The organism is Micromonospora sp. NPDC047812, assembly GCF_040704175.1.
Taxonomy (GTDB): Bacteria; Actinomycetota; Actinomycetes; order Mycobacteriales; family Micromonosporaceae; genus Micromonospora.
In genome coordinates this window covers 442,692-500,362 of the sequence record NZ_JBEYRY010000004.1, presented here as the reverse complement: position 1 = coordinate 500,362, position 57,671 = coordinate 442,692, and the positions used below count along the sequence as shown (strand labels likewise).

The window sequence follows — 57,671 nt, the reverse complement described above, 5'->3', positions numbered from 1 at the left end:
CCGGCTGGGGCGAGGGCGTGGGCCTGCTGATGTTGCAGCGGCTCTCCGACGCCCAGCGCGACGGCCGGCGGATCCTGGCCGTCGTGCGCGGCTCGGCGATGAACCAGGACGGCGCCAGCAACGGACTGACCGCGCCCAACGGCCCCGCCCAGGAACGGGTGATCAGCCAGGCGCTGGCCAACGCGCGGCTGACCGCCGCCGACGTGGACGCCGTCGACGGGCACGGCACCGGCACCCGGCTCGGCGACCCCATCGAGGCGCAGGCGCTGCTGGCCACGTACGGGCGGGACCGGCCCGCCGACCGGCCGCTCTGGCTCGGCTCGGTCAAGTCGAACATCGGCCACACCCAGGCCGCCGCCGGCGTCTCCGGCGTGATCAAGATGGTGATGGCGCTCCAGCACGACCTGCTGCCGCCCACCCTGCACGTGGACGAGCCCTCGCCGCACGTGGACTGGTCGGCGGGCGCGGTCGCGCTGCTGACCGAGGCGCAGCCGTGGCCGGAGGTGGACCGGCCGCGCCGGGCCGGCGTGTCGTCGTTCGGAGTCAGCGGCACCAACGTGCACGTCATCCTCGAACAGGCACCCGCCGTCGCACCGGCCGACACCGGCACGCCCCGGCCGGCCGACGGGCCGCCGGTGCTGCCCTGGGTCGTCTCGGCGGACACCGCCGACAGCCTGCGGGCGCAGGCGGCACGGCTGGCCGACTGGCTGCCGCGCACCGCGACGCCCGCCGCCGACGTGGCCCGGGGGCTGGCCACCGGGCGGTCCCCGCTGCGGCACCGCGCGGTGCTGCTCGCCGCGGACGCCGACGCGGCCCTCGCCGGCCTGCGGGCGCTCGCCGCCGGGCAGGACCACCCCGGACTCACCCGGGGCGTCGCCGAGCCCGGCGGCGCGCTGGCGGCGCTCTTCTCCGGCCAGGGCGCCCAGCACGCCGGGATGGGCCGCCGCCTGTACGAGACGTTCCCGCTCTTCGCCGCCGCGGTCGACGAGGCGTGCCAGCACCTGGACGCGTACCTGCCGCGACCGCTGCGCACGGTGCTGTTCGCCGAGCCCGGCACCGCCGAGGCCGACCTGCTCGACCAGACGGTCTTCACCCAGGCCGGGCTCTTCGCCGTCGAGGTGGCGCTGTTCCGGCTGCTCGAACACTGGGGGATCCGGCCCGACTTCGTGGCCGGCCACTCCGTCGGGGAGATCAGCGCGGCCCACGTGGCCGGGGTGCTCTCCCTGCCCGACGCCTGCGCGCTCGTCGGCAACCGGGGCCGGCTGATGCAGGCACTGCCCGCCGGCGGCGGGATGCTCGCCGTCGCCGCACCCGAGGTCGACGTGCTGCGGGCGCTGACCGACACGCAGGGCCGGGTCGCCGTCGCCGCCGTGAACGGGCCGGCCGCCGTCGTCGTCGCCGGCGCGGAGGACGCGCTGACCGGGCTGGCGGCCCACTTCGCCGGCCTCGGGGTGCGCACGAAGCGGCTGCGGGTCAGCCACGCCTTCCACAGCCCGCTGATGGAGCCGATGCTCGCCGAGTTCGCGGCCGTGGCGGCGACCCTGGAGTACGCCCCGCCGACGGTGCCGCTGGTGTCGAACCTGACCGGCGCGGTGATCGACGCCGACCAGCTCTGCACCCCCGACTACTGGGTCCGGCACGTCCGCGAGGCGGTCCGCTTCGCCGACACCGTCACCCACCTGCACGCCAACGGGGTGACCCGGTTTCTGGAGATCGGGCCGGACACCGTGCTGACCGCCCTGACCGCCGACGCGCTGCCGGCGGACGCCCCGGTCACCGTGACCGGCGTGCAGCGGCCTGGCCAGGACGAGGTGGCCACCCTGCTCGGCGCGGTGGCCCGACTGCACTGCCAGGGCGTGGCCGTACGCTGGTCGCGGCTGCTGCCCGGCGCCGGCCCCGTGGACCTGCCCACGTACGCGTTCGACCACCAGCGGTTCTGGCCGACCCTCGCGGCGGCGACGGCGGACACCTCCGCCGCCACCCACGACGACGTCGACTCGGCGTTCTGGCGGGCCGTGGCGTCGGGCGACGGCGACGCGCTCGCCGGCCGGCTCGGCCTCGACGCGGACCGTCCGCTGCGGGAACTGCTGCCGGACCTGGCCCGGTGGCGGCACCAGCAGCAGGAGGACGCCCTCGCCGGCGGCTGGCGGTACCGGATCACCTGGCGTCCGCAGGCACTCGCCGCGGGCACCGCCGACGGCACGTGGACCCTGGTCCACAGCGGCACGGACCAGCCGGTCGTCGACCGGCTCGCCGAGCTCGTCACCGCCCGGGGCGGCACCGTGCGGCAGCTCGCCGTCGACCCGGCCACGACCGACCGCACGGCGCTCGCCGCGCAGCTGGCCGGCGCCGCGCCGACCCGGATCGTGTCGCTGCTCGCCCTCGACGAGCGACCGCAGCCCGACCGGCCCGCCGTGCCCCTGGGCCTGACCGCGAACCTCGCCCTGGTGCAGGCGGTCACGGACGCCCTGCCCCCGGTGCCGCTGTGGCTGCTCACCCGGCAGGCCGTCAGCACCGCAGACGGCGACCCCGTCGCCCGCCCCGCCCAGGCCACCACGTGGGGCCTCGGCCTGGTGACCGCGCTGGAACACCCCCGGCACTGGGGTGGCCTGCTGGACCTGCCCGCCACGCTGGACACCGCCGCCGCCGAGCACGTCCTGGCGGCGCTCACCGCCGCCGGGCACGAGGACCAGCTCGCGGTGCGCGACTCCGGGACGTACCTGCGCCGGCTGGCCCGCGCGCCCCGCGCCGAGGCGCCGGCCGACTGGCAGGCGCCGGACACCGTCCTGGTCACCGGCGGCACCGGCGCCGTCGGCCGGTACGCCGCCGGCTGGTTCGCCCGGCACGGCGCGCGGCGGCTGCTGCTGGTCAGCCGGCGCGGCGCGGCTGCCCCCGGGGCCGACGAGACGGTGGCGGAACTGGCCGCCCTCGGCGCCCAGGCCCGGGTCCTGGCCTGCGACCTGGCCGACCGGGACGCGGTCGCCGAGCTCGTCCGCGGGCTGCGCGCCGACGGCGAGACCGTGCACGCGGTGGTGCACGCCGCCGGGGTGGGCCGGCTCAACCCGGTCGCCGCGGTGACCGGGGAGGAACTCGCCGACGTCGTCTCCGGCAAGATCGCCGGCGCCCGCCACCTGGACGAGTTCCTCGACCCGGAGCCGCTCGACCTCGTCGTGCACTTCTCCTCCATCGCCGCCGTCTGGGGCGTCGGCGACCACGGGGCCTACGCCGCCGGCAACGCCTTCCTGGACGCCTGGGCGCAGTCCCGGCCGGCCGGGGGTCCCCGGCACCTCTCGGTGAACTGGGGACCGTGGGCCGGCGGCGGCATGGTGACCGACGCGCACGCGGCGGCCATGAGCCGGCGCGGGGTGTCCCTGCTGGACCGGGAACCGGCCATGGCCGCCCTGCGCGCCGGCCTCGACGGCGACGACACCGCCCTCACCGTCGCCGACATCGACTGGGACCGCTTCGCGCCGGTGTTCGCCTCCGCCCGGCCCCGGCCGCTGATCAGCGAGATCGCCGAGGTGGCCGCCCAGGCCGCGGCCGCGCGGGCCGACGCCGAGGACGGCGACCAGGTCGCCGGCGAGCTGCGCAAACGGCTCGGCGAGCTGTCGCAGGCCGAACAGGCGCGGCTGCTGGTGGACCTCATCCGCACCGCCGCGGGCGAGGTCATCGGCCACGACAGCCCGTACGCGGTGGAGGCCGGCCGGCCCTTCCGGGACCTCGGCTTCGACTCGCTCACGGCCGTGGAGCTGCGGGGCCGGCTGGCCCGGTCGACCGGGCTGAGCCTGCCCAGCTCGGTGGTGTTCGACTACCCGACCCCGCAGGCGTTGGCCGAGCACCTGCGGGCCGAACTGCTCAGCGAGGCGTCGGTGGAGGCGCTGCCGACGCTGGCGGAGCTGGACCAGTTGGAGAGCGCCCTCGCGCTGCGCGACCCGGACGACATCGGCCGGGTGCGGATCACGATGCGGCTGCACAGCCTGCTCGAACGGCTCGGCACGGTCGAGGAACGCCGGGAGGAGACCGCCGAGGTGGCGGACCGGCTGCGGGTGGCCAGCAACCAGGAGCTGTTCGACCTCATCGACCAGGACCTCGGGCTCTCCTGAGCCGCCCGGGGACCTGTGGTGTCACGAGAAAGCGAGATGTCATGGCGGACGAAGAGCGGCTGCGCGAGTACCTGACGCGGGTCGTCGCCGAACTTCAGCAGACCCGCCAACGGCTGCGCGAGGTCACCGCCGAGGAGTCCGAGCCGGTGGCGATCGTGGCGATGAGCTGCCGCTACCCGGGCGGCATCACCTCGCCCGAACAGCTGTGGGAGTTCGTCTCGTCCGGTGGGGACGCCATCGGCGACTTCCCCACCGACCGGGGCTGGGACCTGGAGCGGCTCTACCACGCCGACCCGGACAACGCCGGCACCTCGTACACCACCTCCGGTGGGTTCCTGCACGACGCGGGGCAGTTCGACGCCGCGCTGTTCGGCATCTCGCCGCGCGAGGCGGTCGCCATGGACCCGCAGCAGCGGCTGCTGCTGGAGGTCACCTGGGAGCTGTTCGAGCGGGCCGGCATCGCCCCGCTGTCGCTGCGCGGCAGCCGCTCCGGCGTCTTCGTCGGCACCTCCGGCCAGGACTACGCAGCCGTGCTGCACCGGGCGCCCGGCGTCGAGGGGTACGTGCTGACCGGCACCGCCGCCAGCGTGGTCTCCGGCCGGCTGGCGTACACGTTCGGGCTGGAGGGCCCCACGGTCACCGTGGACACCGCCTGCTCGTCGGCGTCGGTCGCCATCCACCTCGCCTGCCAGGCGCTGCGCCAGCGCGAGTGCGGCCTCGCCCTGGCCGGCGGGGCGACCGTGCTGGCCACCCCCGGCCCGTTCGTCGAGTTCTCCCGGCAGCGTGGGCTCGCCGCCGACGGCCGGTGCAAGTCGTTCGCCGCGTCCGCCGACGGCACCGGCTGGTCCGAGGGCGTCGGCATGCTGCTGCTGGAACGGCTCAGCGACGCCCGCCGCAACGGCCACCCCGTGGTCGGGATCATCCGCAGCTCCGCGGTGAACCAGGACGGCGCGTCCAACGGGCTCACCGCCCCCAACGGCCCGTCCCAGCAGCGGGTCATCCGGCAGGCCCTGGCCGGCGCGAGGCTCACCCCCGACCTGGTCGACGTCGTCGAGGCGCACGGCACCGGCACCACCCTCGGCGACCCGATCGAGGCCCAGGCCCTGCTCGCCACGTACGGCCGGGAACGCGGCGACGCCGCGCCGCTGCTGCTCGGCTCCATCAAGTCCAACATCGGCCACACCCAGGCCGCCGCCGGCATCGCCGGGGTGATCAAGATGGTGGAGGCGATGCGGCACGGGATCGTGCCGGCCACCCTGCACGTCGACGAGCCCACCCCGCACGTGGACTGGTCCGCCGGCGCGGTCACCCTGGTCACCGAGGCCACGCCGTGGCCGGCCGTGGACCGGCCGCGCCGCGCCGCCGTGTCCTCCTTCGGCATGAGCGGCACCAACACCCACCTCATCCTCGAACAGCCCGAGCCGGCCCGCGCCGAGGCCGACCGGCCGGAGGCGCCCGCGCCCGCGCCGGTGCTGCTCACCGGCCGCACCCGCACCGCGCTGCGCCGCCAGGCCGAGCGCTGGTCGGCCTACGTCGCCGACGACGCGGACCTGCGCCCGGCCGACGTCGCCTGGACCTCGGTGGTCTCCCGCTCGCCCCTGGAACACCGGGCTGTCGTCCTCGCCGACGACTCCGAAGGGCTGCTCGCCGCCCTGCACGCCCTCGCCGAGGACCGGCCCGCCCCCGGCCTGGTCACCGGCGCCGCCGCCGAACGCGGCGGGGTCGCGTTCCTCTTCTCCGGCCAGGGCGCCCAGCGCGCCGGCGCCGGCCGGGAACTGTACGAGACGTACCCGGTCTTCGCCGAGGCCCTCGACGAGGTCTGCGCCCACCTCGACCACCGGCTGCCCCGCCCGCTGAAGCCGCTGCTGCACGCCGAGCCCGGCACCGACGAGGCCGCGCTGCTCGACCAGACCGTCTTCACCCAGGCCGCCCTGTTCGCCGTCGAGGTGGCGCTGCACCGGCTGCTCGGCTCCTGGGGACTGGCCCCCGACATGGTCGCCGGGCACTCCGTCGGCGAGCTGACCGCCGCCCACGTCGCCGGCGTGCTCAGCCTCGACGACGCCTGCGCCCTCGTCGCCGCCCGGGGCCGGCTCATGCAGGCGCTGCCCGCCGGCGGCGCGATGCTCGCCGTCGCCGCCGACGAGGCCCGCGTCGCCGAGTCGATCGCCGCGCTGACCGACCGCGTCGCCGTCGCCGCCGTCAACGGCCCCGCCGCCGTCGTCGTCTCCGGCGACGGCGCGGCCATCGACGAGCTGGCCGACCTCTGGACCGGCCGGGGGGTGAAGGTGCGGCGGCTGCGGGTCAGCCACGCCTTCCACAGCCCGCTGATGGAGCCGATGCTCGCCGAGTTCGCCGCCGTCGCCGCCGGCCTCGACCTGCGCGCCCCCACCCTGCCGGTGGTGTCCAACCTGACCGGCGAGCTGGCCGACCCGGCGCAGCTCACCGACCCCGGCTACTGGGTGCGCCACGTCCGGGAGGCGGTCCGCTTCGCCGACGGCGTACGCACCCTGCGCGCCCACGGCGTCGGCACCTTCGTGGAGGTCGGCCCCGACGCCGTCCTCACCGCCAGCATCGAGCAGACCCTCGCCGGGGCCGAGGCCGGTGACGCCGCCCCCGCCGTGGTGGTGCCGGTGCTGCGCCGGGACCGCCCGGACCGCCGCGCCCTGCTCGCCGCCCTCGCCCAGCTCCACGTCGCCGGCACCCCGGTGCGCTGGGCGGACCTCCTCGCCGACCGGCCCGGGCGGCTCGTCGGCCTGCCCACCTACCCGTTCGAGCGGCAGCACTACTGGGTGCCGGCCGAGGCGCCCGCCGACGAGACCACCGCCGGCGGTGCCGGCGCGCTCGACCGGCGGTTCTGGGCGGCCGTCGAACGCGCCGACCTCGACGCGCTGCGCGACACCCTCTCCGTCACCGACCCCGCCGCCGCCGAGTCGCTGCGTACCCTGCTGCCCGTCCTCGCCGACTGGCGGCGGCAGCGGCAGGAACACTCGGTCATCGACGGCTGGCGCTACCGGGCCGACTGGCAGGTCACCGCCGAACCCGCCCCCGCCCGGCTGGCCGGCACCTGGCTGCTGGCCCTGCCCGCCGGCGGCGCCGACGACCCGGCGGCGCGGGCCGTCCGGGCCGCGCTGACCGGCGCCGGTGCCGACGTGCTGCCGCTGACCGTCGAGCCGGACGCCGACCGGGCCGGCCTCGCGGCGTCCCTCGCCGGCACCGACCCCGCCGGCGTCGTCTCCCTGCTCGCCGCGCAGCCGCCCGCCGACGACGCCGTCCTGCCCGGCCTGGCCGCCACCCTCGCGCTCGTGCAGGCGCTCGGCGACGCCGGCCTGGACGCGCCGCTGTGGCTGGTCACCCGGGGCGCGGTCGCCGCCGCCTCGTACGACCGGCTCACCGATCCGGCGCAGGCCGCGATCTGGGGCCTCGGCCGGGTGGTCGGCGTCGAGGCGCCGCACCGCTGGGGCGGCCTGGTCGACCTGCCGCCGGAGCCCGACGACCGGGCCGCCACCCGGCTCGCCGCGATCCTCACCGGATCGACCGGCGAGGACCAGCTCGCGGTACGCGGCCCCGGCGTCTTCGCCCGCCGCCTCGTCCGCGCCGCCCTCGGCGACCGCCCGCCGGCGCGCCGGTTCACGCCCACCGGCACCGCCCTGATCACCGGCGGCACCGGCGGACTCGGTGCCCGCGCCGCCCGCTGGCTCGCCGCCGCCGGAGCCGAACACGTCGTGCTGGTCAGCCGGCGTGGACCCGACGCCCCCGGCGCCGCCGAGCTGGAGGCCGAGCTGACCGGCCTCGGGGCCCGGGTCACCGTCGCCGCCTGCGACATCGCCGACCGGTCCGCCCTCGCCGGGCTGCTCGACCGGATCGAGGCCGACGGCCCGCCGGTGCGTACCGTCCTGCACACCGCCGGCATCGCGCAGGCCACCCCGCTGGCGGAGGTCACCCCCGCCGAGCTGGCCGAGGTGACCGTCGGCAAGACCGCCGGCGCCGCCCACCTCGCCGACCTGCTCGCCGACCGGGAACTGGACGCCTTCGTCGTCTACTCGTCCATCGCCGCCACCTGGGGCAGCGGCGGGCAGGCCGGGTACGCGGCCGGCAACGCCTACCTGGACGCGCTGGTGCAGCGGCGGCGGGCCGAGGGCCGGGCCGGCACCGCCATCGCCTGGGGACCCTGGTCCGACGGCGGCATGCACGCGGCGGACGCCGAGCGCGACCTGCGCCGCCGGGGCCTGCCCGCCATGGACCCGACCGTGGCCATGGGCGCGTTGCAGCAGGCCCTCGACCACGATGACGTCACCGTGACGGTGGCCGACGTGGACTGGTCCCGGTTCGCCCCCGCGTACGCCTCCGCCCGTCGTCGGCCGCTGCTGGAGGGCGTACCGGAGGCGCGGGCCGCCCTCGACGGCGGCGTCGCGGTCGACGACGGCGACGAGGGCCCCGCGGCGACCCTGCGCCGGCGCCTCGCCGGCCTGGCCCCGGCGCGGCGTGAGGAGGCCGTCGCCGACCTGGTCCGGGAACTCGCCGCCGACGTGCTCGGCCACGACGGCGGGGCCGCGGCCATTCCCGCGACCACCGCGTTCCGTGACCTCGGCTTCGACTCGCTGACCGCGGTGGAGCTGCGCAACCGGCTCGTCGCCGCCACCGGGCAGGCGCTGCCCACCACCCTGGTCTTCGACCACCCCACCCCGGTCGTACTGGCCCGGCTCCTGTTCACCGGCCTCTTCGGCGCCGACGCCGACGCCGGGTCGGCCCACGTCGCCGCCCCGGCCGCCGTCGACGACGACGAGCCGGTGGCCATCGTCGCCATGGCCTGCCGCTACCCCGGCGGCGTCGACGACCCCGAGCGGCTGTGGCGCCTCGTCGCCGACGGCGTCGACGCCATCGGCGACTTCCCGACCGACCGGGGCTGGGACCTCGACCGGCTCTACGATCCCGACCCGGCCAACCCCGGCACCACCTACGCCGACAAGGGCGGCTTCCTGCACGGGGCGGCGGAGTTCGACCCGGGTTTCTTCGGTATCTCGCCCCGCGAGGCGGCGGCGATGGACCCGCAGCAGCGGTTGCTGCTGGAGGTCTCGTGGGAGGCGGTCGAGCGGGCAGGGGTTGAGCCTGGGGTTCTTCGGGGTTCGCGAACAGGGGTGTTCGTGGGCACGAATGGTCAGGACTATGGGGCCCTGCTCATGGCTGCGGGGGAGCAGGCCGAAGGGTTCGGGGCCACGGGCAACGCCGCCAGTGTGGTGTCGGGTCGGGTGGCGTACGCGTTGGGGTTGGAGGGGCCGGCGGTGTCGGTGGACACGGCGTGTTCGTCGTCGTTGGTGGCGTTGCACCTGGCGGTGCAGTCGCTGCGGCGCGGCGAGTGCGACCTCGCCCTCGCCGGCGGCGTCACGGTCATGGCCACCCCCGGCACCTTCTTCGAGTTCTCCCGGCAGCGCGGCCTGGCCGCCGACGGCCGGTGCAAGGCGTTCGCGGCGGCCGCCGACGGCACCGGCTGGGGCGAGGGCGTCGGCGTGCTGCTCGTGGAGCGGCTGTCGGACGCCCGGCGCAACGGCCACGAGGTACTGGCGGTCGTGCGGGGCAGCGCGGTCAACCAGGACGGCGCGTCCAACGGGCTGACGGCCCCGAACGGCCCCTCCCAGCAGCGGGTGATCCGGCACGCCCTCACGGGTGCCCGACTGGCCACGGCGGACGTGGACGTGGTCGAGGCGCACGGCACGGGCACGACGCTCGGCGACCCGATCGAGGCGCAGGCGCTGCTCGCCACCTACGGGCAGGGCCGCGACGGGCACGCGCCGCTGCTGCTCGGCTCGATCAAGTCCAACATCGGGCACACGCAGGCCGCCTCGGGGGTGGCGGGTGTGATCAAGATGGTGCTGGCGATGCGGCACGGCATGGTGCCGGCGACGCTGCACGTGGACGAGCCGTCCCCGCACATCGACTGGACCTCCGGCGCGGTGGAGTTGGCGACGGAGTCGCGGCCGTGGCCGGCGGTGGACCGGCCCCGTCGGGCGGCGGTGTCGTCGTTCGGCATGTCCGGCACGAACGCCCACGTCATCATCGAGCAGGCCGACGAGCCGTTCGAGGTCGCCGCTCCGGCCGAGCCCGGCCCGGGCCTGGTGGCGTCGGACGTCGTGGTGTGGCCGGTGTCGGCGCGGTCGAAGGGCGCCCTGTCCGGTCAGGCGGCCCGCCTGGCGGAGTTCGTGCGTGGGCGCGGCGAGATCGATCCGGCGGCGGTGGGCTGGTCCTTGGCGACGACCCGGTCGGTGTTCGACCAGCGCGCCGCCGTGGTCGGGTCGACTGTCGAGGATTTGCTGGCGGGGCTCGACGCTCTGGCGTCGGGGTCGCCGGCCGGCAACGTGGTCGCCGGCGCGGCCTTGTCGCACGGTGCGGGTGCGGTGTTCGTGTTCCCGGGTCAGGGTGCGCAGTCGGCGCGGATGGCGGCGGGCCTGGTGGGTCGTGCGCCGGTGTTCGACGCGCGCCTGGCGGAGTGCCAGCGGGCCCTCGCCCCGTACCTGGACGTGGACCTGGTCGCGGTGCTCACCGGCGACGACGAGTCGTGGTTGGCGCGGGTCGAGGTCGTGCAGCCGGTGCTGTGGGCCGTGGGCATGGCCCTGGCGGCGGTGTGGCAGCACGCGGGGGTGTCCCCGGCTGCGGTGATCGGTCACTCGCAGGGCGAGATCGGTGCGGCGTGCGTGGCCGGGATCCTCAGCTTGGAGGACGCGGCGAAGGCCGTGGCGTTGCGCTCCCGCGCTTTGACGGTGCTGCGGGGCACCGGCACGATGGCGTCGATCGACTTGTCCGCCGGTGCCGTGGCCGCGCGGCTGGGCGCGTTCCCGGGCGTGGGTGTCGCGGCCGTCAACGGCCCGTCCACCGTGGTGGTGTCGGGTCCGCCGCAGCCGGTCGCGGACCTCGTGGAGTCCTGCCTGGCCGACGGGGTGCGGGCGCGGTTGATCCCGGTGGACTACGCGTCGCACTCGGCGGCGGTGCAGGAGGTCGCGGAACAACTCCGCGCCGACCTGGCCGACGTCACCCCCCGCCAGGGGCACACCCGGCTGGTGTCGACGTTGACCGGGGACTGGGTCGACCCGGCGTCGATGACGGCGGACTACTGGTACGACAATCTGCGGCAGACGGTGCGCTTCGACGCCGCCGTCCGCGTGGCGGTCGCCGCCGGGCACACCACGTTCGTGGAGATCTCCCCGCATCCGGTGCTGACGATGCCGGTCACGGCGATCCTCGACGACGCCGGCGCCACCGGGCACACTTTGGGCAGCCTGCGACGCGGCGACGACGACGCGACGCGGCTGCTGACGAACCTCGCCACCGCCCACGCCATCGGCCTGCCCGTCGACCTGACGGCCGTCCTCGCCCGGACCGGCACCGTCGCGCTGCCCACGTACGCGTTCGAGCGGGGACGCTTCTGGCTGGAGGCCCCCGCGCACCGGGTGCGCGACGTCGGCTCCGCCGGCCTCCAGGACACCGACCACCCGCTGCTCAGCGCGGCCGTGCCCGTCGCCGACGACCAGACGGTGGTGCTGACCGGGCGGCTGTCGGTGCGTACCCACCCGTGGCTGGCCGACCACGCCGTCGGCGGGACGGTGATCGTCCCCGGCACCGGCGTGGTCGACATGGTGGTCCGGGCCGGCGACGAGGTCGACGCCGGACAGGTGGGCGACCTGACGCTGATCAACCCGCTGGTGCTCCCGCCGGCCGGCGCGGTGCAGGTGCAGGTGCGGGTGGGCCCGCCCGGCGACACCGGCGAGCGGAGCGTCACCGTGCACTCCCGCCCCGAGGAGGACGCCGACGCCGAGTGGATCCGGCACGCCGAGGGCCTGCTGCTGCCGCACCTGCCCGCCCCGACGGTCGTACCGGGGCAGTGGCCGCCGGCCGACGCCGTCGAGGTCGACGCCGACCTGGACGCCTGGTACGCCGAGATGACCGACGGCGGCCTCGGCTACGGCCCGGCCTTCCGCGGCCTGCGCCGGGTGTGGCGCGGCGACGACGAGGTCTACGCCGAGGTGGCCCTCCCCGAGGAGGCGACCGCCGACGCGTCCCGGTACGGGCTGCACCCGGCCCTGTTCGACGCGGCCCTCCAGGCCAGCGGGATCACCGCCCTGCTCGGCGACCCGGCGGACGCCTCCGGGACGGGCTGGATGCCGTTCGCCTTCCGCGCGGTCGCCTTGCACGCCCACGGCGCCACCCGGCTGCGGGCGCGGCTGCGGTCGCTCGGCCCGGACACGGTCGCGGTCACGCTCGCCGACACCGCCGGCCAGCCGGTCGCCACCGTCGAGTCGCTGACCTTCCGTCCGGTCGCCGCGGGCCGGGCCGACGAGGCCGCCGCCCTGCGCCGCACGTCGGTGTTCCACCTGGACTGGACGCCGCTGCCGCGCACCGACGCGCCGGCGGGGGAGCCGGTCCGCTGGGCGCTGCTCGGCGACGACACCCTCGACCTCGCCGGAGCGCTCACCGCGGCCGGGCACCGGGTGCGGGCCCACGCCGACCTGGCCGCACTGGTCGCCGAGGCCGGGGACGTACCCGACGTGGTGCTCGACCTGCGCTTCGGCGCGGAGCCGGACCCGGAGCGGGCCGGCGAGGCCGCGCACGACGCGGCCCGCGACGCGCTCGCGCTGGTGCAGCAGTGGTTGGGCGAGCCTCGGCTGGAGGGGGCCCGGCTGGTCCTGCACACCCGGGGGGCGGTCGGCGCCGCCCCGGGCGAGGCCCCCCGCGACCTGGCCCGGGCGAGCCTGTGGGGCCTGGTGCGCTCCGCGCAGTCCGAACACCCCGGCCGGTTCACGCTGCTCGACACCGACGACGCCGCCGCCTCCCTGGCGGCGGTCCCGGCGGCCGTCGCCTCCGGCGAGCCGCAGCTCGCGGTCCGCGACGGCGCGCCGCTGGTGCCCCGGCTGGCCCGGGCGCGCGACGCCGGGGTGCTGCCGCTGCCCGCCGACGAGGTGCCGTGGCGCCTCGACGTCACCGAGAAGGGCACGCTGGAGAACCTGGCCCTGCTGCCCGTCCCCGGAGCGACCGGGGAACTGCCGGCGGGCCACGTCCTGGTCGGGATGCGCGCCTCCGGGCTGAACTTCCGCGACGTCGTGCTGGCCCTCGGCATGGTCCCCGACCAGGAGGTGCTGGGCAACGAGGGCGCCGGCGTGGTGCTCGGCGTCGGACCGGGGGTCACCGACCTCGCCCCCGGCGACCGGGTGATGGGCATCTTCTCCGGCTCGTTCTCCTCGGCCGCGGTCACCGACCGCCGGCTGCTCACCCACATCCCCGACGGCTGGTCGTACACCGACGCCGCCGCCGTGCCCGTGGTCTTCCTGACCGCCTGGTACGGCCTGGTCGAGCTGGCCCGGCTGCGTGCCGGGGAGTCCGTGCTCGTCCACGCGGCGGCCGGCGGCGTCGGCATGGCCGCCGTGCAGATCGCCCGCCACCTCGGCGCGGAGGTCTACGGCACGGCCAGCCCCGGCAAGTGGCCGGCGCTGCGCGCCACCGGCTTCGACGACGCGCACCTCGCCTCATCCCGCAGCCTCGACTTCGCCGGGGAGTTCACCCACCGCACCGGCGGGCGGGGCGTCGACGTGGTGCTCAACGCGCTCAGCGGCGAGTACGTCGACGCGTCGCTGCGGCTGCTCGCCGACGGCGGCCGGTTCGTCGAGATGGGCAAGACCGACAAGCGTGACCCGGAGCAGGTCGCCGCCGCGCATCCCGGCGTCAGCTACCAGGTCTTCGACCTCATCGAGGCCGGCCCGGAGAAGATCGGCGCGATGCTGGGCGAGCTGATGGCGCTCTTCGCCGCCGGGGCGCTGCGGCCGCTGCCCCGGCGTACCTGGGACGTCCGGCGCGCCCCCGAGGCGTTCCGCTTCCTCAGCCAGGCCCGGCACGTCGGCAAGCTCGCCCTGAGCGTCCCGCAGATGCCCCGGCTCGACGGCACGGTCCTGGTCTCCGGGGCGACCGGCACCCTCGGCGCGCTGCTCTGCCGCCACCTGGTCACCGCGCACCACGCCCGGCAGCTGCTCCTGGTCAGCCGGCGCGGCCCGGACGCCGAGGGCGCCGACGAGCTGCTCGCCGACCTCAAGGCGCTCGGCGCGGATGTGTCGATCGTCGCCGCCGACCTGGCCGACCCGGACGCCGTGGCGGACGTGTTGTCCATGGTGGACCGACGGCACCCGCTGCGCGCCGTCGTGCACGCCGCCGGGGTCCTCGACGACGCCACCGTCGAGTCGCTCACCCCGGACCGTCTCGACGCGGTGCTGCGGCCCAAGGTCGACGTGGCCTGGAACCTGCACCGGGCGACCCTCGGCCACGAGCTGAGCGCGTTCGTGCTCTTCTCCGCCGCCGCCGGCGTCTTCGGCGGCCCCGGCCAGGGCAACTACGCCGCCGGCAACGCGTTCCTCGACGCCCTCGCCGAGCACCGGCGGGCCCTCGGCCTGCCGGCGGTCGCGCTGGCCTGGGGCCGCTGGGCCCAGGCCAGCGGCATGACGGGGCACCTCGACTCGGCCGACATCCGCCGGCTCGACCGGGGTGGCATGGCCGCACTGTCCAACGACGAGGGCCTCGCCCTGTTCGACGCGGCCTGGCGCTCCGAGCGGGCGACGCTGATGCCCGCCAAGATCATGACGGGGGTGGCGGCGCCCGGGGCGCCCGTCCACCCGCTGCTGACCAACCTGGTCCGCGCCGCCGGCCGCCGGGCCGCGGCCGGCGAGGCCGCCGACGGGCAGGCGTACGCCGAGACGCTGCGCGCCCTGCCCGACGACAAGCGGGTACGCGCCCTGCGCGACCTGGTGCTGTCGCACGTGGCGGTCGTCCTCGGCCACGGCGACCCGGGCGGCATCGAGCCGACCCGCGCGTTCCGGGAACTCGGCTTCGACTCGCTCACCGCCGTCGAGCTGCGCAACCGGCTCGGCGCGGCCACCGGGCTGCGGCTGCCGGCGACGCTGGTCTTCGACAACCCGACGCCCGAGGCGCTCGCCGCCCACCTGGCCGGGCAGTTCGCCCCGGCGGCCCCGGCGGGCGAGCCGTCGACGGCGGGCCGGGAACTCGACCGGCTGGAGGCGGCGCTCGTCGGGCTCGACCCGACCGACGACGAGTTCCGCCGCATCACCGACCGGCTGCACGGCCTGCTGGACCGGCTGACCGAGCGGCAGGCGGACGCGGACGGCGACGACGACGACCTGGAGTCGGCCACCGCCGAGAACATCTTCGACCTGATCGACCGCGAGCTGGAGACGTCGTGACCACCAGCCGCAACGACATCGGCATGCCGAGTGAGGTAGGTCCACGGTGAGCAACGAGGACGAGAAGTACGTCGAGTACCTGAAGCGTACGACCTCGGAGCTGCGGCGTACCCGGCGTCGGCTGCGCGAGCTGGAGACCCGGGACTCCGAGCCCATCGCCATCGTGGCGATGAGCTGCCGCTACCCCGGCGGGGTCGACAGCCCCGAGGCGCTGTGGCAGCTCGTGCGCGACGGCGGCGACGGGATCGGGCCGTTCCCCGCCGACCGGGGCTGGGACCTGGAGAACCTCTTCCACCCCGACCCCGACCACCCGGGCACCAGCTACGTGCGCGAGGGCGGCTTCGTCTACTCCGCCGCCGACTTCGACGCCGACCTGTTCGGCATCTCGCCGCGCGAGGCCGTCGCCATGGACCCGCAGCAGCGGCTGCTGCTGGAGACCTCCTGGGAGGCGTTCGAGCGGGCCGGGCTGCCGCTGCCGGCCGTACGGGGCAGCCGCACCGGCGTCTTCGTCGGGGCGTCCTCGCACGGCTACGACGGCATGATGGCGCAGGCCGAGAACGGCGAGGGGCACCTGCTCACCGGCAACGCCACAAGCGTCATCTCCGGCCGCGTCGCGTACACCCTCGGGTTGGAAGGGCCGGCGGTCACCGTCGACACCGCCTGCTCGTCCTCGCTGGTCGCCATCCACCTGGCCGCCCAGGCCCTGCGCAACGGCGACTGCGAGCTGGCGCTCGCGGGCGGCGTGACGGTGATGCCCACCCCGGCGGTCTTCGTCGGTTTCAGCCGGCAGCGCGGCCTCGCCGCCGACGGCCGGTGCAAGGCGTTCGCCGCCGGCGCGGACGGCACCTCCTGGTCCGAGGGCATCGGCATGCTGCTGCTCACCCGGCTCTCCGACGCGCAGCGGCACGGGTACCCGGTGCTCGCCGTGGTGCGCGGCAGCGCCGTCAACCAGGACGGCGCGTCCAACGGGCTCAGCGCCCCGCACGGCCCGTCGCAGGTGCGCGTCATCCGCCAGGCCCTGGGCAACGCCCGGCTCACGCCCGAGCAGGTCGACGTGGTGGAGGCCCACGGCACGGGCACCCGGCTCGGCGACCCGATCGAGGCGCAGGCGCTGCTGGCCACGTACGGGCAGGACCGCGACGACGCCGCGCCCGTGCTGCTCGGGTCGGTGAAGTCGAACATCGGCCACACCCAGGCCGCCGCCGGCGTGGCCGGCGTCATCAAGATGGTGATGGCGATGCGGCACGGCGTCGTGCCGCCCACCCTGCACGTCGACGAGCCGTCCCCGCACATCGACTGGACCGCCGGGGCGGTCACCCTCGCCACCGCCGCGACGCCCTGGCCCGCCGTGGACCGGCCGCGCCGGGCCGCCGTGTCGTCGTTCGGGGTGTCCGGCACCAACGCGCACACCATCATCGAGCAGGCCCCGGCCGACGCCGAGGCCGAGGCGGAGCCGACCGCGCCGACGAAGCGCACGGTGGCGCCCGTGCTGCTCTCCGCCCGCTCCGACGCCGCGCTCGCCGCCCAGGCCGGCCGCTGGGCCGCCCGGTTCGCCGCCGACGACACCCTGCGCCCGCTCGACGTGGCCTTCTCGTCGGTCACCTCCCGCTCCACCCTGGACCGGCGCACCGTGGTCGCGGCGACCGACCGCGACGACCTGCTCGCCGGGCTGCGCGCCCTCGCCGCCGGGGAACCGGCCGGCACCGTCGTCGCCGGCGCCGGGTCGCCGCGCGGCCAGTTCGCGGTGCTCTTCTCCGGCCAGGGCGCGCAGCGTGCCGGCATGGGCCGGGAGCTGTACGCCGAGTTCCCCGTCTTCGCCGCCGCCCTCGACGAGGTGTGCGGGTACCTGGACCGGGCCCTGCCGCGCCCCCTGCGCGAGGTGCTCTTCGCCGCCGAGGGCTCGGCCGAAGCCGAGCTGCTGGACCGGACGGTGTTCACGCAGGCCGGCCTGTTCGCCGTCGAGGTGGCGCTGTTCCGCCTCGTCGAGTCGTTCGGCATCGCCCCCGACCTGGTCGCCGGCCACTCGATCGGCGAGGTCACCGCCGCGTACGTGGCCGGGGTGCTGTCGCTGGAGCACGCCTGCGCGCTGGTGGCGGCGCGGGGCCGGCTGATGCAGGCGCTGCCCTCGGGCGGCGGGATGCTGGCCGTCGCGGCGACCGAGGCCGAGGTGCTGGCCACCCTGGACGGTCTGGCCGACGTGGGGATCGCCGCGGTCAACGGGCCGTCGTCGGTCGTGGTCTCCGGCGCCGTCGACGCCCTGGACGAGGTGGAGCGCGGCTGGCGGGAGCGGGGCGTACGCACGCGCCGGCTCACGGTCAGCCACGCGTTCCACAGCCCGCTGATGGAGCCGATGCTCGCGAGGTTCCGCGCGGTCCTCGACAGGCTGGAGTTCGCCGCGCCGTCGCTGCCGGTGGTGTCGAACGTGACCGGGGCGCTCGCCGACGCCGACGAGATCCGCACCGCCGACTACTGGGTGCGGCACGTCCGCGAGGCCGTCCGCTTCGCCGACGGGGTCGCCGCGCTGCGCGCCGCCGGGGCGGACACGTTCCTGGAGATCGGGCCGCGCAGCGTGCTGACCGCGATGGTCGGCGACGCCCTGCCGGGCGGGGACGGCGTGCTCGCCGTGCCGGCGCAGCGCGGGGACCGGCCCGAGGCGCAGGGGCTGCTGGCCGGGCTGGCCGAGCTGCACGTGCGCGGGGTGGCCGTGGACTGGCGGCCGTGGTTCGCCGACACCGGCGCCCGCCGGGTGGACCTGCCGACGTACGCCTTCCAGCACCAGCGCTACTGGCCGGAGGTCGGCGGCACCGCCGGAGTGGCCGCGCCGACCGACACCGCCGAGGGGGACTTCTGGGCGGCGGTGGAGCGCGGCGACCTGACCGGGGTCGCCGCCCACCTGGCCGTGCAGGACGACCCCGCGGCGGTCGAGGCCCTCGCCCCGGCCGTACCGGTGCTGTCGTCGTGGCGGCGGGCCCGGCAACGCGACGCCGTGGTGGACGGCTGGTCGTACCGGGTCGACTGGGAGCCGGTCCGCCCCGCCGCCGCGCCGGCGCTGACCGGCCGCTGGCTGGTCGTCACCGCCGACGCCGACGACGCCGGGGTGGCCGGGACGCTGACCGGCGCCGGTGCCCACGTCGACGCCCTCACCGTCGCCCCGGGCGTCGCCCGCGCCGAGCTGACCGGGCTGCTGCGCCACCACGGCGACCAGGGCTGGACCGGGGTGCTCTGCGTGCTGCCCGCGCACGATCGGCCACTGCCGGACGCCCCGGCCGTCTCCGCCGGCGCCGCGCTGCTGCTCACCCTCACCCAGGCGCTCGCCGACGCCGGACTGCCCGGCCGGCTCTGGTGCCTCACCCGAGGCGCCGTCCGCGTCGGCGGCGGCGAGACCCTCGCCGACCCGTGGCCCGCCCTGGCCTGGGGCCTGGGCCGGGTCGTCGCCCTCGAACAGCCCGACCGCTGGGGCGGCCTGGTCGACCTGCCGGCCCGCGCCGACCGCACCGCCGCCGACGCGCTGCTCGCCGTCCTCGCCGACGCCGGCCACGACCAGGTGGCGATCCGCCCGCAGGGCGTCCTCGGCCGGCGGCTGGTGCCGGCCGCGCCGCCCGCGGGTGCGGGTTGGCGGCCCGCCGGGACGGTGCTGGTGACCGGCGGTACGGGTGCGTTGGGTCGGCACGTGGCCCGCTGGCTGTTGGCCAACGGGGCGGCCGAGGTGGTGCTCGCCTCGCGGCGGGGCCCGGCGGCGCCGGGCGCGGCCGAGCTGGTCGACGAGTTGGGTGCGGTCCGGGTGGTGGCGTGCGACGTCACCGACCGGGCGGCGGTCGACGCGCTGGTGGCGGGGCTGTCGGACCTGACCGCCGTCGTGCACACCGCCGGGGTGGTCGACGACGGCGTCCTCGACGGGCTCGACCTGACCCGGATGCAGACCGTCCTCGACGGCAAGGTCCGCGCCGCCCGGGTGCTGCACGAGGCCACCGCCGACCGGAACCTCGACGCGTTCGTGCTCTTCTCCTCCCTCGCCGGGGTCATCGGCAGCGCCGGACAGGGCAACTACGCGGCCGCCAACGCGTACCTCGACTCGTTCGCGGCCTGGCGACGCGACCAGGGACTGCCGGGCACCGCCATCGCCTGGGGCGCCTGGGCCGAGGACGGCATGGCCGCCGCGCTGACCGCCCGGCTCGCCCGGGGCGGGGTCAACGCGCTCCCCGTCGCCGAGGCCGTCACCGCCCTCGGCCGGCTGGTCAACACCGCCGAGCCGGCCGTCACCGTCGCCGACGTCGACTGGGGACGCCTCGCCGCCTCCTGGGGCCGGCCGACGCCACTGATCGCCGCCCTGCCCGGCGTGCCCGCCGTGCCCACCGGCCCCGCCCGCGCCGTGGTGGTCGGCCGGTCCCTGCCGCAGCTCGCCGACCTTGTGCGCACCCAGGCCGCCGTCGTGCTCGGCTACCCGGCCGGGCAGCCGCTGCCCGACCGCACCTTCCGCGACCTCGGCTTCGACTCGCTCACCGCCGTCGAGCTGCGCAACCGGCTGACCGCCGAGACCGGCATGACCCTGCCCGCCACGCTGGTCTTCGACCACCCCACGGTCGCCGAACTCGCCGCGCACCTGCACGGCCTCACCGCCGGGCACACCACCGGCGAGGTGGTCGCCGACGGCACGGGCCGCGACCGCGAGCCCATCGCCATCGTCGCGATGAGCTGCCGCTTCCCCGGCGGCGTCACCTCGCCCGAGCAGCTGTGGGACCTGGTGGCCACCGGCACCGACGCGATGAGCCTGATGCCCGGCGAGCGCGGCTGGAACCTCGCCGAGCTGTACCACCCCGACCCCGAACACCTCGGCACCAGCTACGTCCGCGAGGGCGGCTTCGTCGCCGGGGCCGGCGAGTTCGATCCGGCCTTCTTCGGCATCAGCCCCCGCGAGGCCCTCGCCATGGACCCGCAGCAGCGGCTGCTGCTGGAGGCCACCTGGGAGGCGTTCGAGCGGGCCCGCATCGACCCGACCGCCCTGCGCGGCAGCCGCACCGGCGTGTACGTCGGCACCAACGGCCAGGACTACGGCTCGCTGCTGATGGCCACCGGGGACGTCGACGAGAACTACCTCGCCACCGGCACCTCCGCCAGCGTCATCTCCGGCCGGCTGGCGTACACCTTCGGGCTGCACGGCCCGGCCGTCACCGTCGACACCGCCTGCTCGTCGTCGCTCGTCGCGATGCACCTGGCCGCGCAGGCCCTCCAGACGGGCGAGTGCGACCTCGCCCTGGCCGGCGGCGCCACCGTGATGGCCACCCCCGGCATCTTCGTCGGCTTCTCCCGCCAGCGCGGCCTCGCCGCGGACGGCCGGTGCAAGCCGTTCGCCGGGGCCGCCGACGGCACCGGCTGGGGCGAGGGCGTCGGCCTGCTGGTGCTCCAGCGCCTCTCCGACGCCCGCCGCGACGGCAACCCGGTCCTCGCCGTGCTGCGCGGCAGCGCCGTCAACCAGGACGGCGCCTCCAACGGCCTCACCGCCCCCAACGGCCCCGCCCAGCAGCGGGTGATCCGGCAGGCCCTGGCCAACGCGGGCCTGACCGCCGACCAGGTGGACGCCGTCGAGGCGCACGGCACGGGCACCACGCTCGGCGACCCGATCGAGGCGCAGGCGCTCATCGCCACGTACGGCCAGGACCGTCCCGCCGACCGGCCGCTGTGGCTCGGCTCGGTGAAGTCGAACATCGGGCACACCCAGGCCGCCGCCGGTGTGGCCGGGGTGATGAAGATGGTGCTGGCGATGCGGCACGGGGTGCTGCCGCCCACCCTGCACGTGGACGAGCCCACCCCGCACGTCGACTGGAGTGCCGGCAGCGTCGAGCTGCTCACCTCGGCCCGGCCGTGGGAGCCGGTCGACGGCGTACGCCGCGCCGCCGTGTCCTCGTTCGGCATCAGCGGCACCAACGTGCACACCATCCTCGAACAGGCCCCCACCGACGAACCCGAGCCCGAGCCGGCGGCCGACGGGCCGACCGGGGAGCTGCCCTGGGTGCTCTCCGGGCGCACCGTCGACGCCCTCACCGCCCGCACCCGGGACCTGCTCGACCACCTCGATACGGTCGACGACGACGAACTCGCCGACGTCAGCTGGTCGCTGGCCGCCACCCGCGCGTCCCACGACCACCGCGCCGTCGTCTTCGCCGCCGACCGGGACGAGCTGACCGCGGCCCTCGACTCGCTCGCCGCCGGCCGGCCCACCCCGCAGACCGTCACCCGTGCCCCCGGCACGCCGGGCGAGGTCGCCTTCGTCTTCCCCGGCCAGGGCTCCCAGTGGGTCGGCATGGCCGCCGAACTGCTCGACACCGCCCCGGTCTTCGCGGAGAAGTTCGCCGCCTGCGCCGAGGCGCTGCGCCCGTACGTCGACTGGTCGCCGACCGACGTGGTACGCGGCGCGCCCGACGCCCCGTCCCTGGAGCGCGTCGACGTCGTGCAGCCCACCCTGTTCGCGGTCAGCGTCTCGCTCGCCGCGCTCTGGGAGTCGTACGGGGTGCGCCCCTCCGCCGTCGTCGGCCACTCGCAGGGCGAGATCGCCGCCGCGTACGTCGCCGGTGGCCTCACCCTGGACGACGCGGCCGCCGTGGTCGCCCTGCGCAGCCGGATCATCGCCGGCATCGCCGGGGACGGCGGCATGGTCTCGGTCGCCACCACCGCCGACGAGGCCACCGCGACGATCACCCGCTGGGCCGGCCGGGTCGCCCTGGCCGCCGTCAACGGGCCCACCTCGGTCGTGGTCTCCGGCGACAGCGCCGCCCTCGACGAGCTGGTCGCCCACTACGAGTCCCGCGAGGTGCGGGTGCGCCGCGTCCCGGTGGACTACGCCTCCCACTCCGCCCACGTCGAGCAGCTGCGCGAGCAGCTCCTGGAACTGCTCGCCGGGCTGCGGCCGGCCACCGGCGAGGTCCGGTTCCGCTCCACGGTCGAGGGGGACTGGCTCGACACCGCCGTCCTCGACGCCGGCTACTGGTACCGCAACCTGCGGCAGACCGTCCGCTTCGACGAGGCGGTGCGCAGCCTCGTCGCCGCCGGCTACCAGACCTTCGTCGAGGTCAGCGCCCACCCGGTGCTGACCATGGCCGTGCAGGAGAGCGTCGAGCTGGCCGCCGCCGACCCGGGCGCGGTCACCGTCACCGGCAGCCTCCGCCGGGGCGAGGGCGGCCTCGGCCGCTTCCTGCGCGCCGTGGCGGAGGTCTGGACCGGGGGCACGCCGGTGGACTGGCGGCCCGCGTTCACCGGCCTCGCCGGACGCCGCCGCGACCTGCCCACGTACCCGTTCCAGCGGCAGCTCTACTGGCCGCAGCCGTCCGCCACCCCCGCCCCGACCGCCGGCGTCGCCGGCCCGGTGCCCGACGACGAGGTCGACGCCCGGTTCTGGGCGGCCGTCGAGGCGGAGGACCTGACCGCGCTCACCGCCGAACTCGCCGGCGCGACCGAGTCGGAGCCCGTGCCGGACGCCGCGTTCGCCGACGTGCTGCCGGTCCTCGCCGCCTGGCGTCGCCGGCACCGCGACCAGGCCACCGTGGACTCCTGGCGGTACCGGGACAGCTGGACACCCGTCGCACCCGACGCCGCCGGCGAGCCCGCCGTCACCGGCACCTGGTGGCTGCTCACCGGCCCCGACGACACCGGCGCGGCCGAGGCCGCCTTCTGCGCCGAGGCCTTGCGGCGCCACGGCGGCACCGTCGTACCGCTGGCGCTGGACACCGACCGCACGGACCGCGAGGCGCTCGCCGCCCGGCTGCGCGACCTGGCCGACGGTGGCGCCCGCCCCGCCGGGATCGTGTCGCTGCTGCCGCTCGACGAGACGCCCGCCCCGGCGCACCCGTCGGTGCCGGTCGGCTTCGCCGGCACCGTGACCCTCGTGCAGGCGCTCGGCGACGCCGGCGTCCGCGCACCGCTGTGGTGCCTCACCCGGGGTGCCGTCGCCACCGGCCCGGCCGACCCGCTGCCGCACCCGCTCCAGCAGCTCACCTGGGGCTTCGGCCGGGTCGCCGCGCTGGAGCACCCGGACCGCTGGGGCGGCCTCGTGGACCTCCCCGACGAGCTCGACGACGCGGCCGGCCGCCGGCTGGTGCGCGTCCTCGCCGGCGCCGACGGGGAGGACCAGGTCGCGCTGCGGTGGGCCGGCGCGTTCGGCCGGCGGCTGCTGCACGCCCCGCTCGGCGACGCCCCCGCGCCGCGCGCCTGGCGGCCCTCCGGCACCGCCCTGGTCACCGGCGGCACCGGCGCGCTCGGCGGCCACATGGCCCGCTGGCTCGCCGCCAACGGCGCCGCGCACCTGGTGCTGGTCAGCCGGCGCGGCCGGCAGGCCGAGGGCATCGCCGACCTCGAGGCCGAGCTGGTCGCGCTGGGCGCCCGGGTCACCGTCGCCGCCTGCGACGCCGCCGACCGGTCGGCGCTGGCCGCCGTCCTCGCCGACCTGCCGCCCGAGCACCCGCTGACCACCGTCGTGCACACCGCCGCCGTCCTCGACGACTCGGTGATCAACTCGCTGACCCTGGAGCAGGTCGACTACGCCCTCAGCGCGAAGGTCACCGCCGCGCTGAACCTGCACGAGCTGACCCGCGAGCTGGACCTCGACGCGTTCATCCTGTTCTCCTCGATGGCCGGCACCGTCGGCAGCTCCGGCGTGGGCAACTACGCCCCCGGCAACGCGTTCCTCAACGCCCTCGCCGAGCACCGGCGTGCCCTCGGCCTGCCCGCCACCTCCATCGGCTGGGGTGCCTGGGGCGGCGGCGGCATGGCCGACGGCGAGTTCGGCCGGATGCTGCACCGCCACGGCGCGCCCGAGATGCCCCCGCGGCTCGCCGTCGCGGCCCTGCACCAGGCCGTCGAGCACGACGAGACGTTCCTGACCATCTCGAACATCGCCTGGGACCGGTTCTTCGTCGCCTTCACCGCCACCCGGCCCGGCCCGCTGATCTCCGAGATCCCCGAGGCGCAGCGGTTGCAGGCCACCAAGGGCCTGGCCGAGACGAAGGAGACCGACGAGGCCGGCCCGGCCGGCGCGTTCACCCGGCTGAGCGCCGCCGAGCGCCAGCAGGCGCTGCTCGACCTGGTCCGCGACCAGGCGGCCACCGTCCTCAAGTACGCCGACGGCCAGGCCGTCGACCCGCACCACGCGTTCCGGGACCTCGGGTTCGACTCGGTGACGGCGGTGGAGCTGCGCAACCGGCTCGCCACCGCCACCTCGCTGCGGCTGCCGGTGACCCTCGTCTTCGACTACCCGTCGCCGACCGCGCTCGCCCGGCACCTGCACGAGGAGTTGGGCGGGGAGGCCGCCGTGGCGGCGGAGACCGCCCCGGTGACGCTCGGCGACGACGAGCCGGTGGCCATCGTCGCCATGTCCTGCCGCTTCCCCGGCGGGGCGAACGACCCCGAGCGGTTCTGGCAGATGCTGCACGCCGGCCGCGACGCCGTGTCCGACCTCCCCGGCGATCGGGGTTGGGACGTCGAGCGCCTCTACGACCCCGACCCCTATTCCACCGGCACCTCCTACGTCCGCAGCGGCGCCTTCCTCTACGAGGCGGCGGAGTTTGATGCCGGTTTCTTCGGTATTTCGCCCCGCGAGGCGTTGGCCATGGATCCGCAGCAGCGGTTGTTGCTCGAGGTTTCGTGGGAGGCGGTCGAGCGGGCAGGGGTTGAGCCTGGGGTTCTTCGGGGTTCGCGAACAGGGGTGTTCGTGGGCACCAATGGTCAGGACTATGGGGCCCTGCTGATGGTGGCGGGGGACGAGGTGGAGGGCTTCGCGGGGACGGGCAACGCCGCGAGTGTGGTGTCGGGTCGGGTGGCGTACGCGTTGGGGTTGGAGGGGCCGGCGGTGTCGGTGGACACGGCGTGTTCGTCGTCGTTGGTGGCGTTGCACCTGGCGGTGCAGTCGCTGCGGCGCGGCGAGTGCGACCTCGCCCTCGCCGGTGGCGTGACCGTGATGTCGACCCCCGGGTTGTTCGTGGAGTTCTCCCGGCAGCGAGGCCTGGCCGCCGACGGCCGGTGCAAGGCGTTCGCGGCGGCCGCCGACGGCACCGGCTGGGGCGAGGGCGTGGGCATGCTGCTCGTGGAGCGGCTGTCGGACGCCCGGCGCAACGGCCACGAGGTACTGGCGGTCGTGCGGGGCAGCGCGGTCAACCAGGACGGCGCGTCCAACGGGCTGACGGCGCCGAACGGCCCGTCGCAGCAGCGGGTGATCCGGCAGGCGCTAGCGTCGGCACGGTTGTCGACGGCGGACGTGGACGTGGTCGAGGCGCACGGCACCGGCACGACGCTCGGCGACCCGATCGAGGCGCAGGCCCTGCTGGCCACGTACGGGCAGGAGCGCGACGAGCCGCTGCTGCTGGGATCCGTGAAGTCGAACATCGGCCACACCCAGGCCGCCGCCGGCGTCGCCGGCGTGATCAAGATGGTGCTGGCGATGCGGGAGGGCGTGGTCCCGGCGACGCTGCACGTGGACGAGCCGTCCCCGCACATCGACTGGACCTCCGGCGCCGTCGAACTGGCGACCGAGTCGCGGCCGTGGCCGGCGGTGGACCGGCCGCGCCGGTCGGCGGTGTCGTCGTTCGGCATCTCCGGCACCAACGCCCACGTCATCATCGAGCTGCCCGAGGACCTGCCCGCCGAGAGCGCGGAGCCCGACGGCGAGGCCGCCGCGGACCGCGGCCCGGGACTCGTGGCCTCCGACGTCGTCGTGTGGACGGTGTCGGGGCGGTCGAAGGGCGCCCTGGCCGGTCAGGCCGCCCGCCTGGCCCGGCACGTACGCGAGCGCGGCGAGGTGGACCCGGCGGCGGTGGGCTGGTCCCTGGCCACGACCCGGTCGGTGTTCGACCAGCGGGCCGCCGTGGTCGGTGCCAACGTGGCGGACCTGCTGGCGGGGCTGGACGCCCTGGCCGCCGGCGCGCCGGCGGGGAACCTGGTCACGGGTACGGCCTCGGGGACCGGTGCGGTGTTCGTGTTCCCGGGTCAGGGTGCGCAGTCGGCGCGGATGGCGGCGGGCCTGGTGGGTCGTGCGCCGGTGTTCGACGCGCGTCTGGCGGAGTGTCAGCGGGCCCTCGCCCCGTACCTGGACGTGGACCTGGTGTCGGTGCTGACCGGCGACGACGAGTCGTGGTTGGCGCGGGTCGAGGTCGTGCAGCCGGTGCTGTGGGCCGTGGGTATGGCCCTGGCGGCGGTGTGGCAGCACGCGGGGGTGTCGCCGGCTGCGGTGATCGGTCACTCGCAGGGCGAGATCGGTGCCGCGTGCGTGGCCGGGATCCTCAGCTTGGAGGACGCGGCGAAGGCGGTCGCCCTGCGGTCGCGGGCGCTGACGGTGCTGCGGGGCACCGGCACGATGGCGTCGGTCGACCTCTCCGCCGATGCCGTGGCCGCGCGGCTGGGCGCGTTCCCGGGTGTCGGGGTGGCGGCCGTCAACGGCCCGTCCACGGTGGTGGTGTCGGGTCCGCCGCAGCCGGTCGCGGACCTCGTCGAGTCCTGCCTGGCCGACGGGGTGCGGGCGCGGTTGATCCCGGTGGACTACGCGTCGCACTCGGCGGCGGTGCAGGAGGTCGCGGAGCGGTTGCGCGCCGACCTGGCCGACGTCACCCCCCGCCAGGGGCACACCCGGCTGGTGTCGACGTTGACCGGGGACTGGGTCGACCCGGCGTCGATGACGGCGGACTACTGGTACGACAACCTGCGGCAGACCGTGCGGTTCGACGCCGCCGTGCGCGTGGCCGTTGCCGCCGGGCACACCACGTTCGTGGAGATCAGCCCGCATCCGGTGCTGACGATGCCGGTCACGGCGATCCTCGACGACGCCGGCGCCACCGGGCACACTTTGGGCAGCCTGCGGCGCGGTGACGACGACGCGACGCGGCTGCTGACCAACCTCGCCACCGCCCACGCCATCGGCCTGCCCGTCGACCTCGGCACGGTCCTCGCCGAGACGGACCCGGTGGCGCTGCCCACGTACGCCTTCGACCGGAGCCGCTTCTGGCCGACCGCGACGACCGGGCAGGACGGCGCCGAGGAGACCCCGAGCGGCGTCGACTCCGCGTTCTGGGCGGCCGTCGAACGGGAGGACCTGGCCGCGCTCGCGGAACTCACCGAGCAGGAGGCGGCGGAGTCCCTGGAGCGGCTGGGCGCCGCCCTGCCGGTGCTCGCCTCCTGGCGGCGCCAGCAGCGCAACCGGTCCACCCTGGACGACCTGAGGTACCGCAGCGTCTGGCAGCCGTACACCGGGACACCGGTCAGCTTCCTCCCCGGCGCCTGGTGGGTCGTCGCCGACGAGCGGCACCCGGAGGAGGGCGAGGCCGCGGTGGTCGAGCTGACCCGCCGGGGCGCCGACGTCCGACTGGTGCTGGTGCCGGAGAACCTGACCGACCGGGCCGCCCTCACCGCGCACCTGACCGGCGCCACCCGCACCGCCGACGGCGAACCGGCCCCGGTGGACGGGGTGCTGTCGCTGCTCGCCCTCGCCGACGGCGCGGTCGACGACACCCAGCCGGTGCCGCCCTTCCTCGCCCGCTCCCTGGCGCTGATCCAGGCGCTCGGGGACCTCGACGTCGCCGCGCCGCTGTGGTGCGTCACCCGGGGCGCCGCCGGCACCACCCGGAGCGGAACGCCCGGCCGGCCGGAGCAGTCGCTGCTCTGGGGCCTCGGCCGGGTCGTGGCCCTCGAACACCCCGAGCGGTGGGGCGGCCTGGTCGACGTCCCAGCCACCCTCGACGACCACGGCTGGGACCTGCTCTGCGCCGCGCTCGCCGGCCTCGACGGCGAGGACCAGCTCGCGGTCGACGGCGCCACCATCCTCGTACGCCGGCTGGTGCGCTCGCCTGGCGGTGAGACCGCCACCGACGAGGCCGGCTACCCGGGCACGACCCTGGTCACCGGCGGCACCGGCGCGCTCGGCGCGGAGGTGGCCCGCTGGCTGGCCGCCCGGGGCGCCGAGCACCTGATGCTGGTCAGCCGTCGCGGCGCGGACGCCCCCGGCGCCACCGAACTGGCGCGGGAACTGACCGAGGCGGGCACCCGGGTGACCGTCGCGGCCTGCGACGTGGCCGACCGGGCGGCGCTGGCGAAGCTGCTCGACGAGGTGCCCGCCGACGCGCCGCTGACCAGCGTGGTGCACGCGGCCGGCGTCCTGGAGGACGGGGTGCTCGACGGGCTTACCGCCGACCGCCTCGCCACCGTCCTGCGACCCAAGGTGCTCGGCGCCCTGCACCTGCACGAGCTGACCGTCGGGCGGGAACTGCGCGCGTTCGTGCTGTTCTCCGCGATGGCCGGCCAGCTCGGCGCCGCCGGTCAGGGCAGCTACGCCGCCGCCAACGCCTACCTCGACGCCCTCGCCGAGCAGCGGCACCGGCAGGGCCTGCCGGCCACCTCGGTCGCCTGGGGTCCCTGGGCGGCCGGCGGGATGGCCGCCACCGACCAGGCCGTGGAGGAGCGTCGTCGGCGTACCGGCGTGGCCCGCCTCGACACCGGGCCCGCGCTCACGGCGCTCGCGCAGTGCGTCGCGCGGGGCGAGCCGGCGACGATGGTGGCCGGCATCGACTGGGCCCGGTACGTGCCCGGGTTCGTCGCCGTCCGGCCCAGCCCGCTCATCGCGGGCGTGGCCGAGGCGCGGCGGGCGGTCGCCGAGCGCGCCGAGGACACCGGCGTGTCCGCGGAGTCCCTGGCCGCCCTGCTCGCCGGGCAGACCGACGCCGAACGACGCAAGACCCTGCTGGAGCTGGTACGCGGGCAGGCCGCCGCGGTGCTCGGACACGCCTCGATGGACGCCGTGGAGCCGGACCGGGCGTTCCGCGAACTCGGCTTCGACTCGCTGACCGCCGTGGAGCTGCGCAACCGGCTCACCGCGGCGACCGGCGTCCGGCTGCCCGCCACGGTCGTCTTCGACTACCCGACCGCCGCCGGGCTGGCCGAGTACGTGCGGGCCGCGATCGTCGACGGCGGCGTGGTCGGGGTCGCACCGGTCTTCGGTGAGCTGGACAGGTTGGAAGCGGCGCTCTCCGGCTCGGCGCCGGACCGAAGCGCCCGGATTCGGATCACCGAGCGGCTGCGGGCGCTGCTGGCCTCCCTCAACGAGGCCGACGCGCCGGCGGACGGCGACACCGTCGCCGAGAAGCTCCAGGACGCGACGCCGGACGAGGTCTTCGACTTCATCGACCGCGAGCTGGGGATGTCCTGACGTGATCGCTGCTGCGACGACGGGTCAACACAAGGAGTGCGCGGTCCATGGCTGACGAGGCGAAGCTTCTCGACTACCTCAAGCGGGTCACCGCTGACCTGCACCAGGTGCGCCAGCGCCTGCGCGAGGTGGAGGCCGGCGAACAGGAACCGGTCGCCATCGTCTCCATGAGCTGCCGCTTCCCCGGCGGGGTGCGGTCGCCCGAGGACCTGTGGGAGGTCGTCGCGTCCGGCCGGGACGTGGTCTCCGACTTCCCGACCGACCGCGGCTGGGACCTCGGGTCGCTCTACGACAGCGACCCGGAGCAGAGCGGCACGTCGTACACGCGGCAGGGCGGCTTCGTCCACGACCTGGCCGACTTCGACCCGGGCTTCTTCGCGATCTCCCCCCGGGAGGCGCTGGCGATGGACCCGCAGCAGCGCTGGCTGCTGGAGACCTCGTGGGAGGCCCTGGAGCGGGCCGGCATCGACCCGCACTCGCTGCGCGGCAGCCGCACCGGCGTCTTCGCCGGCAGCACCGGCCAGGACTACGGCACCGTGCTGATGGGTGCCGCGCAGGGCCTGGAAGGGCACCTGATGACCGGCAACGCCGGCAGCGTGGTCTCCGGCCGGATCGCCTACACCTTCGGGCTGGAGGGGCCGGCGGTCACCATCGACACCGCCTGCTCGTCCTCCCTGGTCGCCCTGCACCTCGCGGGCCAGGCGCTGCGGCAGCGGGAGTGCACCCTGGCCATCGTCGCCGGGGTCACCGCCATGTGCACCCCGGCCGCCTTCGTCGAGTTCTCCCGGCAGCGCGGCCTGGCCGCCGACGGCCGGTGCAAGGCGTTCGCCGCCGCCGCCGACGGGACCGGCTGGTCCGAGGGCGTCGGCGTCCTGCTGCTGGAGCGGCTCTCGGACGCGCAGCGCAACGGCCACCCGATCCTCGCCGTGGTGCGGGGCAGCGCGGTCAACCAGGACGGCGCCTCCAACGGCCTGAGTGCCCCGAACGGGCCGTCGCAGCAGCGGGTGATCCAGCAGGCCCTGGCCAACGCCGGTCTCGCCGCCGGCGGCGTGGACGTGGTGGAGGCGCACGGCACCGGCACCCGGCTCGGCGACCCGATCGAGGCGCAGGCCCTGCTCGCCACGTACGGGCAGGACCGGGGGGACTCGGCGCCGCTGCTGCTCGGGTCGGTCAAGTCGAACATCGGTCACGCCCAGGCCGCCGCCGGTGTCGCCGGTGTGATCAAGATGGTGATGGCGATGCGGCACGGCGTCGTGCCGCCCACCCTGCACGTGGACGAGCCGACCCCCGAGGTCGACTGGTCGGCCGGCGAGGTGTCGCTGGTGACCGAGGCGACGCCGTGGCCGGCGGTGGGCCGGCCGCGCCGCTCGGCGGTCTCCTCGTTCGGGGTGTCCGGCACCAACGCGCACACCATCCTGGAGCAGGCCCCGGCGCCCCAGCAGCCCCCGTCGGGCGCCGCCGCACCGGTGGTCGAACGGCCGGTCGTGCCGGTGCCGGTGTCGGCCCGGGACGCGGCCGGTCTCGCCGCGCAGGCGGGCCGCTGGGCGGCCCGGCTGGCCGCCGACGAGACCCTGCGGCCCCTGGACGTGGCGTTCTCGTCGGTAACCTCCCGGTCCACCCTGGACCACCGGGCCGTGGTCGCCGCGACCGGCCGCGAGGACCTGCTGGCCGGGCTGCGCGCCCTGGCCGCCGGGGACCCGTCGGGCGCGGTGGTCACGGGCCAGGCCGGCGGCCGAGGCTCGCTCGCGGTGCTCTTCTCGGGCCAGGGCGCGCAGCGCGCCGGCATGGGCCGGGAGCTGTACGCCGGGTTCCCGGTGTTCGCCGCCGCGTTGGACGAGGTGTGTGGTCGGCTGGACCCGCTGCTGCCGCGTCCGCTGCGGGAGGTGCTGTTCGCTGCCGAGGGTACGGCCGAGGCGGGGCTGTTGGATCAGACGGTGTTCACCCAGGCGGGGCTGTTCGCCATCGAGGTGGCGTTGTTCCGTCTGGTGGAGTCGTTCGGGATCACGCCGGACTTCGTGGGCGGGCACTCGATCGGCGAGATCACGGCCGCGCACGTGGCCGGGGTGCTGTCCCTGGCCGACGCGTGCGCGCTCGTCGCGGCGCGCGGCCGGCTCATGCAGGCCCTGCCGGCCGGCGGCGGGATGCTCGCGGTGGCGGCGGACGAGGCGGCGGTGGTCGAATCGATCGCCGGGTCGACCGACCGGCTCGGGATCGCGGCGGTGAACGGGCCGACCTCGGTCGTGGTCTCCGGTGCCGTCGACGCCCTCGACGAGGTGGAGCGGCTCTGGCGCGACCGGGGCGTCCGCACGCGCCGGCTCACGGTCAGCCACGCGTTCCACAGCCCGCTGATGGAGCCGATGCTCGCCGAGTTCCGCAGCGTCCTGGACGGGCTGACCTTCGCCGCGCCGACCCTGCCGGTCGTGTCGAACGTGACCGGCGCGCTCGCCGACGCCGAGGAGATCCGCACCGCCGACTACTGGGTGCGCCACGTCCGGCAGGCCGTCCGGTACGCCGACGGGGTCGCCGCGCTGCGGGCCGCCGGCGTGGACACGTTCCTGGAGATCGGGCCGCAGAGCGTACTGACCGCGATGGCGGCGGACATCCTGCCCGGCGACGACGGCGTACTGGCCGTCGCCGCGCAGCGCAAGGACCGGCCCGAGGCGCACGGGCTGCTGGCCGGGCTGGCCGAGCTGCACGTGCACGGGGTGGCCGTCGACTGGCAGCCGTGGTTCGCCGACACCGGCGCCCGGCGGGTGGACCTGCCCACGTACGCGTTCCAGCACCAGCGCTACTGGCCCGAGGCGGGGGCCGGGTGGACCGGCGACGTCACCGCGGTCGGCCTGCGGCCCGCGCAACACCCCCTGCTCGGGGCCGCCGTCGGCGTCGCGCACGCCGAGGGCTTCCTGTTCACCGGCCGGCTGGCCCGGCGTACCCACCCGTGGATCTCCGACCACGTCGTCTTCGACACCGTGCTGCTGCCCGGCACGGGCTTCGTCGAACTCGCCCTCCAGGCGGGCGCGCACGTCGGTGCGGACCACGTCCGCGAACTCACCCTGGAATCGCCGCTGATCCTGCCGGAGACCGGGGGCGTGGACATCCAGCTCTGGATCGGCCCGGCGGACGAGACCGGCTGCCGGTCCGTGTCGCTGCACTCCGCCCAGGACGGCGAGCCGGCCGAGGGCGAGCGGGCCTGGACCCGCAACGCCAGCGGCGTGCTGGCCAGCGGCCCGGCCGCGCCGAGCGGCCCCGTCGGCTGGTCCGACCTGACCACCTGGCCCCCGCCGGGCGCGACCGAGGTCGGCACCGACGACCTCTACCTGAACCTCGCCGCCCAGGGCTACGACTACGGCCCGTCGTTCATCGCCCTGCGCTCCGCCTGGCGGCGCGGCGACGACCTCTTCGCCGAGCTGGCGCTGCCGGAGGCCCCCGCCGCCGAGGCCGGCGGGTACGGCCTGCACCCGGCGCTGCTCGACGCGGCGCTGCACACCCTCGGCCTGACCACGCCGGCCGGCGAGCCGTCGGGGGCGGACATGCCCCCCGGGTACGGTCGGCTGCCGTTCTCCTGGAACGACGTCGCCCTGCACGGCGCCGGGGCCGCGGCGGCCCGGGTCCGGGTCTCGCACACCGGCCCCGACAGCATCTCGCTGCTGCTCACCGACGTCACCGGCGCGCCCGTCGTCTCCGTCGGCTCCCTGGTGCTGCGGCCGGTCTCCGCCGACCAGCTCCGCACCGCCTCCGGCGGCGGCACCGAGTCGCTGTTCCGGGTCGAGTGGGCCCCGCTCGCGCTGCCCGTCGGCCCGTCCACCGTCGACTGGGCGGTGGTCGGCGACGCGGCGGCGCTCACCGACGCGATCGCGGCCACCGGTACGGCCGTGGCGGCGTACCCCGACCTGACCGCCCTGGCCACGGCGATGGACGAGGGTGCGGACGCACCCGGCGTGCTGGTCGTGCCGTTCCTCGACCCGCCCGCGTCGGCGGACGTGCCCCGGGCCGTCGCCGAGGTGACCCACCGGGCGCTCGCCGTGCTCCAGCAGTTCCTCGCCGACGACCGCTACACCGCCTCCCGGCTGGTGGTGCTGACCTCGGGCGCGGTCGCCACCGACCGGGACACCGACCTGACCGACCTGGCCGGCGCCGCCGTGATCGGCCTGCTCCGCTCCGCCCAGTCGGAGAACCCCGAGCGGTTCGTGCTGGTCGACGTCGACGACGTGGCCGGCTGCGCCGCCGCGCTCGTCCCGGCCGTCGCGACCGACGAGCCGCAGGTCGTCATCCGCGCGGGCGTCGCCGCCGGCGCCCGGCTCACCCGGGTCCCCGCCCCGGGCGAGCCGCCGGCCGTCCCGTTCGACTCCGACGGCACCGTCCTGATCACCGGCGCCACCGGCACCCTCGGCCAGCTGATGAGCCGGCACCTGGTGAGCACGTACGGCGTCCGGCACCTGATCCTCACCAGCCGGCGCGGCCGCGCCGCCGGGGGCGTCGCGGAGCTGTGCACCGAGCTGGAGGCGCTCGGCGTGAGCGTCACCGTCGCCGCCTGCGACGTCGCCGACCGCGACGCCGTGGCCGAGCTGCTGGCCGGCATCCCGGCGGAGCACCCGCTCACCGCCGTCATCCACGCCGCCGGCGTCCGCGACGACGGGGTCATCTCCTCGCTCACCCCCGAGCGGATGGACGGCGTGCTGCGGCCCAAGGTCGACGCCGCCTGGCACCTGCACGAGCTGACCGCCGACCTCGACCTGAAGGCGTTCGTCTCGTACTCCTCGCTCGCCGCCACCGCCGGCGGCCCGGGCCAGGGCAACTACGCCGCCGCCAACGCGTTCCTCGACGGGCTGGCCCAGCACCGCAAGGCGCGCGGCCTCGCCGCCCTCACCCTCGCCTGGGGCCTCTGGGCCGACCGCAGCGGCATGACCACCGAGCTGGACGACGTCCACCTCAACCGGATCTCCCGCTCCGGCGTCGCCGCCATGGAGGCCGAGGAGGGGCTCGCCCTCTTCGACGCGGCCTGCCGCACCACCGACGCCGCGCTCGTCCCGGCCCGGCTGGACCTCGCCGCGATGAAGGTGCAGTTCGCCAGCGGGAGCATCCCGCCGCTGTACCGGGCGCTGATCCGCACGCCCGCCCGCGCCGCCGCGGCCACCACCGGCGCCTCGCTCGTGCAGCAGCTCGCCGGGCTCGGCGACACCGAACGGGCCGCCGCGCTGGTCGAGATCGTCCGGGGCCAGGCCGCCGCCGTGCTCGGCTACCCCGACCCGGCGGCCATCGAGCCGCGCCGCGCGTTCAGCGAGTTCGGCTTCGACTCGCTCACCGCCGTCGAGATGCGCAACCGGCTCAACAACGCCTTCGGGATGCGGCTGCCGGCCACCCTCGTCTTCGACTACCCGACCCCGCACGACCTGGCGGCCTTCCTGGGTACGGAGATCGCCGGCACCCCCGTCCCCGTGCGGCCCGCGACCCCCACCGTGTCGGTCGGCGACGACGAGCCCCTCGCCATCATCGGCATGGCCTGCCGGCTGCCCGGTGGGGTGTGGTCGCCCGACGACCTGTGGCGGCTGGTGGTCGACGGCGTCGACGCGATCAGCGACCTGCCGACCGACCGCGGCTGGGACCTCGACAGCCTCTACAGTCCCGACCCGGACGCCCCCGGCACCTTCTACGCCCGCGGCGGCGGCTTCCTCAGCGGCGTGGACAAGTTCGACCCCGGCTTCTTCGGCATCTCGCCCCGCGAGGCCCTGGCCATGGACCCGCAGCAGCGGCTGCTGCTGGAGACCACCTGGGAGTCCTTCGAGTCCGCCGGCATCGATCCGGCCGACGTACGGGGCAGCAGCACCGGCGTCTTCGTCGGCACCAGCGGCCAGGACTACGGCTCGCTGCTCGCGTACTCGCCGGAGGCCGCCGAGGGCTACATGCTGACCGGGATGACCAGCAGCGTCATCTCGGGACGGGTGGCGTACACGTTCGGACTGGAGGGGCCGGCGGTGTCGCTGGACACGGCCTGCTCGTCGTCCCTCGTCGCGCTGCACTGGGCCGGCCAGGCGCTGCGGCGCGGCGAGTGCGACATGGCCCTCGCCGGTGGTGTCATGGTGATGGCCACCCCGACCGCGTTCGTCGAGTTCTCCCGGCAGCGCGGCCTCGCCGCCGACGGACGGTGCAAGTCGTTCGCCGCGTCCGCCGACGGCACCGGCTGGTCCGAGGGCGTCGGCATGCTGCTCGTGCAGCGGCTCTCCGACGCCCGCCGGCAGGGCCGCACCGTGTACGCGGTGGTGCGCGGCTCGGCCATCAACCAGGACGGCGCCTCCAACGGCCTGACCGCGCCGAACGGCCCCTCCCAGCAGCGGGTGATCCGGCAGGCGCTCGCGGCGGCGCGGCTCTCCACCGCCGACGTGGACGTGGTCGAGGCGCACGGCACGGGCACGACGCTCGGCGACCCGATCGAGGCGCAGGCCCTGCTCGCCACGTACGGGCGGGAGCGGCCCGCCGACCGGCCGCTGCTGCTCGGCTCGATCAAGTCGAACATCGGCCACGCGCAGGCCGCCGCCGGTGTCGCCGGTGTGATCAAGATGGTGCAGGCCATCCGGCACGGCATGGTGCCGGCGACGCTGCACGTGGACGAGCCGTCCCCGCACATCGACTGGACCTCCGGCGCCGTCGAACTGGCGACGGAGTCGCGGCCGTGGCCGGCGGTGGACCGGCCCCGTCGGGCGGCCGTGTCGTCGTTCGGCATCTCCGGCACGAACGCCCACGTCATCATCGAGCAGGCCGACGAGCCGTTCGAGGTCGCCGCTCCGGCCGAGCCCGGCCCGGGCCTGGTGGCGTCGGACGTCGTGGTGTGGCCGGTGTCGGCGCGGTCGAAGGGCGCCCTCGCGGGGCAGGCGGCCCGCCTGGCGGAGTTCGTGCGTGGGCGCGGCGAGATCGATCCGGCGGCGGTGGGCTGGTCCCTGGCGACGACCCGGTCGGTGTTCGACCAGCGCGCCGCTGTGATCGGTGCCGGCGTGGAAGACCTGCTGGCGGGGCTGGACGCTCTGGCGTCGGGGTCGCCGGCCGGCAACGTGGTCGCCGGCGCGGCCTTGTCGCACGGTGCGGGTGCGGTGTTCGTGTTCCCGGGTCAGGGTGCGCAGTCGGCGCGGATGGCGGCGGGCCTGGTGGGTCGTACGCCGGTGTTCGACGCGCGTCTGGCGGAGTGTCAGCGGGCCCTCGCCCCGTACCTGGACGTGGACCTGGTCGCGGTGCTCACCGGCGACGACGAGTCGTGGTTGGCGCGGGTCGAGGTCGTGCAGCCGGTGCTGTGGGCCGTCGGTATGGCCCTGGCGGCGGTGTGGCAGCACGCGGGGGTGTCCCCGGCTGCGGTGGTCGGTCACTCGCAGGGCGAGATCGGTGCGGCGTGCGTGGCCGGGATCCTCAGCTTGGAGGACGCGGCGAAGGCGGTCGCCCTGCGGTCGCGGGCGCTGACGGTGCTGCGGGGGACCGGCACGATGGCGTCGGTCGACTTGTCGGCCGACGCGGTGACCGCGCGGCTGGGCGCGTTCCCGGGTGTCGGGGTGGCGGCCGTCAACGGCCCGTCCACGGTGGTGGTGTCGGGTCCGCCGCAGCCGGTCGCGGACCTCGTGGAGGCGTGTCAGGCCGACGGGGTGCGGGCGCGGTTGATCCCGGTGGACTACGCGTCGCACTCGGCGGCGGTGCAGGAGGTCGCGGAGCGGTTGCGCGCCGACCTGGCCGACGTCACCCCCCGCCAGGGGCACACCCGTCTGGTGTCGACGTTGACCGGGGACTGGGTCGACCCGGCGTCGATGACGGCGGACTACTGGTACGACAACCTGCGGCAGACGGTGCGGTTCGACGCCGCCGTGCGCGTGGCCGTTGCCGCCGGGCACACCACGTTCGTGGAGATCAGCCCGCATCCGGTGCTGACGATGCCGGTCACGGCGATCCTCGACGACGCCGGCGCCACCGGGCACACCCTGGGCAGCCTGCGACGCGGTGACGACGACGCGACGCGGCTGCTGACCAACCTCGCCACCGCCCACGCGATCGGCCTGCCCGTCGACCTCGGCACGGTCCTCGCCGAGACCGACATCGTCGCGCTGCCCACGTACGCCTTCGACCACCAGCGGTACTGGGTCGAGCCTCCGGCCCGCCGGGCGCAGGACGTCAGCTCCGCCGGCCTCCAGGACGCCGGGCACCCGCTGCTCAGCGCCACGCTGACCTTCCCCGACAGCGAGCGGATGGTCTTCACCGGGCGGCTGTCGGTGCGTACCCACCCGTGGCTCGGCGAGCACCGGGTGATGGACAACATCCTGCTGCCCGGCACCGCCTTCGTGGAACTCGCCACGTACGCCGGTGAGCAGGCCGGCTGCCCGACGGTGGAGGAGCTGACCCTGCTCGCCCCGCTCGTCCTGCCCGAACTCGGCGCGCTCCAGGTGCAGCTCATGGTCGGCGACCGGGACGACGACGGGCGGCGTACCGTCCAGCTCTACTCCCGGCCCTACCGGGACGGCTCCGACGAGATCCTGGCCGACGTCGCGTGGACCTGCCACGCCACCGGTCTGCTCGCCCCGCAGCCGGCCGACGCCGCGCCCGCCTTCGACCTGGGGGTGTGGCCGCCGCCCGGCGCGACGCGCGTCGAGGCCGACGACTTCTACTCGGGCATCGAGGCGACCGTCTTCGGGTACGGCCCGGCGTTCCGTGGCCTGCGCGCCGCGTGGACCCGCGACGACGAGGTCTTCGCCGAGGTCGAGCTGCCCGCCGACCACCACGCCGAGGCCGGCCGCTTCGGCGTGCACCCGGCGCTGCTGGACGGCGCGTTGCAGGCCATGTCGATCGGCGGCTTCCTCGGCCGGATGGGCGACGGCGCCGACGCCACCGTGCCCCGCCTCCCGTTCGCCTGGACCGGGGTCTCCCTGCTCGCCGCCGGGGCCACCGCCCTGCGCGTACGCGTCGCCGCCGCCGGCGAGGTCGGTGTCTCCTTCCAGGTGGCCGACGCCACCGGCGCCCCGGTGCTGCACGTCGACTCGCTGATCATGCGCCGCGTCTCCGGCGACTCGCTCGGCGCGGCCCGCTCCGGCCGGCACGAGTCGCTGTTCCAGGTGGACTGGCCGGTGCTGCCGGTGCCCACCGGCCCCGTGCCGGCGGCCACCCGCTGGGTGGCGCTCGGCGACGACCTGGCCCTCAGCGCCGCCTGCGAGGCGGCCGGTGCCCGGGTGCGTACCGACGTCGACCTCGACTCGCTGGGCGACCTGCTCGCCGGGGGTGAGCCGGCGCCCGAGGCGGTGATCGTGCCGATCGGCGACGCCGGGGACCCGACGGACCCGGCGCTGGCCGGGCAGGCGCGCGCCACCACGCACCGTACCCTCGCCGCGTTGCGGACCTGGCTCGCCGACGACCGGTTCGCCGAGTCCCGGCTGGTGCTGGTCACCCGCGACGCGGTCGCGGCAGGCGAGCAGCAGGTCGTCAACCTGCGCCAGGCCCCGGTCTGGGGCCTGCTGCGCACCGCTCAGCTCGAACACCCGGGCCGGTGCCAGCTCGTCGACCTCGACGACACCCCGGACAGCGCCACCGCGCTGGCCGCCGCGATCGCCTCCGGCGAGCCGCAGCTCGCCGTGCGGGCCGGGCAGGTCCGCACGCCGCGGCTCGGGCGGGTCCCGGCCGGGGTGGAGCCGCTTCCCGGCGGCATCGACCCGGACGGCACCGTGCTGATCACCGGCGGGACGGGCGTGCTGGGCCGCATCCTGGCCCGCCACCTCGCCACCACCCACGGCGTACGGCACCTGCTGCTGGCCGGGCGGCGCGGCGCGGCGGCCGAGGGGATCGACGACCTCGTCACCGAACTCGCCGGCACCGGTACGGAGGTGACCGTCGCGGCCTGCGACGCCGCCGACCCCGACGCCCTGTCGGCGCTGCTGGCGGGGGTGCCCGCCGCGCACCCGCTCACCGCCGTGGTGCACGCCGCCGGCGTCCTCGACGACGGCGTGCTGGAGTCGATGACCCCCGACCGGGTGGACGCCGTCGCCGTGCCGAAGATCGACGCGGCGTGGCACCTGCACCGCCTCACGGCCGGGGCGAACCTCGCGGCCTTCGTCCTGTTCTCCTCGGCGGCGGCCACGCTGGGCAGCGCCGGCCAGTCCAACTACGCGGCGTCGAACGCCTTCCTCGACGCCCTCGCGGCGCACCGCCGGGCTCGCGGGCTCGCCGGCATCTCGCTCGCGTGGGGCCTCTGGGAGCAGGCCAGCGGCATGACCGGCCACCTCGGCGACGACGACGTGCGGCGGATGGCCGAGCAGGGCGCCGCCGGGCTGGCCACCGAGCAGGCGTTGAACCTGTTCGACGCCGCGTGGCGGCTCGACGCGGCAGCCGTCGTGCCGATGCGCCTGGACGTCGGGACGCTGCGGGGGCAGGCGGAGGCCGGCACCCTCGCGCCGATGCTCCGGGCCCTGGTCCGGGTGCCGCTGCGGCGCTCGGCCGACGCCACCGGCGCCCGCTCCGGCGGGGTGCAGCTCAGCCAGCGACTCGCCGGCCTGGCCGGTCCGGAGCGGCACAAGGTGGTGCTCGACGTGGTACGGGCGAACATCGCCGCCGTCCTCGGCCACGCCGGCGCCGACGCCGTCGACCCGAACCGGCTCTTCACCGACCTGGGCTTCGACTCGCTCACCGCGGTCGACCTGCGCAACCGGCTCAACGGCCTGTCCGGGCTGCGGCTGCCGGCGACGCTGGTCTTCGACTACCCGACGCCGACCGCGCTCGCCGAGAAGCTGACCAGCGAGATCGCCGCCGACGCGGCGCCCTCCACGCAACCCCTCTTCCAGGGCATCGACACGGTCGAGAGCCTGCTCAACGCCATCCCGCTCGACCCGGCGGCCCGGGCCCGGTTCACCGCCCGGATGCAGGACCTGCTCGCCAAGGCGTCCGACCTGGCGGCGGGGCCCGCCGCCGAGCCGGACCGGCCCGACCTCGACTCGGCCAGCGACGACGAGATCTTCGACTTCATCAGCAAAGAGTTTGGAATCTCCTGAGATGACCAACCTTCCAATCGAGGCAGGTGCCCCCCGATGAGCGATGACAAGCTGCGGTACTTCCTCAAGCGGGTCACCGCCGACCTGCACGAGACCAAGCGCAAGCTGCAGACCGTCGAGGCCCGCGACCAGGAACCCCTGGCCATCGTCTCGATGAGCTGCCGCTTCCCCGGTGGCGTCCGGTCGCCGGAGGACCTGTGGGAGCTTGTCGCCGACGGCCGGGACGCGCTCACCGAGTTCCCCGACGACCGGGGGTGGGACCTGGAGGCGCTCTACGACCCCGACCCCAACAAGCCGGGCAAGAGCTACACCCGCATCGGCGGGTTCCTCGACGGTGCCGGTAACTTCGACCCGTCCCTCTTCGGCATCTCCCCGCGTGAGGCCCTCGCGATGGACCCGCAGCAGCGGCTGCTGCTGGAGACGTCCTGGGAGGCCGTCGAGCGGGCCGGCATCGACCCGCTGTCGCTGCGCGGCAGCTCCACCGGTGTCTTCGTCGGGTTGAGCACGTCCAACTACGGCATGGGTCTGCCGAACGTGCCCGAGGGCGTCGACATGTACATCGGCACCGGCAACACCACAAGCGTCGCGTCCGGCCGGATCTCGTTCACCCTCGGCCTCAACGGCCCGGCCGTCACCGTGGACACCGCCTGCTCCTCCTCGCTGGTGGCCCTGCACCTCGCGGTGAACGCGCTGCGCCGCGGCGAGTGCGACCTGGCCATCGCCGGTGGCGTCACCGTCATGGTCACCCCCGGCGTGTTCGTCGTCTTCTCCCGGCAGCGCGGCATGTCCGTGGACGGCCGGTGCAGGGCCTTCGCGGCCGGCGCGGACGGCACCGGCTGGGGCGAGGGCGGCGGCGTGCTCGTCGTGGAGCGGCTGGCCGACGCCGAGCGCAACGGCCACCCGATCCTCGCCGTGATCCGGGGCAGCGCCCTCAACCAGGACGGCGCGTCCAACGGGCTCACCGCCCCGAACGGCCCCTCCCAGCAGCGGGTCATCCGGCAGGCCCTCGCCAACGCCCGGCTCGGCACCGCCGACGTCGACATGGTCGAGGCGCACGGCACCGGCACGACCCTCGGCGACCCCATCGAGGCGCAGGCGCTCATCGCCACGTACGGGCAGGACCGCCCGGCCGACCGGCCGCTGTGGCTGGGCTCGGTCAAGTCGAACATCGGCCACACCCAGAGCGCCGCCGGCGTCGCCGGACTGGTCAAGATGGTGATGGCGCTGCGCAACGGCGTCATGCCGGAGACCCTGCACATCGACGAGCCCTCCCCGCACGTGGACTGGACGGCCGGGGCGGTCTCCCTGCTCACCGAGTCCAAGCCGTGGCCGGAGCTGGACCGCCCCCGCCGCGGCGGCGTCTCCTCGTTCGGCGTGAGCGGCACCAACGCCCACGTGATCCTGGAGGAGTACCGGCCGCGCGTCGCCGACCCGGTCGCCGTCGAGGGCGACGAGGCCGTCGAGGCCACCGCCGTCGAGCCCGCGCGACGCCCCGGCCTGGTCGCCTCGGACGTCACCGTCTGGCCGGTCTCGGCCCGGTCGAAGGCCGCCCTCGCCGGCCAGGCCGCCCGGCTCGCCCAGCACGTGCGCGAGCACGGCGACCTCGCCCCGGCGGCGATCGGCTGGTCGCTCGCCACCACCCGCTCGACGTTCGACCACCGCGCCGCCGTGGTCGGCGTCGGCACCGACGAGCTGCTCGTGGGGCTGGACGCCCTCGCCGCCGGCCACCCGGCCGGCAACCTCGTCACCGGTACGGTCACCAGCGCCGGCGGCGGCCCCGTCTTCGTCTTCCCGGGTCAGGGCGCGCAGTCGGCGCGGATGGCCGCCGGCCTTGTCGGTCGTACGCCGGTGTTCGACGCGAAGCTGGCCGAGTGCCAGCGGGCCCTCGCCCCGTACCTGGACGTGGACCTGGTGTCGGTGCTGACCGGCGACGAGTCGTGGCTGGAGCGGGTCGAGGTCGTGCAGCCGGTCCTGTGGGCCGTCGGCATCGCCCTCGCGGCCGTGTGGCGCGCGGCGGGCGTCGTCCCGGACGCGGTCGTCGGCCACTCGCAGGGCGAGATCGGCGCCGCCTGCGTGGCCGGCATCCTCACCCTGGAGGACGCCGCCCGGACCGTGGCGCTGCGCTCCCGCGCGCTCGCCGTGCTGCGCGGCACCGGCACGATGGCGTCGATCGACCTGTCCGCCGACGCCGTGGCCGAGCGGCTGCCGGCCTTCCCGGGTGTCGGGGTGGCGGCGGTAAACGGCCCGTCCACCGTCGTGGTGTCCGGCCCGCCGCAGCCCGTCGCCGACCTGGTGGCGGCGTGCGAGGCCGAGGGCCTGCGCGCCCGGCTCATCCCGGTCGACTACGCCTCCCACTCCGAGGCCGTGCAGCAGGTCGCCGAGCAGCTCCGCGCGGACCTGGCCGACGTCACCCCGCAGGCCGGTCACACCCGCCTGGTCTCGACGCTGACCGGGGAGTGGGTCGACCCGGCCTCGATGACCGCGGACTACTGGTACGACAACCTGCGGCAGACCGTGCGCTTCGACGCCGCCGTGCGGGTCGCGATCGCCGCCGGGCACACCACGTTCGTGGAGATCAGCCCGCACCCCGTGCTGACGATGCCGGTGACGGCCATCCTCGACGACACCGGGGTCACCGGCCACACCCTGGGCAGCCTGCGTCGCGGCGACGACGACGCGACCCGGCTGCTGACCAACCTCGCCACCGCGCACGCCATCGGTCTGCCCGTCGACCTGGCGAACGTCCTGGCCGAGACCGAGGTCGCGCCGCTGCCCACGTACGCCTTCGACCACCAGCGGTTCTGGCTCGACGGCAGCGGCGGCCCCGACCTGGAGAGCCTGCTCCAGGCCGCGGCGGCCGACCCGGGCGACGCGAGCTTCTGGGCCGCCGTGGAACGCGGGGACGTCACCGCCCTCGCCGAGACCATCGCCACCGAGGAGACCCCGGCCCACGAGGTCCTCGACGCGCTGCTGCCGGCCCTGCCGATGCTCACCTCCTGGCGCCGGCAGCGGCGCCGGCAGTCCGACATCGACAGCTGGCGCTACCAGGACACCTGGAAGCCGCTGACCGGCGTCGCCAACCGGGGCATGAGCGGCACCTGGGTCGTCGTCATGCCGACCGGCGACATCATCGAGCCCTGGCAGGACGCCTGCGTGGAGGCGTTCACGGCGGCCGGCGCGACCCTCGTCGAGGTTCCCGTCTCCACCCCCGACGTCGACCGCGACCAGTTCGGCAAGCTGCTGCAGGAGGCGCTCGCCGCCGCACCCGGCGGCGACGCCGCCACCGAGGTGACCGGCGTGGTCTCGCTGCTCGCCTTCGACGAGCTGGCCCACCCGCTGCACCCGTCCGTGCCCGGCGGCTTCGCCGCCACCGTCGCGCTCTTCCAGGCCCTCGGCGACATCGGCCTGCGCGCCCCGATGTGGAGCGTCACCTCCGGTGCCGCCTCCGTCGGCATGGCGGACCTGCTGCGCTCCCCGGTGCAGTCGCTGGTCTGGGGCTTCGGCCGGGTCGCCGCGCTGGAGCACCCGCAGCGCTGGGGCGGTCTCGTGGACCTGCCCGAGGCCGTCGAGGAGCGCTGCGCCGACCTGCTGGTCGCGGCACTCACCGCCGCCGGGGAGGAGGACCAGATCGCGGTACGCCCCAGCGGCCTGCTCGCCCGCCGGCTCACCCGGGTCCCGCTCGGCGACAGCCAGCCCGCGAATCCGTGGCAGCCGTACGGCACGGCGCTGGTCACCGGCGGCACCGGCGCGCTCGGTGGGCACGCCGCCCGCTGGCTGGCCCGCAGCGGCGTGGAGAACGTCGTCGTCGTCAGCCGGCGGGGCATGGCCGCGCCGGGCGCGCAGCAGCTCGTCGACGACCTCACCGCGCTGGGCGCCCAGGCCACCGTCGTCGAGTGCGACGCCTCCGACCGGGACGCGTTGGCCGACCTGATCGACGCGATCCCCGCCGAGTACCCGCTCACCACGGTCGTGCACGCCTCCGCCGTGCTCGACGACGCAATGATCAACGACATCCGGCCGGAGCAGATCGAGCGGGTGCTCCAGGCCAAGGTCGACGTCGCGTACAACCTGCACGAGCTGACCCTCGACCACGAGCTGTCGGCGTTCATCATGTTCTCGTCCTTCGCCGGCAGCGTGGCCAGCTCCGGCGTCGGCAACTACGCCCCGAGCAACGCGTTCCTCGACGCGCTCGCCCAGCACCGGCGTGGTCTCGGCCTGACCGCCACCTCCATCGCCTGGGGTGCGTGGGCCGGGGGCGGCATGGCCGACGGGCCGCTCGGCGAGCTGCTGCACCGCCACGGCGTACCGGAGATGACCCCCGAGGCGGCCATCGCCGCGCTGCACCAGGCCGTGGACCACGGCGAGGCGTTCCTCACCATCGCCGACATCGCCTGGGAACGGTTCTCCGTCGCCTTCACCGCCACCCGGCCCGGCCCGCTGATCAGCGACCTGCCGGACGTGCGCCGTCTCGCCACGGCCGAGAAGGTGGCCAGCGTGGAGGCCGGCGACGGCCCGGAGTCGTTGCAGGACCGGCTCGCCGGGCTGCCCGCCGCCGACCGGCAGGCCGTGCTGCTCGGCCTGGTCCGCAGCCAGGTCGCCGCCGTGCTCAACTACCCGTCGGCCGAGTCGGTGGACGAGCACCGGGCGTTCCGGGAGCTGGGCTTCGACTCCGTCACCGCCGTCGAGCTGCGCAACCGGCTCGGCTCGGCCACCGGCGTGGCGCTGCCGGTCACCCTGGTCTTCGACTACCCGACCCCGACGACCCTGGCGGAGTACCTCTTCGCCGAGGTCGCCCACGACGACGTGGTCACCCCGACCGCCCTCCTCGACGATCTGGACCGGATCGCCGACAGCCTCGACGTGGTGGCGCGGGACGAGGCGGCCCGGGTGCGGGCCACCGTACGTCTCCAGGCGATGCTCTCCCGGCTCGCCCAGGACAGCGGTGGCGCCGACATCGGCCGGCACCTCGACGACGCCACCGACGACGAGTTGTTCGCGATGGTGGACAAGGACCTCGGCATCTCCTGACCTTCCAGCTCCAGCTCTCTCCCGTCCCTTTCGAGGAAGCGGCACTCCGATGGCCAACGAAGACAAGCTCCGCGACTACCTCAAGCGGGTCATGGCTGATCTCCACGACACCCGTCGCCGGCTCAGTGAGGCACAGTCCCAGGAACTGGAGCCGGTGGCGATCGTGGCGATGAGCTGCCGGTTGCCGGGCGGGGTGCGCAACCCCGACGACCTGTGGGAGCTGTTGCGGGACGGCCGGGACGCGGTCACCCCCTTCCCCGACGACCGGGGCTGGGACCTGGAGCGCCTCTACCACCCCGACCCCGACCACCCGGGCACCTCGTACGCCCGGGAGGGCGGGTTCGTCGAGGGGGCCGGGGACTTCGACTCCGCCTTCTTCGGCATCTCGCCGCGCGAGGCGTTGACCATGGACCCCCAGCAGCGGTTGCTGCTGGAGACGTCCTGGGAGGCGGTCGAGGCCGCCGGGATCGACCCGGCCTCGCTGCGCGGCAGCCGGACGGGCGTGTTCGTCGGCACCAACGGGCAGGACTACGGCACCCTGCTGATGGTGTCGCCGGACGGCGACGAGGGGCACTCGATGACCGGGGGCGCGGCGGCCGTCGCGTCGGGCCGGGTGTCGTACACCCTCGGCCTGGAGGGGCCCGCCGTCTCCATCGACACGGCCTGCTCGTCGTCGCTGGTGGCCCTGCACCTCGCGGTGCAGGCGCTGCGGGCGGGGGAGTGCGACCTGGCGCTGGCCGGCGGGGTGACCGTGATGGCCACCCCGGGCCTCTACATCGGATCCAGCCGGCAGCGCGCCCTCTCCCCGGACGGGCGGTGCAGGTCGTTCGCGGCCGGCGCCGACGGCGCCGGGTTCTCCGAGGGCGTCGGCTGGCTGCTGGTCGAGCGGCTGTCGGACGCCCGCCGCAACGGCCACCGCGTCCTCGCGGTGGTACGCGGCTCCGCCGTCAACCAGGACGGCGCGTCGAACGGGCTGACCGCTCCGAACGGGCCGGCCCAGCAGCGGGTGATCAGCCAGGCCCTCGCCTCCGCCCGGCTGTCCACGGCGGACGTCGACGTCGTGGAGGCGCACGGCACCGGCACCAAGCTGGGCGACCCGATCGAGGCGCAGGCGCTCATCGCCACGTACGGGCAGGACCGGGGGGAGGCCCCGCCGCTGCTGCTCGGCTCGGTGAAGTCGAACATCGGCCACGCCCAGGCCGCCGCAGGCGTGGCCGGGGTGATCAAGTTGGTGCTCGCCATCCGGCACGGTGTCGTCCCGGCGACGCTGCACGTCGACGCGCCGTCCCCGCACATCGACTGGACGGCCGGCGCGGTGGAACTGGCCACCGAGGCCCGGCCGTGGCCCGAGACGGGACGGGTGCGGCGGGGCGCCGTCTCCTCGTTCGGCATCTCCGGCACCAACGCCCACGTGATCATCGAGCAGCCGGACGAGCCAACCGAGGAACGCCCGTCCGGCTCGACCCCCGGCCTGGTCGCCGCCGACGCGCTCCTCTGGTCGGTGTCGGCCCGGTCGAAGGCCGCCCTGGCCGGGCAGGCCGCCCGGCTCGCGTCGTACCTGCGCCGGCGGGACGGGCTGGACCCGGCCGCCGTGGGCTGGTCCCTGACGGCCACCCGGTCGACGTTCGACCACCGGGCCGCCGTGGTCGGGTCGACCGCCGACGAGCTGCTGGCGGGGCTGGACGCGGTCGCGGCCGGCCTGCCGGCCGGAAACGTGGTCAGCGGTGTGGCGTCGGGCCCCGGCGCGGGCCCGGTCTTCGTCTTCCCGGGTCAGGGCGCGCAGTCGGCGCGGATGGCCGCCGGCCTTGTCGGTCGTACGCCGGTGTTCGACGCGAAGCTGGCCGAGTGCCAGCGGGCCCTCGCCCCGTACCTGGACGTGGACCTGGTGTCGGTGCTGACCGGCGACGACGAGTCGTGGCTGGAGCGGGTCGAGGTCGTGCAGCCCGTGCTGTGGGCCGTCGGCATCGCCCTCGCGGCCGTGTGGCAGCACGCGGGGGTGACCCCGCAGGCGGTGATCGGTCACTCGCAGGGCGAGATCGGCGCCGCGTGCGTGGCCGGCATCCTCAGCCTGGAGGACGCCGCCCGGACCGTCGCGCTGCGTTCCCGCGCCCTGGCGGTGCTGCGGGGCACCGGCACGATGGCGTCGGTGGACCTGTCCGCCGACGCGGTCGCCGAGCGGCTGCCGGCCTTCCCGGGCGTGGGGGTGGCGGCGGTCAACGGACCGTCCACCGTCGTGGTGTCCGGCCCGCCGCAGCACGTCGCCGACCTGGTGGCGGCGTGCCAGGCCGAGGGGATCCGGGCCCGGTTGATCCCCGTGGACTACGCGTCGCACTCGCCCGCCGTGCAGGAGGTCGCCGAGCAGCTGCGCGCCGACCTGGCCGACGTGACGCCGCAGGTCGGCCACACCCGGCTGGTCTCGACGCTGACCGGGGACTGGGCCGACCCGATCTCCATGGGCGCCGACTACTGGTACGACAACCTGCGGCAGACCGTGCGCTTCGACGCCGCCGTGCGGGTCGCGGTCGCCGCCGGGCACACCACGTTCGTGGAGATCAGCCCGCACCCCGTGCTGACGATGCCGGTGACGGCCATCCTCGACGACACCGGGGTCACCGGCCACACCCTGGGCAGCCTGCGGCGGGACGACGACGACGCGACCCGGCTGCTGACCAACCTCGCCACCGCGCACGCCGTCGGCCTGCCCGTCGATCTGACGAGGGTCCTGCCCGCCACGCCCACCGTCGACCTGCCCACGTACGCCTTCGACCACCACCGGTACTGGCCCGCGCCGCCGGCCTTCCTCGCCGCGCCCGACGACGCGCCGGACATCGACGGGTGGCGTTACCGGGTCACCTGGCAGGCCGTGCCCGACCTGCCGCTGACCTGGCTCGCCGGCACCTGGCTCGTCCCGGTACCCGCGGCGCTGGGCGGGGACCCCCTGGTCGCCGACGTGCTGTCGGCGCTCGGCAACTTCGGCGCGGACGTCGTGCCCGTGGAGCTGGACGCCACCGACGACCCGGCGGCGCTGGTCGAACTGCTGGGCGCCGCGCTCGCCGGGCCGGACGGCCCCGTCGCCGTGCTCTCGCTGCTAAGCCTGGACGAGCGGGCGCACCCGGAGCACCCGGCGACCTCGCTGGCCGTCTCGGGCACCGCCCTGCTGGTGCAGGCGCTCGGGGCGCTCGGCGTCGAGGCGCCGCTGTGGTGCGCGACCCGGGGTGCCGTCGCGGCTTGTGCCGACGACCCGGCGCCGAGCCCCGTCGCGGCCTCCGTCTGGGGCCTCGGCCGCGCGGTCGCCCTCGAACACCCCGCTCGTTGGGGCGGCCTGCTCGACCTGCCGGACACCCTCGGCCCACAGGCGGGCGCCCTGCTCTGCGCGGCGCTCGGCGCCGACGGCGAGGACCAGTTCGGCGGTGGCGCGGACCAGTTCGGCGACGGCGACGGCGCGGAGCAGTTCGGCGTCGGCGAGGACCAGCTCGCCGTGCGCGAGTCCGGCGTCTTCGTCCGCCGACTCGCCCGGATCACCGAACCCGAGCCGGCCGCGTCCGGCGACGTGGACGACGCCTGGCGGACGCGCGGCACCGTGCTGATCACCGGCGGCACCGGCGGGCTGGGCGGGCACCTGGCCCGCTGGGCGGCCCGCTCCGGCGCGGCGCACGTCCTGCTGGCCAGCCGGCGCGGCCCGGATGCCCCGGGCGCCGCCGAGCTGGAGGCGGAGCTGACCGACCTCGGCGTACGGGTCACCGTGGCCCGCTGCGACGTCGCCGACCGGGCGCAGGTGGCCGACCTGCTCGCGGCCGTCCCCGCCGACGCCCCGGTGACCGCCGTGCTGCACACCGCCGCCGTCCTCGACGACGGGATCGTGGACACCGTCACCCCGCAGCGCCTGCACACCGTCGCCGCGCCCAAGTGCGCCGCCGCCGTCCACCTGGACGAGCTGACCCGGGACCTCGACCTGGACGCCTTCGTGCTGTTCTCCTCGGTCGCGGGCACCACCGGCAACGCCGGGCAGGGCGCGTACGGGGCGGCGAACGCGTTCCTCGACGCCCTCGCCGAGCGGCGCCGGGCCGAGGGTCTGCCCGCCCTCTCGGTGGCCTGGGGCGCGTGGAGCGGGGCCGGCCTGCCCGCCGACAACGAACGCGCCCAGCAGCGGCTGCGCCGGGGCGGCATGGTCGGCATGGACCCGGACCTGGCCGTCGAGGCCCTCGCCCGGGCGCTGCGGCGCGGCGAGACCACGACCCTGATCGCCGACATCGACTGGACCCGGTTCGCCCCCGCGTTCACCCTGGTCCGGCCCAGCCCGCTGATCGGCGACCTCGCCGAGGTGCGCGAGGCGACGCGGCCGGACCCGCAGGAGGCCGCCGAGGAGGAGCCGGACGTACCGTCGGCCCTGGCGCGGCGCCTCGCCGGGCTCGCCGCGGCGGAGCGCGCCGCGACGCTGCTGGAGCTGGTCCGCCAGTGCGCGGCGACCGCGCTCGGCTACGGCTCGGCCGACGACATCCCGGCCACCCTGCCCTTCCGCGACCTGGGCCTGGACTCGCTGACCGCCGTGGACATGCGCAACTTCCTGGCCACCGCCACCGAACTGCGGCTGCCCGCGACGCTCGCCTTCGACTACCCGAACCCGACGGTGCTCGCCGCGCACCTCGACGAACTGCTCACCGGGGCCGCCCCGGAGGCCACCCCCGCCCCGGCCGCGCCGGCCGAGGACGACGACGACCCGATCGCCATCGTGGCGATGAGCTGCCGCCTGCCCGGCGGGGCGGACACCCCGGAGCAGCTGTGGCAGCTCCTCGCCGCCGGCGGCGACGCGATCGGCGAGTTCCCCACCGACCGGGGCTGGGACCTCGACCGGCTCTTCGACTCCGACCCGGAGAAGGAGGGCACCAGCTACGCCCGCGAGGGCGGCTTCGTCACCGGGGCCGCCGACTTCGACGCCGGGTTCTTCGGCATCAGCCCCCGCGAGGCCCTGGCCATGGACCCGCAGCAGCGGCTCCTGCTGGAGGCGTCCTGGGAGGCGATCGAGCGGGCCGGGATCGACCCGCACGCGCTGCGCGGCAGCCCCACCGGTGTCTTCGTCGGCACCAACTACCAGGACTACCGGAACCTGATGTTCAGCGCCGAGGGCGCCGAGGGGCACCTGATGACCGGCAACGCCGGCAGCGTGCTCTCCGGCCGGGTGTCGTACACCCTCGGGCTGGAGGGGCCCGCCGTCTCGGTGGACACCGCCTGCTCGTCGTCGCTGGTCGCGCTGCACTGGGCCTGCCAGGCGCTGCGCCGCTCGGAGTGCTCCCTCGCCCTCGTCGGCGGCGTCACCGTCATGTCCACCCCCGGGGTGTTCGTCGGCTTCAGCCGGCAGCGGGGGCTCGCCCCGGACAGCCGGGTCAAGGCGTTCGCCTCCGCCGCCGACGGCACCAGCTGGGGCGAGGGCCTCGGCCTGCTGCTCGTCGAGCGGCTCTCCGACGCCCGCCGCAACGGCCACCCCGTGCTCGCGGTGATCCGGGGCAGCGCCGTCAACCAGGACGGCGCCTCCAACGGCCTGACCGCCCCGAACGGGCCGTCGCAGCAGCGGGTGATCCGGCAGGCGCTCGCCAACGCCGGCCTCACCCCGGCCGACGTGGACGCCGTCGAGGCGCACGGCACCGGCACCAAGCTCGGCGACCCCATCGAGGCGCAGGCACTGCTCGCCACGTACGGCCGGGAGCGGCCCGCCGACCAGCCGCTCTGGCTCGGCTCGATCAAGTCCAACATCGGGCACACCCAGGCCGCCGCCGGCGTCGCCGGGATCATCAAGATGGTGCTGGCGCTGCGGCACGGCTACCTCCCGCAGACCCTGCACGTCGACGAGCCGACCGACCAGGTGGACTGGACCGTCGGCGCGGTCGAGCTGCTCGACGAGGGCCGCCCGTGGCCGGTCACCGGCCACCCGCGCCGGGCCGCCGTCTCCTCGTTCGGCATCAGCGGCACCAACGCGCACACCATCCTGGAGCAGGCCCCGGAGCCGTCCTTCGTGGAGCCGCCCACGGGGGACCCGGCCCGGCTGCCGGTGGTGCCGGTGCTGCTGTCGGGACGTACGGCGGTCGCGCTGGCCGCCCAGGCGGACCGCTGGGCCGAGCAGCTCACCGGCCTGGAGGCCCCCCGGACGGTCGACGTCGGCTGGTCGTCGGCGGTCTCCCGGGCCACCCTGGAGCACCGGGCCGTCGTCCTCGCCACCGACCGGATCGCGCTGGGCGCCGGGCTGCGCGCCCTCGGCGCCGGCGAGGACTCGCCGCTGGTGGTCACCGGCGTGGCCGCGTCCCGGCCGAAGGTGGCGTACCTGTTCTCCGGGCAGGGGGCGCAGCGGGCCGGGATGGGGCGCGAGCTGGCCGAGGCGTTCCCCGTCTTCGCCGCCGCGCTCGACGAGGCCTGCGCCACCCTCGACCCGCACCTGCCCCGCCCGCTGAAGCCGCTGCTCTTCGCCGAGCCCGACACCCCCGAGGCCGAGTCGCTGGACCGGACCGAGTTCACCCAGCCGGCGCTCTTCGCCGTGGAGGTGGCGCTGTTCCGGCTGTTCGAGGCGTGGGGTGTCCGCCCCGACGCGGTCGCCGGGCACTCCATCGGCGAGTTCGCCGCCGCCCACGCCGCCGGGGTGCTCTCCCTGGCCGACGCCGCCGAGCTGGTCGCCGCCCGGGGCCGGCTGATGCAGGCGCTGCCGGCCGGCGGGGCGATGCTCGCCATCGCCGCCACCGAGGCCGAGGTGACCGCCGCGCTCGGCGACCGCGCCGACCGGGTCTCCGTCGCCGCCGTCAACGGTCCCGCCGCCGTCGTGGTGTCCGGGGCCGGCGACGCCGTCGAGGAACTGGCCGCGGAGTGGACCGCCCGGGGCGTCCGGATCCGGCGGCTGACGGTCAGCCACGCGTTCCACAGCCCGCTGATGGAACCGGTGCTCGACGACCTGGCTGCCGTCGCCGGACGGCTGCGGTACCAGGAGCCGACCATCCCGATGATCTCCACCGTCACCGGCACGCCGGTCGACGCGGCGGAGATCGGCACGCCGGAGTACTGGGCGCGGCACGCCCGCGACGCCGTGCGCTTCGCCGACGCCGTCACGGCGCTGCGGGAGCGCAACGTCACCGGCTACGTCGAGATCGGCCCGGACGGGGTGCTCACCGCCCTCGCCCAGGCCGTCCTGGCCGAGGACGCCCCGACCGGCGGCCGGGCCCCGCTGGTCGTGCCCGCCCTGCGCCGCGACCGTTCCGAGCCGACCACCCTGCTGCGGGCGGTCGCCGCGCTGCACACCCACGGCGTCTCCCCGGACTGGTCCGCCCTCTACGACGGCACCGGCGCGCAGCGGGTCGACCTGCCCACCTACACGTTCGACCGGCAGCGCTACTGGCCGGAGCCGCCGCCCTGGGCCGCCCTGGCGGCCGAGGACGACCGCACCGACGTCGAGCGCCGCTTCTGGGCGGCCGTCGAGGCCGAGGACCTCGAGTCGCTGGCCCGCGACCTGGACGTGCACCGCGACCAGCCGTTCGGGACCGTGCTGCCCGCCCTGTCCGCGTGGCGGCGGCGCGGCCGCGAGCGGGCCCTGGTCGACGGCAGCCGGTACCGGGTCGTCTGGGAGCCCATCGAGGAGGCACCGGAGGAGCAGGATCCCGGCCGCTGGCTGGTGCTGCTGCCCGCCGACCGGGCCGACGATCCCGACCTGAACTCCTGCACCTGGGCCCTGGGCACCGAGGTGACCATCGTGCCCGTGGACACCGCCGCGGATTCCGACGAGCTGTGCGGAGGGTTCGCCGACGTGCTCACCGAGGCCCTCGGCGAGGGCGGGGCGCCGCTGTCGATCCTCTCCTTCCTGGGCCTCGACGACGCCCCGTACGCCGAGCACCCGGCGCTGCCGCGTGGCCTGGCCGCGACCGTGCACCTGCTCCAGCAGCTCGTCGACCTCGACGCCCCGGCCCGGCTCTGGTGCGTCACCCAGGGCGCCGTCGGGGTCGGCGACGGCGACGTCCCGGCCAACCCGCGGCAGGCGATGCTGTGGGGCCTGGGCCGGGTGGCCGCGCTGGAACAGCCCGCCCGCTGGGCCGGCCTGGTCGACCTGCCCACCGACCTCGAACCCTGGACGGCGATGCGGCTCGGCGGCATCCTCACCGGCGGCGGCCTGGAGGACCAGCTCGCCGTCCGCGAGTCCGGGGTGCTGGTGCGGCGGCTCGTCCCGGCCGTCACCGCGGGGGACCCCGCGCCGTGGCAGCCCCGGGGCACGGTGCTGATCACCGGCGGCACCGGCGCGCTCGGCGGGCACGTGGCCCGCTGGGTGGCCGGCGCCGGCGCGGAACGGGTGGTGCTGACCAGCCGGCGGGGCACCGACACCCCCGGCGCCGCCGAGCTGCTCGCCGAGCTGACCGGCCTCGGGGTGGACTGCCGGGTCGCCCGCTGCGACGCCGCCGACCGGAGCGCGGTGGCCGAACTCCTGGCCGACCTGGGGCGGGAGGGACCGCCGCTGCGCGCGGTGGTGCACGCCGCGGGCGTCAGCGAGGTGGTGCCGCTGGCCGACACCACCCTGGAGGACCTGGCGTACGTCATCGCCCCGAAGCTGTCCGGCGCCGAGCACCTCGACGAGCTGCTCGACGGCACCGAGCTGGACGCGTTCGTGCTCTTCTCGTCCATCTCGGCGGTGTGGGGCAGCGGCGGGCAGGGCGCGTACGCGGCCGGCAACGCCTACCTCGACGCGCTCGCCGAGCGGCGGCGCGGCCGGGGACTGCCGGCCACGTCCGTGGCGTGGGGACCGTGGACCGAGTCGGGCATGTTCACCGAGGGCGCGCCGGAGCAGCTGCGCCGCCGTGGCCTGCGGGTGATGCCGCCGGGCGTGGCGATGGCCGGGCTGCGGCACGCCCTGGCCGCCGGGGACACCTGCGTCACCGTCGCCGACGTCGACTGGGCCACCTTCGCGCCGCTGTTCACCTCGCTGCGGCCCAGCCCGCTGCTGGCCGACCTGCCGGCCGTACGCGAGCTGGCCGTCGCCCCCGCCGACGTGCCGGACGCGTCCGCGCCCGTCGCCCGGGACCTGCTCGCCGAGTTGCGGGCGCTGCCCGGTGACGAGCGGCGGGCCGCGCTGCTGGAGATGGTGCGCGTCGACGCGGCGAAGGTGCTCGGCCACTCCTCCGCCGACGTGATCGAGACGGACCGGGGCTTCCTGGACCTCGGCTTCGACTCGCTCACCGCGGTGGAGCTGCGCAACCTGCTCACCGCGGCGACCGGGCACGACCTGCCCACCACGGTCGTCTTCGACTACCCGACCCCGGCCGGCCTGGCCGACCACCTGTACGAGGAGCTGTTCGAGGACGGCGACGGGGAGTTCGGTGACGACGGCGACGAGGAGTCGGTCCGCCGGGCCCTCGCCGCGATCCCGCTCGACGAACTGCGGCGGACGGGCCTGCTCGACCAGCTGCTCCAGCTGGCCCGCACGAGCGCCGGCACCCCGGCCGTGGCGCCCGCCGCCCCGGCCGCGCCGGAGGCCCAGATCCACGAACTCGACGTCGCCGGCCTGGTCCGGATGGCCCTGGAAGGCTCCGACTCGTGACCCGGCCGGCCCTGAGGAGCCCCCGATGAGTGTTTCCCTGGACGAGGTCGTCGGCGCGCTGCGCGCGTCCCTGCTCGACAACCAGAAGCTCAAGCAGCAGAACCAGCAGCTCACCGCCGCGCTCAGCGAGCCGGTGGCGATCATCGGAATGAGCTGCCGGTTCCCCGGCGGCGTCGGGTCGCCGGAGCAGCTGTGGGACCTGGTGGCCGCCGGCACCGACGCGATGTCGGCGTTCCCCGACGACCGGGGCTGGGACCTGGGGGCGCTCTACGACCCCGATCCCGACCCGGACAGCCGGGGCACGTCGTACGTGCGGGAGGGCGGGTTCCTCTACTCCGCCGGGGACTTCGATCCCGCCTTCTTCGGCATCAGCCCCCGCGAGGCCCTCGCCATGGACCCGCAGCAGCGGCTGCTGCTGGAGACCGCCTGGGAGGCGTTCGAGCGGGCCGGCATCGACCCGGCCACGCTGCGCGGCACGCCCACCGGCGTGTACGCGTCGACCAGCAGCCAGGGCGACTACGCCGCGCTGCTCACCGGGGTCAGCGGCGGCGTCGAGGGCTACCTCGGCACCGGTAGCGCCGCCGCCGTGGCCAGCGGCCGGATCTCGTACGCCCTGGGGTTGGAGGGGCCCGCGGTCACCGTGGACACCGCCTGCAGTTCGTCCCTGGTCGCGTTGCACCTCGCCTGCCAGGCGCTGCGGCTGGGGGAGTGCACCATGGCGCTGGTTGGCGGGGTGTCGGTGATGGCCACCCCGACCGTCTTCGTGGAGTTCTCCCGGCAGCGCGGCCTGTCCACCGACGGCCGGTGCAAGTCGTTCGCCGCCGCCGCCGACGGCACCGGCTGGTCCGAGGGGGCCGGCATGCTGCTGGTCGAGCGGCTGTCCGACGCCCGCCGCAACGGCCACCCGATCCTCGCCGTGGTGCGCGGCAGCGCGGTCAACCAGGACGGGGCGAGCAGCGGGCTGACCGCCCCGAACGGCCCGTCCCAGCGCCGGGTGATCCGGCAGGCCCTCACCAACGCGGGGCTGACCGCCGACCAGGTGGACGTCGTCGAGGCGCACGGCACGGGCACCACGCTCGGCGACCCGATCGAGGCGCAGGCGTTGCTGGCCACGTACGGCAAGGACCGCCGCGCCGACCGGCCGTTGTGGCTGGGGTCGGTGAAGTCGAACATCGGGCACACCCAGGCCGCCGCCGGTGTGGCCGGGGTGATGAAGATGGTGCTGGCGATGCGGCACGGGGTGCTGCCGCCCACCCTGCACGTGGACGAGCCCACCCCGCACGTCGACTGGTCGGCCGGTGCGGTGTCCCTGCTGACCGGGGCGCAGCCCTGGCCGGAGACCGGGCAGCCGCGTCGGGCCGGGGTCTCCGCGTTCGGCATCAGCGGCACCAACGCGCACGTCATCGTCGAGCAGGCCGAAGAGGCGGACACCCACCGCGCCCGGCCGGCCGGTACGCCCGCCCCGCCGACCCCCTGGATCGTCTCCGCCCGGTCCGCGCCGGCCCTGGCCGGGCAGGCCCGGCGACTGCTGGACCACCTCGGGGCGCATCCCGAGCTGGCTCCCGCCGACGTGGCGTACTCCCTGGTCACCACCCGGGCGGCGTTGCCGCACCGCGCCGCCGTGATCGGCGACGACCCCGACGGGCTGCTGGCCGGCCTGCGTGCGGTCGCCGAGGAGCGCAACGCCCCCGGCGTGGTGCGCGGGGTGGCCCGCCAGGCCGGCAAGGTCGCGTTCCTCTTCACCGGCCAGGGCGCCCAGCGCCTCGGCATGGGCGCCGAGCTGTGCCGCCGGTTCCCGGTTTTCGCCGCCGCCTACGACGAGGTGGCCGGGGAGCTGGACCGGCACCTGAGCCGGCCGCTGCGGGAGGTGGTCTTCGCCGAGCCCGGCTCGCCCGAGGCGGTGCTGCTGGACCGCACCGAGTTCACCCAGCCGGCGCTGTTCGCCTACGAGGTCGCCGCCTACCGGCTGGTCACGGCGTGGGGGCTGCGCCCGCAGCACCTGCTCGGCCACTCGGTCGGCGAGCTGGCCGCAGCGCACGTCGCCGGCGTGCTGTCGCTGGCCGACGCGGCGGCGCTGGTGGCTGCCCGGGGCCGGCTGATGCAGCAACTGCCGGCCGGCGGGGCGATGCTGGCGGTGCGGGCCTCCGAGGCCGAGGTGACGCCGCTGCTCGACGAGCGGGTGTCGCTGGCCGCCGTGAACGGTCCCCGGTCGGTGGTGCTCTCCGGCGACGAGGAAGCCGTGCTCGCGGCGGGTGCGCGGCTCGCCGCCGAGGGCCGGCGGTCCCGCCGGCTGCGGGTCAGCCACGCCTTCCACTCCGCCCGGATGGACGGCATGCTGGCCGACTTCCGGGTCGTCGCGGAGAAGGTCACCTGGCATCCGCCGACCCTGCCGGTCGTCTCCGACCGCACCGGCGAGGCGCTCACCGCCGCCCAGGCCACCGACCCGGGCTACTGGGTCGACCACGTCCGGGACACCGTCCGCTTCCACGAGGGCGTCGCCACCCTGGCCGCCGCCGGCGTGGCGACCTTCCTGGAGCTCGGCCCCGACGGCGCCCTGACCGCGCTGGCCCGCGAGTGCCTGCC

General features: G+C 76.1%; 7 protein-coding genes (2 of these 7 cut by a window edge). All 7 read left to right on the top strand.

The features are described from left to right. Tightly spaced (at most 49 nt apart), the 7 genes in view from AB0883_RS19875 to AB0883_RS19845 form a layout consistent with a single transcriptional unit that may run on beyond the window. A protein-coding gene (locus AB0883_RS19875; RefSeq protein WP_366642639.1) for a type I polyketide synthase crosses the window boundary here: on the top strand, window positions 1-4,103 show its end. 10,462 nt of this gene lie to the left of the window's left edge; 4,103 of the gene's 14,565 nt are visible here — the last part of the coding sequence; its start codon lies beyond the left edge, outside the window; the stop codon is at window positions 4,101-4,103. Between the two features lie 41 nt (window positions 4,104-4,144). Beyond that, the gene (locus AB0883_RS19870; RefSeq protein WP_366642638.1) at window positions 4,145-15,331 is read left to right on the top strand and encodes a type I polyketide synthase; all 11,187 of its coding nucleotides are present in this window, start codon (window positions 4,145-4,147) and stop codon (window positions 15,329-15,331) included. 46 nt (window positions 15,332-15,377) lie between these two features. Next, entirely contained in the window at window positions 15,378-29,504 is a 14,127-nt protein-coding gene (locus AB0883_RS19865) for a type I polyketide synthase (protein WP_366642637.1), read from the top strand. Between the two features lie 47 nt (window positions 29,505-29,551). After that, the gene (locus AB0883_RS19860; RefSeq protein WP_366642636.1) at window positions 29,552-40,504 is read left to right on the top strand and encodes an SDR family NAD(P)-dependent oxidoreductase; all 10,953 of its coding nucleotides are present in this window, start codon (window positions 29,552-29,554) and stop codon (window positions 40,502-40,504) included. Window positions 40,505-40,540: 36 nt separating this feature from the next. Further along, window positions 40,541-45,532 carry a type I polyketide synthase gene (locus AB0883_RS19855; protein ID WP_366642635.1) on the top strand — a complete coding sequence of 1,664 codons (4,992 nt, stop codon included), beginning with the start codon at window positions 40,541-40,543 and terminating at the stop codon, window positions 45,530-45,532. 49 nt (window positions 45,533-45,581) lie between these two features. Then, the gene (locus AB0883_RS19850) at window positions 45,582-55,088 is read left to right on the top strand and encodes a type I polyketide synthase (protein WP_366642634.1); all 9,507 of its coding nucleotides are present in this window, start codon (window positions 45,582-45,584) and stop codon (window positions 55,086-55,088) included. A 25-nt stretch (window positions 55,089-55,113) separates the two neighbouring features. Continuing rightward, window positions 55,114-57,671, top strand: the 5' end (the start) of a protein-coding gene (locus AB0883_RS19845; protein WP_366642633.1) for a type I polyketide synthase. It continues 2,929 nt past the right edge of the window; the window shows 2,558 of its 5,487 coding nt (coding positions 1-2,558); its start codon is at window positions 55,114-55,116; its stop codon lies off the right edge, out of view.

Coding starts and splice junctions, on each gene's coding strand:
- AB0883_RS19850 (WP_366642634.1), top strand. CDS start 45,582: ATGGCCAACGAAGACAAGCTCCGCGACTACCTCAAGCGGGTCATGGCT.
- AB0883_RS19860 (WP_366642636.1), top strand. CDS start 29,552: ATGGCTGACGAGGCGAAGCTTCTCGACTACCTCAAGCGGGTCACCGCT.
- AB0883_RS19855 (WP_366642635.1), top strand. CDS start 40,541: ATGAGCGATGACAAGCTGCGGTACTTCCTCAAGCGGGTCACCGCCGAC.
- AB0883_RS19870 (WP_366642638.1), top strand. CDS start 4,145: ATGGCGGACGAAGAGCGGCTGCGCGAGTACCTGACGCGGGTCGTCGCC.